Consider the following 57,054-nt stretch of genomic DNA (forward strand, 5'->3'; position numbering starts at 1 on the left):
GAATGATCCAGAGTTCACCGAAAAGGTCAGAGACGTTGCTGGGATCTACTTGAACCCTCCAGAGGCGGCCATCGTCCTCTGTGTTGATGAGAAGACCCAAGTACAGGCCCTTGATCGCACCCAACCCATACGTCCGATGGTGCCAGGGGTTCCCCTGCGTCAAACGACTGAGTACAAGCGCAACGGTATCAGTAATCTCTATGCCGCCCTCAACGTAGCCTCTGGCAAGGTCATCACCAAGATGACCGTTGCCCATAGGGCCATAGAGTTCATCGAATTCCTAGAGATCATCGACAAGAACGTACCCAAGGAGCTGGGCGTTCATGTCGTCCTTGACAACTACGCAGCCCATAAGACCGAATCGGTCCGCATGTGGCTCCTCGCCCACCCGAGATTTCAGTTCCACTTCACGCCGACGTACTCGTCCTGGATGAACCAGGTAGAAAGATGGTTCTCAGCCCTCACCACCAAGTACCTACAGCGCAGTGTTCATCACAGTGTAACCGAACTCAATGAAGGAATTACCGAGTGGGCCGAGGCCTGGAACAAGAACCCCAAGCCCTTCATCTGGACCAAGAGCGCCGACGAAATCTTCGCTTCTATGCAGAAATATCTGGGTCCTAGTGTTTCTGAGCAAACTTCAGACTAGGGACACTAGCTAGGCAATCTTCAAAGTTGACGACGAGTAGCAGATCGACCGCGACCGGAAACATCGGCTGTTTCGGCAGTTGATGGCGGGAACAATTCAACTCAAAGGGATCATCCTTGGTGTCGAACCGATGCCACAGCTAGCTAGGATCGCATTCTCTCGTGCTCCCTCTCGAGCACTGGCTGCAATCCTCAGGTGACGTTCCACTAGTGTGAGGATGTGGTCAGAAATCTCGATCTGCCCAGATCAATTACGGACAGCGTAAGCGTCACCGACCCCGATATCATCGCCCACTACTGTCGCGATTGGACAGGTCGCGTAGTCGGTAGCACCGATCTGTTGCTGCGTCCTAGAAATCATGCCGAGCTAGTCGAACTAGTAAGACACGTCGGGGCGCACAAGGAAAGGATATTGGTTCAGGGAGGCAACACCTCTCTCGCAGGTGGCTCGGTTCCGCTAAACAATGAGATCCTCCTTAGCACTGAGCGACTAACTACGATCAAGGTGGATCCGGCGTCGATGACCGCAAGCGTCGGAGCCGGAGTGAAACTCGCAGATCTACAATCAGAGATCGCTCGCCATGGACTCGCCTTTGGCGTCGATATTGCATCACGAGGATCCGCGACCCTTGGAGGCATGACGGCGACCAACGCAGGAGGAATCCACGTGCTCCGATATGGTCCAATGGCGGATAACATCGTCGATCTATCTTACGTCTTTGGGGATGGATCTACGAAAGAGCCTCGCGAGGCACTGCTAAAGGATGCAACTGGACCGTCGATGGCGCGACTACTAGTCGGCTCGGAGGGGATTTTTGGGATCATTACCTCGGTGACCCTCCGACTGCTCGCACAGCCTCAAAGTCGTCTTGTGGCAATAACACCGTTACAATCACTTGAAGAGGGTATCTCCATTGGCACCAAACTTCGTGGAGATGTCGCAGCGATCAGCGCGATTGAGTTTCTAGGCCCAGAGGCCGTCCAGCTTGCGCCCTCGAATCCACCTTGGGCGATAAGTCCAGGAGGGGCACTGCTCATTGAGGTTCTCTCCGAGGCACTGACCTTTGCCGACCAACTCGACAAACTTGGACTCGACCGAGAGTGGGTGATCGCAGATGACCCAAAGAGAGTCACAGATCTCTGGTCATGGCGCGAGGAGATCCCTGGATGGATAGCTCGAGTCGGGAAACCGCTAAAGTTAGATCTGTCTGTACCCATCAATGGTCTGCCTAACCTCTATCAGCTAGCCCAAATGACTGCCAAGGAGGCCGGGGTCCAATGCTACTGCTTTGGCCATCTCGGCGACGGCAACCTGCACGTCAACCTAGTAGGCGAAGATCGCTCGTTGGAGAGAGTCTCGCGTTCGATCTACCAACACGTAGTGGACCTCGCAGGCGCTATCAGCGCTGAACATGGGATCGGAACGCTCAAGAAACAGGAGCTAAGTATCGTGCAGTCCGCTGCAGAACGCCGCCAGCTCACACGACTAATAGACATATTTAACCCAGGACGAGTGATCAATCCAAACGTTATGATGGACTACTGACAAGGAGGCGCAATTGAGTGGAGCCACGGCGTGGAACCAACGCTATCGCGAGAGCGACAGGTTGTGGATTCCGGATGCTGACCCATCGCTAAAGGATGCAGTAGCGCACATCGCGCCAACCGACGCACTAGACCTCGGATGCGGAGAAGGGCGAAACTCCCTCTTTCTCGCACGCGCTGGCTTCCAGGTCACTGCTGTCGACTTTGCTGATGTCGCCCTGGATCGACTTCAGGCAGTAGCCGGCAACGAGGGGCTCACGATCGAGACCATCTGCGAAGACATGTTTACCTACCTGACCACAGCACAATCTTTTCACTTCGTAGTGCTTGCGAACATCCATCCTGAACGCCGAGAGCGCCTCAATCTGTACGAGCGTCTACACCACATAGTAGCCCCTGGGGGCTGGCTCTACATTATCGGTCACCACGTCGACTCTTTTGGCATTGCAGGCCCTCCCAATAAGGATCTACTCATCGATGAGGAGGAGATCCGCGCCGCCTTCAACGGTTTTTTGGTACATACGCTCACCAAGGTCTCTGATGTCTCTGACCATGGGCATGCTGCGCCCTCCTTGGTTGCAGTCTTAGAGCGCCCAATCGAATTGCCGACTTAGCTTTCAGAACCCTAAATATCGACAACAACTGATCATCAGCCCCTATGGACCGAAGTCCCTACTCGCCGATGCCCAATGCCACTGTGCTCCCTCTACTCGGCTGCCTAGAACGACAGTTAGCTCCAAAGCTGGAGCAAGGGACTAAGGAGTAGTCGTCATGGCAAAGGTTGGCATCATAGGTCATAGAGAGACAGAGTCCAAGAGTACGAAGTACATAGACACCACCACTATCGAGGAGCCAAGAGTCGCTCGCTACGTCTTCGCCGGCAAGGCGGCCTCGTGGATCTGGTTGATCGTGCGACTATGGCTTGGCTATGAGTGGATCAACGCAGGTGTCTCCAAGCTCTGGGGAGCTGAGTCAGCTGCCTTCTGGAGGACTGGCCTCGGCGTGAAGGGCTTTGTCCTCGGTGCAATCGCTGAGTCCAAGGGACCCCATGCTCAGGTCTCCTACGGCTGGTGGGTAGCGATCCTCCGTCACGGTGTACTTCCTCACTACCTGCTTGTTGCTCGTATGGACGCCGTTGCTGAGTTTGCGATTGGGATCCTGTTAGTCCTTGGAGCCTTCACTGCTATTGCCGCCTTCTTTGGACTGGCACTCAACTTCAGCTACGTGTTCTCCGGTGCGATCTCTACGAACCCAGTCTTTATCATCCTTGGCATCGGGTTGGTACTGGCATGGAGGAACGCTGGATGGCTGGGGCTAGATCGCTACCTACTCGGGAGACTTGGAACTCCATGGCAGCACCGCACCACCTCTCCATCTGAACCACGCGCGCAGGAGTCAACCAACCGCTAATCCACCCGCACCACCCGCACCACCCAGGCTCCTTCAGGAGCAGAGGTGGTGTGGGTGGTGTCTTGCTACATACCGATTCCTGCGAAGGATAGCGCAGCCAGGATCAACATGATGATGCCAGCCAACGTATAGAGCAACCGCTGGGAGAGGTGCTGGGTGAAGCGTGTCAGAGCTACCGCGGTCGTAATCGATATTGCCATACCAATGGTTGCAGCGAGTCCAACGAAAAAGGGTGAACCGGTAGCGAGGGCAAAGCCTGCAGTGGTGGCTTGGGTGACGTCGCCGAGTTCGGCCAGGAAGAAGATCACGAAGATCATGATCCAGCTGCTGGAGCGCCGATCGTCCTCTGACTCCTCCTCCTCTCCCCGGAAGGCCTTGATGATCAGGAATATTCCGATTATCGCTAGAACGATGCCGGTCACGATATGTATCAAAGATCCCTTGAGGAGGAGTCTGATTGAGTTGGCGAGAAAGGCGACTATGAAGGCCTCGAGCCCAACGGCAGTGATCGCGGCTGAGACAGTTTTCAATGCTCCGTTGCGCCGACTCAGAAGCACAGCGGCCACCATCGATTTGTCGGTGAGCTCGGCCGCGAGGGTGACCACCAGGATCAGTAGGAACTCGGTCAGGTTCACGATCGGTTGTGTTCGTTGCCGGTGTCAGTGCTTAGCACAGGGCGTGCCGTAGATAAAGCAAACGAGAGTCGTTGGGTGATCATCTGCTTGTTCAGCTCGGTTCCTGTCTGCATTTCATAACACCTGATCCCTTTCGATTGAGAACGCCAGCTGCTGAACCGAATCCGTTGATCCCTGAGCCTAGTATCACTCGCGCACTATTTAGAACGAGAGGATTGCGAGGGGCGGTCCGAGTGAAGCCGCAGTGTTGATCTGTGCTCTTTGGCAATCCAGTCGACACACAAACCTCTCATTGAGCTCAAACCAGTCCTGCCTGAGCGAAACCGATACTCCTGTCAGGTCACGAACTGTCTGCTGGTCCTAGCCGTCGTATAGCCCAAGTGCCGCTGGGTCTAGAGACAGGCGTCGCCCTGGTTCAAGGCCACGACTAAAGACTGGTTTGGCGGACCTGACATGCCTTTGAAATCTGTAAAAATGCCTTCTGGCCAACTTGTGGGCGAGGGGGGACTTGAACCCCCACGAGGTTGCCCTCACAGGAACCTGAATCCTGCGCGTCTACCAATTCCGCCACTCGCCCAGAGGACTCATCATAACCCGAAAACGGCCCTTCTGCTATACTACTTGACGTATCAGGGGAAAAAGAAGGCTGGTTTCATCGATTCCTGGTTATAGTGCTAATGGAGTGGGTCTCGAATCGTTCGAACGTAAGATCGCGGCTGTGGTGGAGTCAATCTTTGCCAAGGGCAGTCCGCGTGGCATTGAACCAGCTGAGCTGGGGCGTAGACTCGTGCGCGAAATCGAGCGCTCGAGCCGCGTTGGAGTGCGTTCTAATATCGCTCCCAATATGGTCACAGTAGCCTTGTCGCCTGAAGACCTGCAGGAGCTGCGTCCATTGCGAAACCGCGTAGAGGGTGAACTGCGAGTTCTGGCAGAGGAGACGGTTGAGGCTGGAGATTACGAGCTTCTTGGCCCGATCGTACTCCAGCTAATCGAGGACCCTGAACTCAAATCAGGGACGTTCTACATCGATTGTGACTTCCGTGAAGAGCAGGGGTTTGCCGACCGATGGGAGCTGGTGTTTGCAGATGGTTCTCAGCTTAAACTTGGCCTTGGAACGCACGTGATCGGTAGGCTAGCCGGATCTGCTGTATTCGTTGATAACCCCAGAGTCTCTAGGCGTCATGCCGAGATTGTGGTCGAGGAGGGTCGTGTTACCGTTTTCGATTCTGGTTCTACCAATGGCACTTTCGTCAACGGCGTCAAGATTTCCCGCCCAACCGAACTCAACCCTGGAGATGTGGTAACTGTTGGAACGACGGATCTCACGGTACGCAAGGGTTAATCGATGCCACTTCTACTGTTGAGCGCGTTGAAATACGTGCTAATCGCACTGATCTGGTTGTTCTTTCTGTTTGCTATGCGTGCCGTCTGGCGAGAGACGCGAAGACAAGCACGCACCACCGTGTCAACCAATCTTGTGGCGGTGCCGATCAATGAACCGACGTCAAATGCCATCGCTGTCGGTACACACAAGCAGAAGGGATCTGGAAAGGTACTGGTGCTAGAGGGGCCTTACTCCGGCAAGACCTTCACATTTGAGACCCCGGCGCTGGTCGGTCGGGATTCAGGATGTTCGATCGTCTTGTCTGAGGATACGTTCGTCTCTCAACGCCACGCTGAGATTTACCTTGATCGGCGTCACATCATCGTGGCAGATCTGGGTTCGCGGAATGGCACCTTCGTCAACGGCGATCAGATTGATGCGCCGATGCGGGTCACGAAGGGTGATGTGATCCAGCTTGGCAAGACCGCCTTGAAGGTCGTGGCCAAATGAGGATTACCTATGCCGCGAAGACCGATCCCGGGCGAGTGCGAGCGCAAAATCAAGACAGGCTTTATGCAGATGGCTCGCTCTTTATAGTCGCTGACGGCATGGGTGGCCATGCAGGTGGTAACGTAGCCGCCGAGGTAGCCGTTACAGAGACAGTGGCATCACTCAAAGCAGGTAACGAGCCTGAGCGAGCAATACAGACAGCGAACCGCTCGATACTAGAGCGCGCAGCCAGTGAAGTTGCACTTGAGGGCATGGGTACCACCCTCACGATGGCCTTAGTTGATGCCAATGAGTCAATGGCTGACGTTTTCAATGTGGGTGATTCACGCGCCTATCTATTGCGAACAGGACAGCTCATCCAGCTCACCAACGACCACACCTTTGTTCAGGAGTTGGTAGATGCTGGCTCAATCACGCACGAGCAGGCAGCCACCCACAGGGCCAGGCACGTCTTGACTCGGGTGGTTGGTGTGGCCACGGAGGTTGAGCCAGATCACTTCCGAGTCCCACTGCAGTACGGTGATGTTCTTCTGCTGTGTTCGGATGGCCTCATCAACGAGGTGTCAAATGTCGAGATCGCGCAGGTATTGGCCAGTCGGCTGCCAGATGAGGCCTCTGAGACGTTGGTTCGAATGGCGAACCAACACGGCGGCAATGACAACATCACAGTTGTGGTGGTGAGGCTGGATCACCCAGATCGTGAAGCGGTGCTGTTGGCCGAGGAGGCCCAGCCATCGATGGCGGCGCCGGAGGTGATTCCTCGATCTGAACGATCGTTGAAGACGAATCGGATCCCATCTCCTTTGCCCACTCACATGACCGAGCGATCCGCAATCTCGCGCCCACTTGTGCGGGCCACAATGTTCCTCTTCTTGTTGGCGATCTTTGCCGGTGTCGTGGTACTTGCGATTGATATCTACGTACAACACTCCTACTTCGTGGCGGCTCTTGGAAACCGGGTAGCCATCTACCAGGGGAGGCCGGGAGGTGTGTTGTGGTTCAATCCACACGTTGTTGATTTGACCGGCGTGCGACTAGACCGACTTGCACAAGGAGTACGGACTCAAATTCAACATGGCATCAGTGAGGGTTCGCTCGCACAGGCAAAGCAGTTTGTCTACAACGCGAAGCGGCAGTTCCAAGCGACGACGGTTGCGTTCGGAGGCTTGGGATGAGGCGACGTATCACTCTAGTAGGCGCATTGTTTTTGTTGATCTTTGCGTTGCTGTTCCTTCAGCTGAACGATCTTCAGATCGCGAAGGCTAATAGTCTTGCCAACGCGCCGGGGAACTATTCCGCGATCATCAAGGCGTTTTCGACGCCGCGTGGTCAGATCTTAACTGCGAACGGTCAGGTGATGGCGGGCTCTGTACCCTCCACTTCGCAATACAAGTACCAACGCGTCTACCCCCATGGCTCCCTCTACGCTGACGTGACTGGTTACTACTCGCTGATCTATGGAACTTCAGGACTCGAGTACGAGTACAACAAGTATCTCCAAGGTCACATAGCAGCGCCGAGTTCGCTAGGTCAGCTCTTTACTAAGAGTTACACCACCGATTCTGTAGTCACCACGTTGCAATCCAGCTTGCAACAGACGGCGTACAAGGCACTGGGTTCGCTCAAGGGCGCTGTCGTCGCCCTTAACCCAAAGACTGGAGCCGTGTTGGCGATGGCGTCGAATCCAACCTATAATCCGGCCCCATTGGCGTCTGCGAACGGAACCACGGAGCAGAATGCTTGGAAGAGTTACATCTCAAACTCGCAGCAGCCACTCTTGAATCGAGCGATCTCACGTGCCTATCCACCCGGTTCGACCTTTAAGATTGTCACGACGTCTGCCATATTCGACCATGATCCGAAGTTGGCTCGCGTCAACTTCCCACCAGTAGCCACGATTGCGCTTCCGCAGACCAGCCATCATCTGCATAATTATGCCTATGAGGTGTGCGGAGGTGAGCTCCCGGTGCTCTTGGCGGTATCATGTGACACCGGTTTCGCACAGATCGGCCTGCGCCTAGGGGCCTCGAACCTCCATAACGAAGCCGAGAAGTTCGGCTTCAATCAGGTCCCTCCGATCGATCTACCTGGAGCGGCCGCTTCCACCTTCCCCTCCACCTCTTTCTTCTCGCAGAATCTTCCCCAGCTTGCGTTTTCAGCAATTGGCCAGGGAAATGATCAGGCGACTGCGTTGCAGATGGCCTTGGTTGGAGCTGGGATTGCAAATAACGGTACTATCATGGCTCCGCATCTACTTGGGCGTGTCATCTCGAGCCAGGACGCCACCGTTACCTCGTTCCAACCCAAAGTGTGGAAGGTTGCTACATCGCCATCGACCGCTGCCAAGGTCACTCAGCTGATGGTGGGCGTAGTAAAGAGCGGTACAGCGGCCGGTATTGCGCTGCCAGGGATACAGATTGCTGCGAAGACAGGCACAGCTCAGACGACGTTGACTAGCCACTCCAACATCGTTGGACAGTCAGACAACTGGATGGTTGCGTTTGCGCCAGCTCAGAATCCAAAGATCGCTGTCGCAGTCGTCGTGCCCAAGCAGCCGGGTCTCTCGGCTAATCCAACGGGAGCACAGTATGCAGGGCCGATTGTGAAGGCAATGCTTGCAGCAGCGCTAGGAGTCAAATCGTGAAAGTTGGGCTAGATGACTGAAGACCAGCAGGGTCAAACCTTTGGAACACGCTATCGTCCAGAGCGTTTGATTGCTCGTGGTGGAATGGCCGATGTGTACGAGGCGCGTGATCTACTCCTGGATCGACTTGTCGCGCTAAAGGTTCTGTTCCCCGAACTCTCCACCAACCCCACCTTTGTGGAGCGATTTAGGAGAGAGGCACAGTCGGCGGCTGCGCTTTCACACCCCAACATCGTCTCTGTTTATGATTGGGGCCCGGCGAACTCCACCTACTTCATCGCCATGGAGTTGGTGACTGGATCCACACTCGCCGACGTCATCCGTGAGTCGGGCACGGTAGCGCCTGGCCGCGCAGCCGTTATTGGAGCCGATGTCGCTCTCGCTCTCGCCTTCGCCCATCGTCACGGAGTTGTACATCGTGACATCAAGCCATCGAATGTTCTGTTGACAGAGGATGGCATGGTTAAGGTCGCCGATTTTGGGATCGCTCGGGCGGTTACAAATGACGAGGATCTTACTCAAACTGGAGCGGTACTCGGGACTGCAACCTACATCTCACCGGAACAGGCACGGGGCGAGGACCTCGACGGACGAAGTGACGTCTACTCACTCGGAATCGTCATGTATGAGATGCTGACCGGTACGGCCCCTTTCCTTGCGGAGACGCCGATCGCGGTGGCGTACAAGCATGTGACCGAGCGCCCAGCGGCTCCGCGTTCGATAAATCCATCGATTCCGCCCGCACTCGAGACTATTGTGCTGAAGTGTCTACAAAAGGATCGGGCCAATCGCTACAGCGACGCTGGCGAGCTTCGTTCTGATTTACTTCGTTTTCTCGATGACCGTCCTATCCGAGCCGGAACCGTCGAGATGGCGGCCGTGGCCGAGACGACGTTGCTTGCCGCTGGAGTCACGACGGCCGGTCCGAGGACCCAGTTTATCTCGCCGATCGAATCCACCTCGTCTATCCCCATTGTTGGTGCCAACTCGACCCAACCCAAGCGTCGCCATCGTGTCTGGCCGTGGATCTTGCTGCTGATAATAATTCTCCTGCTTGCAGCCGCAGGTATCATTTTCGGTAAGAAACTCCTGGCCTCACATGCAAGGCCGAAGCCGACTGTGACGACTGTTCTGGTACCAAATGTGACCGGAGCTGGTGAACAGGGCGCGACTTCGGCGTTAACGCGAGCTGGCCTGCAGTCCAATATTCAGTTTAGGAACTCGTCACAGTCCTCTGGCACTGTGATCGGTGAGAGTCCGAGGGGAGGGTCTCGCGCAAAGAAGGGGTCAACGGTGACGTTGCTGGTATCAAGCGGTCCGGCATCGGTTACCGTCCCAAATGTGAAGGGACAATCATCTGCGACAGCTGAGTCGACGCTCTTGGCGAAGAGCTTCAATGTCTCAACGAACTATAAGCATGCATCGGCTTCGCAGGGGACGGTCATCGGTGAATCACCAGCCGCTGGTCAGTCGGTGGCTAAGGGTTCAACCGTCATTTTGACGGTTTCAAGTGGCCCGTCTCAGTTGACAGTTCCAAACGTTGCAGGCGACAGTCTTGCTACCGCCTCTAATAAGCTCGGATCTGACGGGTTGCAGGTGGGTAGCGTTAGCTACCAGACGAGCAACTCGGTGCCAAGTGGAGACGTGATATCTACCTCGCCGTCCTCCGGCTCCCAGGTGGCACCGAATAGCTCAGTGAACCTCACTGTCTCGTCAGGGAGTTCGACGGCGGTGCCTAACGTTGCTGGGGATACCGTTGCAAAGGCGACGACAACCCTGCAAAATGCCGGTTTTACCGTTGCGTCCCAGAACCAATACCAGACGAGTTCTACGGTGCCAAGTGGAGACGTGATCTCGACGACGCCCGCGTCTGGGACTCAGGAACCCGCAGGTACCTCAATTACGCTTACGGTTTCTAGTGGGTCGTCCCCGACGAGTCCGACCAGTCCTGGTAGCGGTGGCGGCGGCTCTGGTCCGCCCTCCGCATCCGGTTGACCTGAACTGAGCACCGTCTGAAGTTAGCAGGTTTTGCCACTTCTCGGTAAGAGGTTCGTCGTCTTGGCAGTCACAATTTGTGTCGCGTGTTAGCTCACTGCTATCAGGTAGTGGACGCAGCGTGCTGACACCACTCCGCGAATGTCATTGGTTAAGAAAGTTGCTGATCATCTGAAGCCCGTCATCGGAGAGGATGGATTCTGGATGAAACTGTACTCCCTCAATCGGATACCTCCGATGGCGAAGGCCCATGATGATCCCGTCTGAAGTGGTACTAGTGATCGTTAGATCGGAAGGCGTTGTGGCTGGATCCACGACGAGCGAATGATATCTCGTCACAGTGAGCTGAGGAGCGAGGCCGCGAAAAACCCCGGCACCATCGTGGGTGATCAGCGAGGTGCGCCCGTGCATCACTTTCTGAGCACGGACGACGCTTGCTCCGAAGTACTCGCCGATCAGTTGGTGACCGAGACAGACGCCGAGGATCGGGAGATCGCGGTGATTTGCGAGCATGGCGAGTCCGCCTCGCGATGACGACGGTCGACCTGGTCCGGGTGAGATGATGACCGCCTCAGAGGTTCCAATCAACTCCGGGTTATCGGCGATAGTGTCCTCTCGGATGACGGTAGGTATAGCGCCGAGCTTACCCACGTACTGTGAGAGGTTGTAGACGAACGAGTCGTAGTTGTCGATGATGAGAACGTTGCGGAGCACCCTTATCATCGTAGCTACACTCTGACAGCAGGTGAACCGCCACCCTCGAAGCAAGTCGAAAACGGTCGCCCACATTCTCCGCTAGAGACTCTCGCTGCTGAGAAGGGTTCTCAGCTAGATACATCTCTACCTTGGCTTCGGTTGGTTCATCACATTCCGGAGATTTCGATTGTTGTCGTAGATGACGCACACGCTAGGTTGCGCCATCGTTATTTGAGCGCTTTCGGGTGCGCAGCTGTCATGTTTGTTGATGGTGCACCGGCAACGGCTTGAACAGCCATCAGCAGAGCATCAGCTGTCTATGGATACACCTACAGGGCTCACACTGACTCATCAGCGTGATGAGGAGCGTCTAACCCAGCCGCTCAATCACATAAGCATTGGCCATACCGCCACCCTCACACATCGTCTGAAGACCATAACGACCACCAGTGCGCTCGAGTTCATTGACTAGGGTTGCCAAGAGTCGTGTTCCTGAAGCGCCAAGAGGGTGCCCCAAGGCGATAGCTCCTCCGTTTACGTTGACACGATCTGGATCAGGGTGGAGTTCGTTGGCCCAGGCTAGAACGACCGAGGCGAAGGCCTCATTGATCTCGACGAGGTCAATCTGATCGAGGCTGAGGTTGGCTTTAGCCAGCACTCGTTCGGTCGCGGGGATCGGAGCGGTCAGCATGAGGATGGGGTCAGAACCCACTACGGCGAATGAGACGAAACGCGCACGTGGAGTTAGACCTAGTTGTTCGGCACGTTCACTACTCATGATGAGTGCAGCGGATGCCCCATCGGTGATCTGAGATGAGTTCCCGGCGGTAATCTTGCCATCCTCTTTGAATGCGGGGCGAAGGCCAGCGAGCGCATCAAGGGAGGTGTCTGGCCGGATCCCCTCATCGACATCGAGGACAGTCCCTGTCGGTCGTCCTTCTGAGTCGCGAACATCGATGGGCAACAGTTCATGTTTGAATCGCCCCTCGACTGTGGCCTTAGCAGCGCGTTGTTGGCTCTGGAGGGCAAAACTGTCGAGATCTTGACGACTGAATCCCCACTTTTCGGCGATCAACTCAGCAGAGATACCTTGATGAACGAGCCCACCACGGTCGCTATAGCGAGACGCCAGGGTTGGTCCAAACGGTACACCTGGACCCTGTCCCATTGATGACCCCATTGGAACGCGACTCATCGACTCGACACCACCAGCTATGACAACGTCGGCTGCCCCTGAAATGATGGCTTGTGCTGCGAACGCAGCAGCCTGCTGCGAGGATCCACACTGTCGATCGACGGTTGTGCCTGGCACCGACTCGGGCAGATGGGCGGCCAGAACAGCGTTGCGAGCGATGTTCGCCGACTGTTCGCCAACTTGGCTCACGCAGCCAAAAATGACATCGTCAATGATCTGTGGATCTATTGTGGTGCGTTCCAAGATCCCATTGATCACGAAGGCTGCTAGGTCCACTGCGTGCCAGCCGGCAAGGCTGCCATTTCGTCTCCCTCCAGGTGTACGGACGATATCAACAATCACTGCATCACGCATGATCTACCCTTTCGCATTCAACTCCTCCTACTGTAGCTGAGCCAGGCCGATTGTGCACGACAGCTCCTCAGCGCAGATCTAACACCATCGAGTCTGATTAGTCAACGATGAGTGGTGTGACTGCAAATCGCTCAACATCGATGAGCCCATGATCGGTGAGCTTCAAGGCAGGTATTACCGATAGGCCAAGGAACGAGAGTGTCATAAAGGGAGCGTCTAACGACGAGCCGAGGACCTGTCTTACGACATTCTGCGCATAAGCAACTTGTCTACCAAGCTCTTCTGCTGGCAAATCAGCCATAAGACCTGCGATTGGTAGCCTGACTTCGGCGAGTATGTCGCCGTTCAGACAGACCGCTTGGCCGCCACCAGTCGAAGCGATGTGATTGGCGGCTACCGCCATGTCGTGACGCCCCTGATCTGAGTTCGCTCCAACGACCATGAGGTTGTGGGCGTCATGGGCAACCGTCGAGGCTATTGCTCCCCGGGCTAGTCCGAAACCTTTGAGATAGCCGTGCCCACGTCGGCCTGTGCCCAGATGACGTTCAATAACCGTTAGTTGGTTGAGTGTCGAGTCGTCCTCAGCGATGGTGACAATCTCCGATCCTGTCAACAGTGAATGCTCGAAGACCTGGATTACACGAACGCTCTGGCCAGGGGAGACGTCGATTTTAAAGCTGTCTGCCGTGAGACTCTCTTTGAGGTGGACGGTGCCTAGGAGTACTGGCAATGGCTTGACGTGGTCGATGGGCGCAACCAGCCTACCGTGACGAGCGACTACGTCTCCGTGCTGAATGACCATCTCTGGTACGAGGCGATCCATGGACTCGTAGATATTGAGATCAGCCTGGTATCCCGGAGCTACAATCCCTAAGTGGTCGAAACCATGGTAGTCAGCCGCATTCATAGTGGCCATCGTGAGGGCATCTTCTAGCGAGATGCCTGCCTCGATGGCGACCTCGATACAGTGGTTGATATGTCCATGGTCGACGATGAGGTCGGGTTCGCGATCGTCGCTGCATAACGCGACTCGACTGGTCCCATGGTCGATTACAGTCCTAGCAAAGCTGGCGAGATTTTGGCTTGCTGAACCGTGCCGCAGGAAGACCCACATCCCTTTGCGCCTCTTCTCCACGACCTCATCGTATGTGAGCATCTCGTGATCTGATTCGATACCGGCGCAGAGATAGGTGTCGAGTAGTCGGCCAGTGACACCCGGGGCATGGCCATCAACCCTGTGTACGCCGGCGGCTGTGATTTTGGCGAGCAGTTCAGGATGACCAGCTATCACCGCCGGGAAATTCATAACCTCGGCGAGACCTATGCCGTTCGTGTCGGCTAGTACTTGTTGGATGTCATCGAGGTCGAAGCGGGCTCCAGGGCTCTCGAACTGGGAAGCGGGAACGCAGGATGATGCTGAAAATCCGAAGGTGAATGGAAGCCCTCGTGTGGCCTCTATCATCGCCATAACCCCAGTCGAACCAAGAACATTGGCCATTTCATGAGGATCGTTGGCAACGGCGGTGGTACCCCACGGCAGGACGGCGGCGACAAAGTGGGGGATCCAAAGCTTGGTCGACTCGATGTGCATGTGGGCGTCTATGAAACCTGGAGTAGCAGATGCCCCATCAAGATCAATGGTTGCACGAGCGTCACGCGCTCCCCAACCCACGACGGTTCCATCCGCGATCGCGATGTCGGTGGTGATCCACTCCTTGGTGGTCGGCACGAAGAGATGAACGTTTTGAAGAAGGAGATCACAAAGAGCATCACCACGAGCCTTTGCGAGAAGACGGGACGAATGCCGGCGATGTTGTTCGAACACTGTTTTAGTTTAGTTGCCCTTGGATGACTATGAGAGGACATGGGAGTTCATCGTTCTGTCACAGACAGTGCCTACATCATCCGGTACGCTAGTGTCATGTCGTCGCCGTTTGGTTGGAGAGGTTGGCCATGAAGAAGGTATCTGAGGCGGCTGTCGAGGAGGCTGGGAGCCTGATCGAGACGCGAGGAATTGACTATATCCCAGAGTCGGAGCGATGGGCACGACCTCGAGATCTGTTCTGGATGTGGGCGGGAGCTCTGTTCAACGTTGAGTATGTCGTCTATGGTGCACTCGCCATGAGCTTTGGACTCTCGTTTGCTCAAGCTGTGGGCATAATATTGATAGGCAACCTCTCCTTCTTTCTGCTTGGCCTCACCAGCCTGCAAGGGCCCGATGCTGGTACTACGACCTTTACGATCAATCGCGCCGCCTTTGGCCCCAACGGCTCCAGGCTGCTGGCGCTCTTTAACTGGCTGACCCAAGTTGGGTTCGAGACCGAGGGGCTGGCCTTAATCGTACTCGCAGCCATCGCTCTGTTTCATCAAGGTGGGATCAACGCCGGTACCGGTTTGAAACTGGTATTCATCATCGTGGCGGCACTGATCCAGCTCGTACTCCCATTGTTTGGCCATGGCGCGATTCTGCGAACCATGCGTATCCTCTCAGTACCGTTCTTGATTTTGTTCGCTTTGATGGCGGGGCTTTCGTTAGGAAAACTGAACGTGCACTCGGTGGCTCATGGGGCAAGCTGGCAGGTCATGTTCGCTGTTCTCGCCGTGATTATCTCGACTTCTGGTCTCGGTTGGACTGAGAATGGGAATGATTTTTCTCGCTATCTGCCTCGTAGCGCATCCAAGACCAAGACGGTCTTGTGGGTGTTTCTGGGTACCGCGATCCCATCGATTCTGTTGATGGTTCTCGGGGCAGCAATTTTCACTTTTGTGCCGAGTGCGACGAATCCAATAAGTGGGCTCCCGCAAGCCTTCCCAGCCTGGTTTCTCACCCCATACCTGTTGATCGCCATTTTGCAGTTGTTTGCGATCAATAGCCTTGACCTATACTCCTCCGGGGTGACACTTCAGGCACTTGGATTGAAGCTCTCCCGACTTCAGGCCGTTGTTCTAGACACTGTCATCTGCGCAGCACTCACGGCTTATGCAACGTTTTCGAATAGCTTTAATACGCTACTTGGAGACTTTGTCCTCTTCATTATCGTCTGGGTTGCGCCTTGGACAGCGATCTATTTGGTTGACTGGTTACTAAGACGTCGACGTTATGATGCCCACGCTCTTCAACAGGAGCGTGGCGGCTTGTACTGGTCGAACAAGGGAGTGCACTGGCCGGCGATCATCGCCCAGATTCTCGGTATGCTCGCATCGCTGTCGGCGATCAACACTACCATCTTTGTCGGCCCGCTCTCTAGGGCGAGCGGAGGTGCTGACTTCTCAGTCTTCACCGGCATTATCGTGGCGGCAGTCGTCTATTGGCTGCTTGCACGCAATCTGGGTCGGCCACAAACCCTGGAGGTTGAGAGCCAAGCTTAACAGGCCTAGCGTTTTAGGAGTCGTTTCGCATGGATGCCGGTCGGCCGTGACTCGACATCTTGGAGTCGCTGGCACCAACTCCGCTGGATGTTGGAAGGTGATGGTAGAGTGTAGTCCTACCAGCCGCTGCTAGATTTGGATCCGCTGCTAGATTTGGAGCCGCTGCTCGAGCTCGACGATGTAGTGGAAGAGTAGGTTGCTCCACCACTGCCGCTTGAGGTGACTGGTTTTCCTGCAGGGCTGATCACATACCAGTAGCCCCCAAAGGCGTTGATACCCTCACCATTCACTTGATGTGGACCGCCGTCGCTCGCGAAGGTATAGAGAGGATGACCGTTGTAAGTCACCTGTTTTTGTCCATTCGAGCGAGTGATACTTCCTACAAGCTTTGAAGAGGCTCCTCCGGAAACCGTTGGTGACCCGGTCACTGGTGGCCAAGCCTTTGCACATGTGCCAGTGCAGTTCGACTTGCCCTTTGTGTCTCCAGTGAAGACGTAATAGGTCTGCCCAGCCTTTGATGTCAGAATGGTTCCATAGCCTGACGAACTCGATGTGGCGACAGTCGCACCTGTGCTAATCGTTGAGGCATTCGAACTCTTCGTTGTTGAACTGGTAGAACTCGTCTTTGAGCTGGTTGACCCACAGGCTGCAAGCGCGAGCCCAGTCAATCCAAGCCCTACTACTGCTAGTCGGACGTTCATGATAGCTTCCTCCCCCTCGGCATCATCGGTGTCGAATCATCGACAACGTTAACAAAGCTGTGCAGTCGATATTCCATTCGAGTTGAGTTGGGCGGACTGGAATCCTCAGACGTGCCTTAGAATTTGGGGGAGGAGGTAATTATGCAAGCGCCTCGCCCGATGAGGGGAATGAGAGATGTTCTACCTGGTGAAGCCGGAGTTAGGCTGCACACGCTCCAGGTGATTCGTGAAGCCTATCGTCAGCACGGTTTTTTTGAGATCGAGACCCCTGTGGTGGAGACGATGGAGACCTTGACGAGCTCTGGTGCCGGTGAAAATGAGAAGTTGATGTTCAAGGTCTTGAAGCGTGGCGAGCGTCTAGATGCGGCGCTCGCTGGTACCGAGGATGAACTCGCGGATGCCGCTCTTCGTTTTGACCTCACCGTTCCACTTGCTCGTTTCTATTCGATCAACCAGTCGAAGTTACCGAAACCATTTTATGCCATGCAGCTTGGACCGGTGTTTCGTGCCGAGCGCCCACAACGAGGACGTTTCCGTCAGTTCCTGCAGACCGACATCGACGTCCTTGGCGATCCCAGTTATCTGGCGGAGGTGCAGTTGTTGATCGCCGCTACCTCTGCACTTCACAAGATCGGGCTAGAGGGGTTCGAGATTCGTCTGAATGATCGGAGAATCCTTGAGTTTCTACTTAACAAGCTGGAGATTCCTGACGATCGCTTCACCGGTGTCATGATCGCACTCGACAAGCTCGATAAGCAGAGCGTGGCAGAGGTCGTCGCTGAACTTCAGGCGAAGGGGATCGCCGCAGATCAGGCTACCCACCTAGTGGCGGTGCTCGGAGAGTTAAGCGAGGCGTCGAGTCTCAAGGCTTTGGCCGATCTTGGTGTACCCAAGGCGCTGATAGCTAACTTAAGTGCGATCCAGCAGCACGTCACCACCTCTGTCCGTGATGTTCCGGTGGTCTTTGATCCGCTGATCGTCCGAGGAATTGGTTACTATACGTCTACGGTCTATGAGATCATCCACCCGAAATGGTCGGGTTCAATCGGCGGTGGCGGGCGATACGATCAGCTTCTCGCTCGCTTTGGTACCGACACTCCCGCTTGTGGCGTCTCACTCGGTTTTGAGCGAGTCGTCGGTCTGGTAGAGGAGCTTGGGCTAATGCGCGAGACCGGAGCGCGACGCTTGACGGTGATCTTTGAGCCTGACCATCAGACCGCAGAAGCGTTGAGCAAGGCCCGTCATTTTCGCAGGGAGGGCTATCTCGTGACTTTGTTGGCCCACCAGAGTGGTGCGCGGTCGCCGATGAAGCGTATTGCCTTGTCAGCAGAGGAGCTGAAGGCAGAGGGGTCGGTCGACAGCTTCTACCATTTCACGGTTGGAGTCGACGAGGCCCCGAGACTCCTGATCCAGTAACCTTGGCTCGTATAAGCACACCAACAAGAAAAGTTGCGTTTTTTAGCCAATTGCTAACTTAGGCTCTCCAAGTTTGCTACGATTCGATCAGCGTCTCTGGTTGACGCTGCATTGGTCTCGATCGCTGGTCGAGTAGCTAGCCTATGAGGGGGTTAAATTGAAGAAGAGGTTTACACGGCATGCTGTAACGCTCGGCGCCGCGGGTGTTCTTGGAATCGCGACAATGGCTATGGCATCACCGGTGACGTCACTGACCGCGTCGCAAGCGCTGGCTCCAAAGGTGAGCGTTCCTGGTGGCTTGGCACCAGGAATCGCTGCTGAGTCCACGCCCACTGGTGCCACGGCGAGTACCACCCAGATGCGTGTGTCATTTATCCTGAAGGGCCAAAATATCGCCAGTCTCCAATCAAAGGTTGATGCTGGATGGACAGGTCCGTACCTGACGCCGATGGAGTTTGCCCAGCAGTACGGTCAGACCCAACAGTATGTAAAGCAACTGATCTCCTACCTGAATTCGTATGGTATCCAAGCCCAAGCGATGACTGACATGCTGGACGTGACGTCGCAGGGAACGGCGGCCGAGTACCAGAATGCGCTGTCGGTACTGTTCGACAACTATGAAGTGCCAGCTTCTTCGGCGACGGTGAGCAGTGGGCCAGCCGCAAGCACTCAGCAGGTGTTTGCTGCAACACACAACCCTCAACTGCCCTCCAACCTTGCTACCAATATCGAGGCGGTGTTGGGACTCACCAACTACGCGCCGTATCAATCACTGTCGATTCCTGGCAAGGCACAGGTCACGCCGGGTTCAACTGCGGCTAGCGGTGGAACTATACCGACAGGAACAGCTCCAAGCTCGCAACTACCACAGGCGTTCGAGAAGCAGTACCATTTGACCACGGTGCTGAATGCCGGTTCGCAAGGCCAAGGACAGACGATGGGGATCGTCACTCTAGCAAGTGTGAATCCAAAGGTTCCGGCATACTTCTGGGAGAATGTAGCCCACATTGCGGTTCTACCGAATCGGCTCACGCTCGTGAACGTTGACGGTGGGGCTGGTGCGGTGAGCCTTAACAATGGCTCTGACGAGACCACCATCGATGTCGAGCAGTCTGGATCTATCGCACCACAGGCCAAGATCGTCGTATATCAGGCACCGAACACCGACTATGGCTTCGTCGACGCCTTCTATCAAGCCGCGAGTCAAAACGTCGCTGGCTCACTCTCGGCAAGCTGGGGCGAGTCAGAGACGGCTATTCAGTATACGGTGGCAGCAGGACAAGAGTCCCCAGGATACGCAGCCGCATTTAACCAAGCCTATCTAGAGTCTGCAGCCCAAGGACAGTCAGTCTTTGTCTCCTCCGGCGACCAGGGGGCCTACTCCCCAACCGGGGATATCGGCACCTACAACCTCGGAGTCGACAGCCCAGAGGACTCCCCGTATGTGACCTCTGTTGGTGGCACTACTCTTCCTGGAACCCAGGTCTATCCGATCACCGATAAGCGCGGAAGTGTGACTGGATACGAAGAGGTTAACATACCCAAGCAGTTGACATGGGGGTGGGACTATCTGTGGCCAATGTACCAGGCGTTGGGAGCGTCTAGCGAGTCGGCCGCAGCTGGTGGCCTGATAGTTGGATCAGGAGGTGGCTACAGCGCTTTGTTTAACGGGCCCTCTTATCAGGCGGGGGTCGGTGCCAGTGGCTACTCTGACTACCAGTTCATCAACCCGACCTCATATCAAGATATATCGCCGACTAACCTCTATCTGCCGACCAGCTTTACATTGAATCCGGCACCAGGACTGAGCACTGGCACTAATGCCGGTTTCCGAGCCACTCCTGATGTAGCGTTCAATGCTGATCCACAGACCGGATACGTGGCCTATGATCCACAGTTTGTGCAGCCCTTTGGATCGGCACTTGTTGACTTCGGTGGGACAAGCTTCATCGGTCCACAGCTCAACGGCGTGACCGCTGTTTACGAGAGTTCGTTGGGTCATCGTATAGGATTCTGGAATCCGAATATTTATCGGTTCGCAGCGTCTAGTAATTCGCCGTTCCACCCATTGGATTCGAATACTGTGTACAGTGGACCGGTCTATTATTCTGGCCGTAATCATGGAAAGTCATTGCAAATCACCGGTGAGTTCACCAATACCAACGACTACTATACCGGCACCTCTGGAGCGATTTACAATCCCGGATCGGGACTTGGCTACGCCAATCTATCCAAGTTGTTGATTGACTTTGCCGGAGTTCAGCAGTAGTTCTTTGAGCCCTTGGCGAGTGGCTGCGCGGGGAGACCTTTGCAGCCACTTGTCTTGTGTTCAAAGGTGGATGCCAAGGCGATGGTCATCGTCCCAAAATCGATCCGATTGGGTGGCGATTTAGAAGCAGTGGCGGAGGGAGTAGGATTCGAACCCACGAGGCTTTTGGCCCAAAGCATTTCAAGTGCTTCGCATTCGTCCGCTCTGCCATCCCTCCGCTTGAAAAAACATACTAGAGCCCAGAGCACAAAGACGGCGCTATCGGCACTCACCTCATTGGGTTGGACGAGATGATTCAATCTGCCCGAGAAGTTCTCCAACCAGAGGGTCGATGGTTGAATTTGCCTCAGAATGGTGTTTCTGGTTGACGAAGGCTGGATAAGATCCGAGGAACTTCACGTGACCAAGGTAGCGATTCAGGTCGGTGATGACCTCTTGGACATGCCGTTCGGCGATGTGTCCGCCGAAGTCGATCGCGAAACAGTAGATTCCGATGCCGGTCTTGGTGGGACGAGACTCGAGCTTGGTGAGGTTTATGCCTCTTGAGGCTATCTCAGCCAAGATCGATAGAAGGGAACCCGGACGGTCCTCGACTTGGAAGCAGACGATGCTTGTCTTGTCGTCGCCGGTAGGTCGTGGGATGGTGTCGTTGTTGAGCAACAGAAAACGAGTGGAGTTAGCTGCATGGTCATCGATGTCGGCGATGAGCACATCAAGTCCGTAGAGTTCGGCCGCTCTCTTTGGCCCTATCGCAGCAATCGCGTCCGATTTCGCGTCGGCAACGAGCCGAACTGCCTCGGCGGTAGAGTCGGTGTGATGGAGTTCGGCCCGAGGGAGTCGATCACGGAGAAACCGACCCACCTGTGCAAGGGCATGCGAGTATGAGTAGACGGAGTGAATGTCTTCTAGCCGTGCTCCCTTTGCCGCGATCAGCTGCTGTCGGACTGGGAGTATGTACTCTGCATAGATTTGGAGTCGAAAGCGGAAGATCATTGCATCGAGGGTTGGGGTTACCGTACCCTCGATTGAGTTTTCGATTGGCACAAAGCCGTAGTCACTGCTGCCAATGACTACGTCGGTGAGGACATCTTCGATGGTTGGACGTGGGATGCCATCGTAGGGTCGTGTTCCCATGAACTCGATCAGAGCCTCTTCGGTAAAGGTGCCAGCTGGCCCTAGGTAGGCTATTCGCACTCGGTGAGGTTCGTCCATAGGAGGAGACTAGCCGGAGTCGCGTCGCCCGGTAGGCTCAAACTGTGAATGAAAATCCGACAGGTGGACTCCGTCGTGGTGAGTTCGGTTGGTTCGATGCCGGACGTAGGGCGAGAATCGGGATCCCAGAGGCGGTATTCGCCGCCGGCAAGGGGGATGCCGCCCTCGTTGAGATGATTGAATTTGCTCTCGAGGGAGAGGGGCCGGTGCTTGTCACCCGACTCGACCCAGAGCGTTGGGGACTCATCGCTGACCGCGCAGACTGGCTCGCATTCCCTCCAATCGCAGAGGGGGAACCATACGTTACGCTGGTGGCCCGTCCACTGCCACGGACTGGGCCAAAACGGGTGGCGATTCTAGCAGCGGGATCCTCGGACCGTGTGATGGCACTTGAGGCACGGGCAGTACTCACCGCGCTCGGTGTTGACTCCCACCTCGTCCTCGACTGTGGTGTGAGTGCTCTGAAGCGCACTCTGGTCGCGCTCGACGAGACCTCCGACGCTGAGGTGTATATCGTGCTTGCAGGGTTCGAAGGAGCACTTGCGACCGTGGTTGCTGCATCGGTGGCACAGCCAGTGATTGGCGTGCCAACCTCAGTTGGCTATGGTGTCGCCCGAGGGGGAGAGACCGCCATGGCCTCGATGCTTGCTTCATGCTCGCAAGGGTTGATGGTGATGGGAATCGATAACGGTTTTGGCGCCGCATGCGCTGCGCTTCGAATCGTAGGAACTAGGTCAACTTAGGTGCGAACCTTGGTGATCAACCCAGCGCACGGGGTAGCAGGGGACATGTTGATGGCTGCGTTAGCCGAGGCGACACACTCGTTCAACGAGCTAGAGACACTCTTTGCGCCGTTGTCGCGCTGGTGCTCGCTTGAGTTTGAAGAGGTCGATCGCTCCTCACTCCGTGCGATCCATTGCCAGGTGAAGCTGACACCGGATGCGCCCAGCCTGTCGCTTGAGGAGCTCAGATCACGGATTGGTGAGCTACTAGATGCCTCAAATGGTGTCGAGATCGCCATGACGGCGCTCGACCTGATCGCCGCCGCAGAGGTGGAGGTCCACGGTGGTGGTGTTCATCTCCATGAACTGGCTTCGGTCGATACCCTGGTCGATCTTGTGGGAACTGCTTATCTCTGTGCCATTGCGCGGATTGACGCCATTTCTATCATGCCCGTAGGGATTAACTTCGGCTCGATGGAGATGGCTCACGGTCAGCTTCCATTGCCGGGTCCAGCAGTGCTTTCGCTCCTTGCCAAGGCTGGACTCCAGGTTGTCGCAGGACCCGGGCATGAGAGCGTAACTCCCACTGGAGCTGCTCTTCTATCCTCTCTTGCCGGTGTGTTTCCCGCTGGGACTGGCACAGGCACGATCGTGGGAGTTGGCTACGGAGCGGGCATACGTGATACTCCGTCGCTGGCGAACGTCTGCCAGGTGGTAATCGTGGACGATCTCGCAACTGTCGCTTCCGCTCCTTGGTTCGAATCGATAGGGGTTATAGAGACCTACCTTGATGATGTGAGTGCCGAGTTGCTTGGAGCCTTTGTCCAGGAGAGCTTGGGGGTCGGCGCACTCGATGCTTACGTAACGCCAGCCACAGGCAAGAAGTCGAGGCCAGGTGGGGTGCTTACCGTGCTCGTAGACCCGTCCGATCTTGCTACGATGGTCACACGGGTCCAGCGGTCCTTGGGTGTGCCAGGGGTTCGCTTCCGTCTGCAACAACGCAGTCGTCTTCATCCAAAATTTGTAGAGGTCAAGTTCGAGGGACATACCTTGATGGTCAAGGTTACGTCTGTTGGCGCTAAGCCGGAGTTTGAGGATCTGCAACGAGTAGGCCGCGAACTCAGTATCCCGCTTGGAGAGTTGCGCGATCGCGTGATGGCGGTCTACCTCGCTGGTGTTGCTCACGGTGGCGAGGTCGAACATTGAGTCGAAACTAGAGCGAGGAGTGGTGATGAGATTTCGTCAATTGGGTAGGTCTGGCCTTCGGGTGTCGGAGGTTGGACTTGGATGTAATAACTTTGGTGGGAGACTTGAGTTTGAACCCTCCAAGGAGGTGATTCTCGCCGCCTTTGAGTCCGGCATCAACCTCTTTGATACCGCTGATATCTACGGAGGCAACGGAGCTTCAGAGGAGATCATGGGTGAGGTAATCAAACCGTTCCGACATGAGGTCGTCCTCGCTACCAAGTTTGGCATGGATATGGGTGATCGCGATATTGCCCGCGGATCTCGTAAATATATGATGAAGGCGCTCGAGGGATCATTGCGACGGCTGCAGACCGATCATATCGACCTCTATCAGCTGCATCAGCCTGACCCACTGACGCCTATCGAGGAGACATTGGCTGCGCTCACCGACGCCGTCCATCAGGGGAAGATACGATACATCGGTTCCTCGAACTTCGCTGGATGGCAGTTGGTGGAGGCGGAGCTGTTGGCGCGATCATTGGGCGCAGAGCGACTCATCTCAGCGCAAAATCACTATTCAATACTTGAGCGTTCGGTTGAGGCCGAGCTGATTCCGGCGGCCAGCAATTACGGAGTAGGGATACTACCGTTCTACCCCTTAGCTTCTGGACTGCTCACCGGCAAGTTTCGACGTGGAGAGGCGCCCGCGGCGGGCACTAGGCTCGCCTCTCGACCAGAGCAGCTCGGTAGCGCCGAGTGGGATCTAATCGGGAGACTCGAGGTCTGGGCTAAGGAGCATGACATGGAGCTTTTGGATCTTGCCTTCGCCTACCTCCTGGGTGAACCCCAGGTTGGATCGGTAATCGCTGGAGCTACTTCGCGAGCACAGGTGCAGCGGAACGTCGCTACGCAGGCACACGTGCTTACTGTGGCGGAGCGCGATGAGGTTCGCGCCTGTATTGGCGATACTCAGAGCGCGAAGTAGCCACACGGTAACTTGTCTTCCGGATGGTTGAGCTGTTGGTGACAGTGGCCACCGAGGCCGAAATCGGTATTGAACCAAGATCGCTTTCTAGCCGGGATCGGTATTGCCTGGTGCTCGAGCCAAGGGACCGTTGGTGGCCCCTTGGCTCAGGCGCGGAGGAGGTGGGATTCGAACCCACGGTGAGTTGCCCCACACGCGACTTCCAATCGCGCCGATTCGGCCGCTCTCGCACCCCTCCGGGTCTCAGAGCCGTCAGGCTCCAAGCGTGCTACACTAGCTTATAGTTTCTTTGGACCGTGTCCATCACGGAGGTCGGGCCCCACGTGGCGGGACCTCGTGAACCGGGTCAGGGCCGGAAGGCAGCAGCCCTCAGCAAGGTATCTCGGGTACCGTGGGTCGCCTGACTTCCGTGATGGACACGGTCGCGTGCTTGCAGCCACTCTGAATCAGCAGCCACTCGATACCATCGGGCACTTCGAGTGACGCCTCGACATTAGGATGGCGTCGTGTCCGCGAACTACCAGTCCCTTTATCGGAGGTTTAGACCCCAGCGATTCTCGGAGGTGCTTGGTCAAGACCATGTGACCAGGGCGCTGCGGGCGGCGGTCGCGTCTGATTCGGTCGGCCATGCCTATCTGTTTTCAGGGCCGCGCGGGACCGGCAAGACCTCTACAGCACGGATCCTTGCCAAGGCGCTGAACTGCGAAAATCTGCAGGATGGCGAGCCCTGCCTCACGTGCTCGTCATGTGTCTCGATCGCATCGGGTGGTTCGGGTGAGGTAGAGGAGCTCGATGCAGCCTCAAACTCTGGGGTTGATGCGATGCGTTGGCTGATTCAAACCGTTGCCACAGCAGGGACGGGCCGGTGGAAGGTATACATCATCGACGAGGTTCATATGCTCTCGACGGCGGCGTCGAACGCCCTCTTGAAGACGCTTGAAGAGCCTCCTCCGCACGTGATCTTTATATTGGCGACCACTAACCCGCAGAAGGTGCTTCAGACCGTCGTCTCAAGAACACAGCACTTCGAGTTTCACCTGTTGGATATGGTGGCGGTGGGCGAGGTCGTCGACGACATCGCCAACAGGACAGGTGTAGAACTCAATGCTGCGACACGCCAATGGGTGCTCCGGCGAGGGAGAGGATCAGCCAGGGATACCCTTTCGGTGCTAGAACAAGTACTGGCCTCTGGACAGGTGATCCCAGAGGTTGATACGTCGATCGAACTCGCGGTAACCAGTCTTCTCGAACTCGATGCCAGTGCCACGGTTGTGGCAGTTGAAGATCTGCTGCAGACAGGCAATGATCCGCTTTGGGTTGTTTCTGAGATGTTACTACGCCTTAAGGATCAGTTTCTTGGCAATCTCAGTGGTCAAGGCGGCGACTATCCACTTGCTCGAATTACCCGAGCGATGGAGACGTTGGGTCGTTTGAGCGTCGGTGTTCGTGATGCACTAGATCCGGGTGTGGTTTTGGAGGCGGTCCTGGTCCAGCTGATATCGGACTCGAGCGGAGGGGCTGATCTTGAACAGCGTGTACAACGACTTGAGGAGGCGCTGCGCCAAGGCGCTAGCTCACCGAGCCCACGTTCAGAACCCACGAGAGCGCCGGCGACCACCGAGACAAGGCCAGCTCGCGAGGATGTAGCCAGATCCTCGGGTAACGACTTGGCGCGACTTCGTGGGGTGATAGGTCGGCCGTCAGGACGTCCGGCAGCGGGGAATCCTGCTGAGACCCCGTCCACTGTGGACCAGAGCTCGTCGGCCCCACAGACGCTTGCCTCTAGGCCAGCGCAGCCTCCGAAGCGACCCAGCACAGTTGATGCTCTGACTGTGTTAACGACTGAGACTGAACAAGACCTGGGGTTAGCTCGTGTGGGAAATGCCAGTAACGCAAGTGGGAAACAAGACGCCGCCGACGGTGTTATTGGCACAGATCCTGAGATCGTCGCGAACCAGGTTGATGCTGTGTCGACGCGCGATGCCAACTCCGAGGATACAAGCGATCATGAATCCAAGGAGGAGGCGACTGGAGAACCTTTACCGCCGTCGCCACGGTTTGCAGAGCCTGTTGACGGAGACCTCGACCTAGCATCTACCGATCGGCTACGCTCAGTTATACAGGCAGAGTGGCTCGAGCGTTATCTGCCTACGCTCAATCAACGTAACATCCGAACCTGGATCCGTGATACTCGACTCACGGTTTTGGGGGCTGGTGAGATCGGCATCGTACTCGATCACGAGACACGCCGAAAGAAGCTTGAGCCCTATCTAGATGAGATTGTGGCAACACTCCGTCAACTCTATGGATCGAGCCTTCGTATCCGACTTCTGTTGGAGAGCGAAGCTCATGACGCCGCTCCTGCCTCAGTTGAGGAGATGGATCCCCACCAGGAGTCAGTCCTCGACCCTGAGGAGGAGGTATCCACGACCTCTGTGTCGACGCAGCGTTTCAGCGACGATGCCATTATCGCCAACGTAACCGAAGTCTTTCCGGGCGCCCGACTGATCCAAGGAGAGCTCTAAGCCATGTATCCTGCCTCGTTGGCCAAGTTGATGGACGAGCTTTCTCGACTCCCAGGTATTGGTCCAAAGTCAGCGCAGCGAATCGCGCTCTTCATGGTCAAGCGTGGTCCTGGAGATGCTCAGCGGTTGGCAGAGGCGCTATTGGCTGCGGCGACTAACACCAAGCGTTGCAGAGAGTGCTTCTCATTGAGTGAAGACGAACTCTGTAGTGTTTGTGCGAACCCGAGCCGAGATCGCACGGTCATCTGCGTAGTCGAGGAGCCGAGAGATGTGCTGGCCTTTGAACGGGGATTGTCGTTTCGTGGTCTCTATCATGTTCTCGGCGGAGCGATCAGCCCTATGGATGGGGTTGGTCCAGAGCAGCTGCATCTCACGGAACTCCTCAACCGCCTGCGTGACAGTTCGGTAAACGAGGTTATTCTCGCCACCTCCTCGACGATCGAAGGGGAGGCGACGGCTACATATATCGCCAAACTCGTGGCGCCAGCTGGTGTAGGAGTCTCAAGACTGGCCACGGGTGTTCCAGTTGGAGGCGATCTCGACTACGTGGACGAGGTCACGCTCTCGCGGGCTCTCGATGGCCGCTACCGGCTGTAGAGCTAGTTATCACGCTCTTCAACGAGTTCGATAAGTGTACCGTTCGCACTTTGGGGATGGACGAAGGCAACCAGAGTGCCTCTGGATCCTGGGCGAGGTTTGTCGTCTATCAGTGTAAAACCCTCAGCCACGAGCTCTTTGAGCGCCTCGGCGCAGTCTGGAACGCGTAAGGCGATGTGGTGGAGCCCCTCGCCGTGTCTGTCTAGGAACCTGGCTACCGTCGAGGACTCGTCGAAGGGCGAGAGCAGCTGGATATAGGATTCAGCCACCCGGAGCAGCACCTCGTCGATACCGTCGGATGCGACGCGTTCTCGGTGAACGACGAGGCCACCGAGGATCTCATATCGTTTAATGGCTCCCTCAAGGTCGATTACTGCGATCGCTACGTGATCGATCTCGGTGATCTCCATCACCTCTCCATCGTCTTGTCTTTGGCGAATCGTTCAAAAAGGGTGATTTTGTCCTCGCCAACACGCTCTCTCATCGACTGATCGGTGATGCCAAGACCATCAGCAGGGCTGAGGCAACGGATGCCGACCTTCCCTTCATGGAGGTTGGCCCGCACCACATTAACCGCCTCGCCGACGCGAGTGAGGTCAAAGGTGGCTGAAAGAACCGGCTGCACCATCCCCTTGGCGATGAGTCTGTTAGCTTCAAAGGCCTCGCGGTAGTTGGCAAAGTGACTTGCCTTGATCGATTTGAGCTTCATCCATAGGTGGCGGTTGTCATACTCGATTCGATAGCCAGAGGTTGCGGCACAGGTCATGATCAGCCCGCCACGTTTGGCGACGTATACCGAGGCTCCCATAGTCTCACGTCCTGGATGCTCAAAGACGATGTCTGGATCCTCCCCCACGAGTGCACGAATGTCACCGCCAAAACGCCGCCACTCGCTCTCGTCCTGCGTATTCTCGTCCTTCCAGAACCGGTAACCGTTGGCCGATCGATCGATGATGAACTCACAGCCCATCTCACGCAGCAGCGCCGCCTTTTTCGGTGACGATACAACACCTACGGGAATACCTCCGCCGTTTAGTACGTACTGAACGGCATAACTGCCTATACCACCAGTAGCTCCCCAGATGAGTACGACCTGTCCTTGTGTCATGCCGGCGCCATTCTTGGAGACGATCATACGATATGAAGTCGAGTTACACAGTGGATTGATCGCAGCCTCTTCCCAACTCAGGTGAGCTGGCTTTGGCATGATCTGATTCGCCTTCACGATCGCAAAGTCTGCGAGACCACCGAAGTTCGTCTCGAACCCCCATATACGCTGCTCTGCGGCCATCATCGAGTCGTCGTGGGACGACGGATCCTGATCGTCGACGTAGTTGCAGTGAATCGTCACACGATCACCGATGCTCCAGTTGCGCACTGCTGAGCCAACACGAACGACGATACCGGAGGCGTCGGAGCCGAGGACATGGTAGTCGAGATCGTGGCGACGATTCCACAGGTTGTGGGATCGTCCCATCCGCTTAAGGAAATCAAAAGTAGGTACCGGTTCAAAGAGCGATGACCAGACGGTGTTGTAGTTGATCGATGACGCCATCACCGCGATGACCGCCTCATCCGGAGCTAGCTCAGGCATTGGGACCTCGTCAACGTGCAGTGAGCGCGATGGATCCTTTTCGGCTGACGGGATGCCGTCGAACATCGCGATCTCGTCCTTCCGTAGAAAGGCGGCCCGATATCGGTCGGGGAGCGGCAGTTTAGCCAACTCCTCTCCGGTCGCGTCGGCATTAATGGCATCGATGAGCTCGGTTGTCATGGTCGTATGCTACCAGAAAAGCAAACGATTCTTGATCGATCGCGCTCCTCTCGTATACTGGGACTACGAAGAAAGGATGCACGATGGCAAATTCTGTGATCGTATCGGGCGCACGTACGCCTATTGGAAAGCTCTCAGGGGCGGTTGGATCGTTGACTGCGATGGACCTTGGAGCGGTCGCTATAAAGGGAGCGCTTGCGCGTGCTGGACTCTCACCTGAGGCGGTCGAGTATGTGTTCATGGGGCATGTGCTCCAGGCTGGTCAGGGCCAGATCACCGCACGTCAGGCTGCGGCAGGGGCTGGTATTCCAATGACTATCCCTGCCACGACCGTCAATAAGGTGTGTCTTTCAGGTCTCAATAGTCTGCACTTGGCAGATCTCATGATTAGGGCAGGAGAGGCGGACATCGTCGTCGCTGGCGGTATGGAGTCGATGACCCAAGCCCCATACTTCTTGCCTGGAGCACGCAACGGATTCCGCATGGGTGACGTGCAGTTGATTGACTCGATGCTCTATGACGGTCTGTTCTGTGCCTTTGACAAGATGGCGATGGGTCTTGCTACCGAGCGTTATCTCCAGCTAGCACCGATATCTAGAGAGCGCCAAGACCACCTCTCGATGCTTTCGCACGAGCGCGCCGCTAGGGCGATGAAGAACGGGCGGATGGCCAAGGAGATCGTTCCGGTGCCGGTACCCCAGCGTAGAGGCGATGATGTGATTGTTGATGTTGACGAGGGTGTCCGACCAGAGACGACGATGGAGTCGCTGGCTAAGCTGCGTCCAGCCTTCGATAAAAATGGTGCTATTACCGCCGGCAATGCATCACAGATCAGCGATGGTGCTGCAGCGCTTGTTGTTATGTCCGCAGCAAAAGCCGCTGAGTTGGGCCTTGCCCCGCTCGCTGAGATCATCGGCTATGGTCAGGTTGCTGGTCCTGATACCTCGCTGTTACACCAGCCATCGAATGCCATCAACGATGCGCTGCGGCGCGTCGGAATGACTGTCGGTGACATAGACCTCTTTGAGATCAACGAGGCCTTTGCCGCGGTTGCAGTTGCATCCATGGATCATCTCGGAATCGACGAAGACGTAGTGAACGTCAATGGTGGTGCGATAGCATTGGGCCATCCGATTGGGGCTTCAGGTGCTCGACTTGCCTTGACACTGATCACCGAGTTGAACGAGCGAGGCGGTGGCGTGGGTGCTGCTGCCTTGTGTGGCGGTGGGGGCCAGGGAGATGCTTTGCTCGTCAGGGTGCCGTAGCGATCGAGATGTCCTCCGGGCGAGGCCGCGGCGACTGGGAGCGGTCGAGAGTTTGCTGTTGGATGACAGATTCGGTCGCAGGCTGTAAGGCTGGGCCGGTCAGGCTGCTGGCGAGTGGCGACCGTGTCATCTCTTAGTCAAGAGACTCGCTCCGTTAGAGCGCCGAGGGATTCACACAGGGTCGGCGCTTAGCCCCTAAGATCTGTTGGGGTCTGAGATCATGCATTGCTCAGGCTACAGCGCCATCTGAGGCACCAGCCCATGCGAGTAGTGGAAGTAGGTGTACGACAACTCTGCAACCCTTCTAGGGCCGAGGCTAGCATGTAGAGGGATGAGAATTACGCTATAGATTGCTCGGCGGTCGAGCTGGCCATTTTAGCGCTAGGACTGCTGACTTATCTTGACCGAGGTAATCGTGCAAGTCGCCTTCGGCCTCCCACCTGGTGAGCCGTTTAGGTCGAGTGCAGTTATGACTTCGTCGCCTTCAGTTAGCTGACCGAAGAGGCTGTACAGTGGAGGTAATGAGACCCCACTTGCGCCGGAGATGATGAAGAACTGACTTCCATTGGTGTTAGGTCCGGCATTTGCCATCGCGAGGCTGCCTCGCTGGTACTCCCCTGGGTTCGGAAGTTCATCACGGAACTGATATCCTGGGCCACCGGCTCCTGAGCCGGTGGGATCGCCGCCTTGAACGACGAAGCCTGGAATTATCCTATGGAAGTTGATGCCGTCGAAGTAGTGATAACGGGCCAGAAAGACGAAGCTGTTAACCGTGATCGGAGCTCGATTGGCGAACAGCTCAAAGCGCATAGTTCCATGGTTAGTCTCCATGATCGCTTCGTAGTTGGCCCCGTCTTCGAGACAATACGAAGGGCTGGCGTCGAAGTGCCGAACCTGCGGACTCGAACCATCGGCCTCCGGGCATGGATAGTTATCCTTTTTCTTGCCAACCATCGTATGAGCCTCCTTCTACTTATCTTCCGGTCTGTCTTTACTTAGTGACCTGGATAGTGACGGTGTTGATCTTGTAGGTGGTCTTCGGTGGGATACCGTTGTTGGCGGTGCTCCCTCCTGCGTTAATCTTTGCGATTACCGAGAGCCCCTTGGTCACCTGGCCGAAAACACTGTAGGTGTTGGTCAGTCCCTTCTCCCCGGAGGTGCCGGAGACGATAAAGAACTGGCTCCCATTGCTATGCGGTTTGCCGGTATTCGCCATAGCGATGGTGCCGAGATGGTATGAACCCGCGGGAGGGTTCTTATCGGCAAAGCTATATCCAGGGGTGCCAAAGTCATTGTTGGTAGGACTGCCACCTTGAATGACAAAGCCTGGAATGACTCTGAAGAACGTCGTGCCGTTAAAGAAATGATAGAGCGAGAGGACGTAGAAGTTGTTTGCGGACTTAGGACCCAATTTGGGTTCAAGTTTCACGTCAAAGGTTCCGGCAGTCGTCTTGACGACAGCAAGGTAGTGATAACTGGGGTTGAGACACTCGGGTGGATACTTCTTGAAGTGAGTTTTGCGTGGTATGACCTTGTTTGGGTTGGGACATCCGTCTGGCAACAGATAACTAGCGGTCTTGGCGGCCGTGGAGGTCGTCTTGGTCGCCGCAGCCGACTTCTTTGTCTGCGGTTTCGTGAGTAGGTAGATCCCTACGAAGACCACGACGGCAGCGACCACCACAATCACTCCGTTGCGGATAAATCGCCGTCGCTTCGCACGTGCGAGTTCCGCTTCCTTCAATTTCAGTTGATTCGCTCTAATTCGAGCCCGCTTTTCGCTTGGCACGTGAACACTTTAATAGCATGAGTGCCCTTCATCCTCTTGGATGAGCGCATTCAAACTGGTAGATTGGTCGCGTGGCTCTCATAATTCAGAAGTATGGTGGAACTTCAGTGGCCGATGCCGACCGTATTCGGACGGTCGCCGATTACGTTGCCCGCTCCAAGCGAAGGGGCGACGATGTTGTTGTCGTGGTCTCGGCGATGGGAAAGACCACTGACGATCTGGTTCGACTCGCTGGAGATGTGAGTGCGACGATTCCTCCACGTGAGATGGATATGTTACTCACTGCTGGTGAGCGGATCTCAGTCTCTCTCCTCTGCATGGCGTTGGCTGATCTTGGCGTCGCCGCGGAATCGTTCACTGGTTCGCAGGCAGGTATCATCACAGACACCGACCATACCAAGGCCAAAATTGTTGAGATCAAGCCCGATCGTATCAAGAGTTGCCTTGCTGCCGGGGTCGTACCAGTGATTGCAGGCTTTCAAGGAGTGTCGACTGAACGCAACGTCACCACCCTCGGGCGAGGAGGATCCGACACCACAGCGGTAGCGATCGCCGCCAGCCTTGGTGCTACCGTTTGTGAGATATATACTGATGTCTCCGGCGTGTTTACTGCCGATCCACGTGTGGTTCCTAGCGCACGAAAGATTCCGCGAATCTCTTTTGATGAGATGCTCGAACTCTCCGCCTCCGGCGGACGTGTGCTTGCGCTGCGCTCGGTCGAGTTTGCCAGGAATTATGGAGTGACACTCCACGTACGTTCCAGCTTTACCTGGGAGCCAGGAACTTGGGTAGTTGAGGAGGAAGAGACGATGGAACAGGCAGTAGTAAGTGCGATTTCTCATGATGCCTCCGAGGTAAAGCTCACCCTTTTGAAGGTGCCTGATCGCCCCGGAGTGGCGGCACACATCTTTCGTGTGATCGCTGACGCCGGCGTGAATATTGATATGATTGTCCAGAACACCTCGATCGAGGGCCACACGGACATCTCTTTTACCGCCCCAAAACTGGACTTGGAACTAGCTCGCAGGGTCACCGAGGATGTGGCTAGGCAAGTTGGCGCGAGCGAGGTGATAAGCGATACGACAATTGGCCGAGTATCGCTCATTGGAGCAGGCATGAGGTCACACCCCGGAGTAACCGCAACTATGTTCGAGACCCTCGCAAACCACAACATCAATATCGAGATGATCTCAACATCGGCGATTCGGATCTCCTGCGTTATAAGAGTGGAGCAGCTTGAGACCGCGGTGCAGGCGTTGCACGAGGCATTCTCGCTATGAAGAGTGTTGGAACGCTAGCGGTAGTTGGGGCAACCGGTCAAGTTGGCGCTGTGATGCGCCATATCCTGCTGGAGCGCCAGCTGGCATTCGATCGGCTCCGGTTTTTCGCGTCACCGCGATCGGCAGGCACCTTTCTAGAGTTTGACGGACACCAGCTTGAGGTCGAGGACGTCGAGACGGCTGATCTTGCTGGCATCGACTACGCGTTGTTCTCGATTGGTGCTACCGCCTCGAAGATCTACGCTCCTCGTTTTGCTGAGGCAGGAGCCATTGTAATCGATAATTCATCGGCATATCGCATGCATCCCGACGTTCCTCTTGTGGTACCTGAAGTCAACCCTGGCGATGCCGCCCATCGAGCACTCGGAATTATTGCTAATCCAAACTGCACCACTATGATTGCGATGTCTCCTTTGGCCATCATAGATCGCCTCTTCGGGTTGAATCGAGTTGTCGCCGCTACCTACCAAGCTGCATCAGGGGCTGGAAGAGCTGGGGTAGCTGAATTGAGCGCCCAACTCGAGCGCCCGAATTTGGGCGCACTCACCTTCGATGGCGGCGCTGTTGATTTTGCGCCGCCAGTGAAGTTCCCTGCCGTGCTCGCCGGGAACGTAATCCCTCTCGCTGGAGAGCTCCACGATGGCGATACCTCAGAAGAGGAGAAGTTTGTTAATGAGTCGAGAAAGATTCTAGGACTGCCAGATCTGCGCGTTCATGCAACCTGTGTGAGGGTGCCGGTATTTACTGGACATAGTATTGCAATCGTGGCTGAGTGCCAAACACCCCCAGAGGTAGGTCGTCTGGTCGCAGAACTCGATCGGCATAAGGGTTGTCAGGTGGTTGACCTACCTACACCGATGGCTTCGACAGGAATCGACCCGGTCCTTGTTGGGCGGATTCGCCTTGATAGGTCATCGACCAACGGAGTCGCTTTCTTCGTCTCAGGCGATAACTTGCGCAAGGGAGCCGCGTTGAATGCAATCCAGATCCTAGAGATGTTGCTACAATAGACGGGACGCTTCAATTACAGCTGGCAAGCTTGCTGCCAACGTTGAATACGGTTGTATCCCGTTTCGGGAGTGTTCGTCTTAATATCATAATTGCCTAAAGAAGCTGGCTTTGGTTCGGTCGGTGCTTTCCGCCTGTGTGGTCGGGATGTGGATCCTCGCTCTAGTTGCAGCTGGAACCGAAGGATTCTTCGACGTTCGGGTTGGTGTCGGTGGTAGCGAGTGCTCGACATGACAATAACACACAATCATCATCACATGCTCAGCCTTGCGCGAGGTTGGGAGTGGTTGGATGTTCTCTGATTATGGCCCCTAGTCGCTCGGTCTCGATTGACTAGACCGTGATTAGGGTACCTCTGTAGATCACCATGGCTACAGCGAATAACATCGGTAAATTTCGATCGAACAGTAACAGTATCCGTACTATTTGCCGATGATTAGCTCAGAGCACTGGATGCTTGAGCAGAAGTTCGACATTGATTGAGATTCGGTTGGGATCATTGAGGCAGCAAGTGAGTTGTCTGAGCGGCGAGGTTTACCAACCTCTGTAGAAAGGATTCGTCGTGACCTATGCGGGTAAGCACAGCGATGAGATCAGCGTGCCCCTGGCTGTAGCTGCGCAGCAGTTGGTGTTGCCTATCTCGTGGGAGCGCATTACTCATGTTCTCCGAGCCGCAACTCCATCCGACATCGTGACTCTCGCATCGCTGCATCGGCATAAGCCCAATCTCGATGTCGTTCAGGATGAATGCGAAGTCTATTGGCGAGTTCCATATCGACTTGAGCCCTCGCTCTTTAGCGAGGTGAGTGAGTGCCTAGCGACGGCCATTGTTGGCACCCAGATTGAGACGTTGGATCAAGCAATGGCGTTGGTGAGTTGAGATGGAGGAGTGGATAGCCTATCTCGATGCCTATGAGCGACATCTCAACGTCGTCGCCGAGTCTCTTGCCAGCGGCAAAGTGGCGACTGAGAGCTTCAGCGAGAAACAGCCGAATGTTCGTCTCCCTGGGTTGTTACGAGGACGTTCCGAGGCGCTCGTGGCACGAACTCAGGAGTTAAGTGAGGAGCTCCGAACCCGAATGGATGCGTTTTCTACAGTGTTACGCTACTCGCGAATGAAGGATCCGGATCGCATAGTGTTGATCGATGTACTGGCATGAAATTTGCAGTACACAAAACACTCGGTACGTATAGCTCCTTCGCTATTGTCGTGTCCGAGGATCCATACGCAACCGAAGTCGACAGTATGAATATTGGCATAAGTTAGCTAATTGCACGCTTGTTACTGTCGGAGTGACCCACAAGACCATCACTTATAAGGGTGGTAACCGATCACCTGCCTCGCGTAATCGACGATGTATTAACTTCATGTATCGTAGGTGCGGATCGACGTTCACTGGACGACAGCCAAGAGAATACAGTGGCGTTGTGCAAAAGTTATTTAAGTGGCTGCGCTGGCGGACCGAAGCTACTCCTGCGAGCAGGGATCGCTCGGAAGTAGGCTATGGATAGCCTTACTTTGAAAGGGCGGTACCGTGGGTTCTACCTCGATTCAGGCTCTCCAGTTTGCTCTCGATGGACTAACGGCTCAACAGCATGCCATCGCCAACAACCTGGCTAATGTGAACACTCCTGGTTTTCAGGCCACCAACGTCTCCTTCCAATCATCGCTTTCTAATGCGCTTGCAAATGGGGGGACGGCGTCAGCAACACTGAGTCCATCGACCAATCCGGAGTCATTGGACGGTAACAATGTTTCAACTGGAAATCAGTTGGTAAGATTGCAAAATAATGCGCTCGCATACCAGGCAGTTTCTGATCAGCTGACAACTCAGTTCAAGATTCTTTCGGGCTCGATGGGAGGCCAGTTCTGATGTCTCTCTTCGGTGCTATCAATATTGCTGGTAGCGGTGTCAATGTCGAACAGGCTTGGCTCAACACGATCAGCTCAAACGTCGCAAATGCCAACGATGTTGCTGGTGTTAATCAACCTCAATATCAAGAACAAGAGGTTCTTGTGGCTCCAAAGCCGTCGGTCAATTCATCGGGTATACCTAATTTCACCAACTATGCACTTGGTGATGGAGTGCAGGTGAGCTCGATTGTTACCCCTAAACCAAATGGCGTGCTCGCCTATGATCCTAGCTCTACGTTGGCGAACAAGCAGGGACTTGTGAAGGAGCCTGGTATCAGCATGGGCACGCAGCTAGGCAATCTGGTGACTGCACAGTACGGATATGAGGCGAACGCCTCGGTCATCAGTCAGGCGAAGGCGGCCTATCTCTCCATTCTAGGGATCGTGAGCTGATGATCCCCGCAATTGGTGCCATTAGTTCGAGCCTTGGGGCGAATTTTCCTCCAATCGGTTCTACCGCCCCGAGCAGTGCGTCAGGGTCGAGTTCCTTTGGCAACATTCTCGGACATGCGATCGATTCATTGCAGGGAACCCAGGCGACTGCTGCGACTCAGGCGCAACAAGTAGCCGCTGGACAGGCGAACTTAAGCAATGCGATGGTCGCCTCTAACGAGTCGTTGCTCGCAACACAACTGGTGGTCGCTCTGCGCAACGGAGCGGTGAGTTCGCTTGGCCAAATCATGTCAACGCAGTTCTAAGCCGGCGTAGGTTACGAGTTTCATTCTGTTAGCCGAGTTTGGGTAGGGAGTAAGAATGGCGTCTACGGATGCGTTGTCAAACGTCACCAAGAGTTTGAAGAAGTTTGCAGATGGGTTTACCACCGGGCAGAAGGCTGTCGTCTTGGTTGGTATCGCGATTGTGGTAGCGATTGTCTTTGTGGTATCGTCGATGACCTCTAAGCCGACCTACGGCGTCTTGTTTACGAATCTGTCGGCATCCGATGCGGGTTCGATAACCACAAAGCTGGCCAGTGCGGGGGTGCCTTATCAGCTCGCAGATTCAGGTTCGGTGATTGAGGTGCCGCAGAACATGGTCGACCAGGAGCGTATTGCGATGGCGCAGGCAGGTCTGCCGGCCAACTCAACAGTCGGCCTCTCCTTGTTATCTAGCGTCGGCATCACCACTTCACAGATCACCCAGCAGGCAGACTATCAGGCAGCACTTCAGGGCCAGCTTGAGCAGACGATCGAGGCTATCAACGGGGTTCAGACGGCGCAAGTGAATCTAGCGTTGCCACCAACCGATGTCTTCGCGGTCGGTGGGAATCAGACACCGACGGCCTCGGTAATCGTGACTTTGAATAATGGAGTGACGCTGTCGTCGACTCAGGTTCAGGCGATCGTGCATCTGGTAGCCTCCGCAATCCCGAATATGAACGCCAAAGGGGTGACTGTAGTTGATCAAAACGGCGACGTGTTGGCGGCACCGGGACAGGGGATCACGGGTACAGGAAGCAGCTCAGCCACACAGGCCTACGACAACACGATGGAGGCATCATTGCAGTCGATGCTTGACTCGGTTCTCGGTCCCAATCAGGCCAACGTTCGAGTGTCTGCTACCCTTAACTACAACCAGGTGACGACGAAGTCACAACAGATTCCGACGATCAAGGGTAAGCCGCAGTCAGCGCTCACTCAGTCCAACACCCAGACTCAGACCTTCACCGGTAATGGCACGGTTGCAGGAGGGACTCTTGGTGCAGTGACGCCAGTCGCCGGGAATGGAACCAAGAGTAACTACAAGCAGAGTTCGGCGAATAACAGCTACGCAGTAGGTCAAGTCGACCAAACGACAGTGCAGGCACCGGGACAGGTGCAGCGTCTCTCGGTGGCGGTAGCAGTGAACTCGAAGCTCAAGGGTGGCTACTCGCTAGCCAAGATTAAGAATATGGTGGCCGCCGCCGCTGGGATTGTCGCCAAGCGTGGCGATACCCTTAGCGTTGTGGCCTTACCGTTCGCTACGCAAACGGCGGCACCCGCAGCCGCTACAAGTCCGTTCAGTTCAATCTTCTCAATCGGCAAGATCCTGTTGCTGGTGCTTGGCGTGGTTGGAGCGATACTGCTTATGGCACGATCATCGGCGCGTACAGAGATTGAACCACTCTTCCTCGATGCGGGCGCTCCGACTATGGCACTTGGGCCTGGTGACGAGACGCAATTGATGCCGGCGCTTTCGATGCCGACAGCGCAGCCAATTGTAGCTGATGATGTGCTTGACTATATCGACAAGCAACCAGATGATGTCGCAAAACTGCTGCGCATCTGGATGGGGTCCCGAGGCACTAGATGACCCAAGTCAAAGATCTCACAGGGATCCAGAAGTCGGCAGCTGTCTTGGTGCAACTCGGTACCGAGTTGGCGGCTCGCGTGTTGCGATCAATGAGCGAGACAGAGGCGGTGGCGCTCACTCTTGAGATCGCCAAACTGCCTAGTCTTGAGAAGGAGACCATTGCGGAGTTGATGGAGGAGTTTGTCGAGTCCGTCATCGCCGTCAAGACCGTTGGCCAGGGTGGAATGGATGCCGCACGCAGTATCCTTTCGGCCCGGTTGGGAAAGAACGAGGCCGACGAGGTGTTGGCACAGTTCTCTGGCCGATCGATCGAGAATCCACTATCCTTTCTGTCTCACGTCGAGTCTTTCCAGCTCGCCTCATTCTTGCAGGGCGAACACCCGCAGGCGGTCGCGCTCATCCTCTCTCACGTCAGCTCCACCATGGCCGCTGAGGTTATGGGAGCGATGCCCGATGAGATGAGGGCCGATGTCACCCGTCGCATCGCTCTGCTCAATCGGGTTGACCCTTCTATTGTCGAACAGACGGCTGTAATCTTGCAGCGCAAGCTCGCTGGCCTCACCAAGACAGGACCAGTGGCGATGCATAGCGGTCTTAACTCTGTCGTCGAGATTCTTAACAACATAGATCAGACGACAGAACGGCGTATCTTGTCTGACCTCGATGCGGTTGATCCAGAGTTGGCCGATCGTATCCGTGAACAAATGTTTGTCTTTGAAGATGTGTTGGCGTTGGACGATCGTACCTTGCAGCGCGTATTGCGCCAAGTAAGTCCAAAGGATCTGGCGGTAGCGCTAAAGGGCGTACCCCCATCCTCGGTGGCGAAGGTGATGCGCAATATCTCAGAGCGAGCCGCACTCGACCTCGAGGAGGAGATCGAGATCCTTGGCCCGGTTCGGCTCTCAACTGTTGAGGCTGCGCAGGCGACAATCGTACGTTCTGTACGCGAACTTGAAGCTTCGGGCGAGATTATGCTCATCCGTTCTGACGAGGAGTTGGTCGACTGATGGACTCGCGTTTCAATCCAAGTGACGTGATCCGACTCGATCTACCCTCGGTGGAGACCGTCTTGGAGGATATCGGTCTTGGCGGTGCGACCGCCTCTAGGTCTATGGCGGAGTGGCGTGAGGAGCTTGAAGCGGCTCACAGCGAAGGCTTTGCGGCCGGGATAGAGCATGCTAGAGCGATTCTTGATCGAGAGGTTAAAGAGGAACTCGAGCGTTCTCGCCAGAACAATGCACTACTCGACGCCGCGATTCGTGGACTCCACCAGGCGCGGGCGCAACAGTTGTCGCTGGAGCTAGCTGACATCATTCGCTTCTCTATCGAACTGACGCAGCGAATTCTTCGTACCGAGGTCGCCCAGCCACTCGATCGTATTCGTCAAATCGTCGAAGAGACGGCGGAGTCGGCGGCGACACAGGAGACCTTCCTGGTCAGGGTGGCTGCTGAAAACCTTGATGAAGTGAACGCGGTACTGATCCCCAGACTGCTTGAGCAGGGTCTAGAGGCTGTAGCTATAGTTGGCGACGGGTTTGACTCTCACGATCTTGTCGTGGAGTCGGGCGCCCGAGTCTTTGATGCGCGTATCGCCACTGCCTTTGAGCGTGTCGTAAATGAGCTAGGTAGTTGGCATCATGATTCCTGACCTGATGCGAGAACGGTTGCTATCGGTGGTAGAGCCGACGCCACGCGGAAGAGTCTGTCGACTGGTAGGTATGCACCTAGAGGTCGAAGGAGTCGAGGCAGGGATCGGAGATGCCGTCGTTGTGGATCTTGGCGGCTCTAGAACGCTCATCGCTGAGGTCGTTGGACTCGACAATCAGCGGCTGATCTGTATGCCGTTCAAGGAGATGACCGGAGTACGCTACGGAAATCCCGCCTGGTCGTTGAAGCGACCACCGCTCTTCCCGGTTGGGCCATCCCTACTCGGCAGGGTGTTGGACTCCGAGGGGCGGCCGATCGACCAGCTTGGACCACTCTCCCCCGAAGATCTTGTGGTTATAGACGGCCGTGCTCCTTCGCCTATGGATCGTCGCTTGATCGAGGAGCAGCTGTCGCTCGGAATCAGGGTTATCGATACCCTAGTACCTTGCGGAATAGGGCAACGACTCGGCGTCTTTGCCGGTGCTGGAGTAGGCAAGTCCTCGCTGCTCTCGATGATGATCCGGGGTGCCGATGTCGACGTTATCGTTCTAGCACTGGTAGGAGAGCGTGGGCGAGAGGTGAAGGAGTTCCTCGAACACGATCTTGGTCCCGAAGGACTGGCGAAGGCCGCTATCGTCGTGGCAACCTCGGATGCACCGCCGCTGTTGCGTGTCCGTGCTGCTCTAGCGGCTACGAGGGTGGCGGAGTGGTTCCGTGACCAAGGAAAGAAGGTCCTGTTGGTGATGGACTCGCTAACCCGTCTTGGATTGGCACAGCGCGAGATCGGACTTTCAGCCGGCGAACCGCCGAGTGTACGCGGCTATCCACCATCGGTCTTCGCGCTGATGGCACGGCTCCTGGAGCGTGCCGGCACATCCAGCCTTGGCAGCATCACCGGAATCTACTCGGTGTTAGTTGACGGGGACGACCTTAACGACCCTATCGCTGACTCTGCCCGCTCGGTGCTTGATGGCCATATCGTCCTTAGTCGTTCGCAAGCACAGCGGGGGCTCTATCCAGCAGTATCGGTACTAGAGTCGATTTCACGTCTGGAAACTGCTATCCTCGACGAGTCGAAGCGAGCCTTGGCCCATGAGGCGAGGCGTCTCTATGCCGAGTTGGATCAGGTTCGCGATCTGATCGATCTCGGAGCTTATGTGGTGGGTTCGAACCCAAACGTCGATCGGGCTTTGGAGGTGGTGCCTCAACTAACGCAGCTCTTTGCCCAAGATATGATGGACCTGACTCCGGCTGAGACGACTTGGACACGGTTGGCGCATTCGCTTGGGATGGCGCGATGAATCTCACTGGTCGACGCCGAGCTCTGAGCTTACTTCTGCGAATGCAGGAGATTGAGCGTTGGGGCCATCTTCGTGAGCTGCAAGAGGCGGCTCAACTGCGAACCAACGAACTTCATGAGGTCGACAGCCATCTGGCGGTAGTCGAGGATCGCGAGCTTCTTGGTGCACTTGGCCCTGAACATCTCTCTATAGCTCATCAGCATGGCGAGCGCGCGCTCGCAGCGGCTCAGACCGTTGCTGTGCAGGAGCGTGTATTGCTTGGGATCGATGCCAAACGAAGGACACTCGAAGACCTTCGTGCGATCACGAACGCCGAGCTCGCCCGCATGAAGGACCGTCGTGAGCTTGTTGAGGTACTCGACTTCTTCGTGGCCCGACAGATATTCGACCGCCAGGAGAGGGGTGAACGATGAATAGCATTCCCGCGACTCTTCCAGTACTCACTGATCTATCGAACGCATTTGGCCAGCTGGCTAACCAGACGACCATACAGAGTGGACCGGGCGAGTTTCTGCAGACCCTCAACCAAGTGCAGTCGACTATCGGTTCGATACTTGATCCAACGGCGACGAGCGCCTCCAGCTCGGGCTCGGGCCAAGGCAGTTCGTCAGCTGCTGGACTCGCCAGTGGCAGTCTGCTCTCCAATACTGGTCTATCAACTACGGGATCGCTTGGCGGTGCATTGGCGAGCACGCCAGCACTGACTGCTTCGGCGGCGCTTACACCCACTCCTTCATCGAGTTCTGCTGCATCGCCGGTGACCCAGGCTGTCGCAAACGCCCTTAACGAGGTTGGGGTGCCCTACGTATGGGGTGGATCGTCACCGTCAACTGGATTTGACTGTTCGGGCTTGGTGCAGTGGGCCTATGGCCAGGCAGGCATTCAACTTCCGCGGGTGGCCGACCAGCAGGAGCAGATCGGCACCCAGGTATCTTCGCTGGCACAGGCACAACCTGGTGATCTCGTCTTCTATGGCAATCCTGCATATCACGTAGGCATCTATCTCGGCAACGGATATATGGTCGATGCGCCGAATACCGGACAGACAGTTCAGATTCAACCTGTAGGTAATCCAACGGAGATACGGAGTGTCGCGCCGGCAACAAGCACCGCCCAGATAAGCTCCCCGTCCAACCTTGCTCCTGTCTTTGCTGCGGCATCGCAGGCCTATAATCTGCCTGCTAACCTGCTCACTTCGGTAGCGACCGCTGAGTCTGGCATGAACCCGTCGGCGGTCTCGTCGGCAGGGGCAGAGGGAATCATGCAGATCATGCCACAGACGGCCGCATCACTTGGCGTGAATCCGATGAACCCTGTGCAGGCGATCTACGGAGCCGCTGAACTTCTTTCACAGAAACTGACGAAGTTCGGATCAGTGCCGCTCGCGCTTGCCGCCTACAACGCTGGCGATGGTGCAGTAGAGCAGTACGGAGGAATCCCCCCCTACACGCAGACGCAAAATTATGTAACAGAGGTCATGGGACTGATGGGAGGCAATAGTGTCACCGGTAGCTAATTCCACTGCTGCACCCTTAATTGAGGCTCTGCCTCAACAGGGTACTCAAGTCAAAGGCAAACATCGCACTCACAGCAGTGCTGCCGAGAATAGTGCTCAACCTAGCTTCGAGGAGGTGAAGGCCTCTCTTCCTCGCCATCCAGCCAACCAGCACGGCGGCAAAGGTCATAGACCGATAGATACCACCCTGCCTGTCGTGGTGTCGTCAAATACAGCCGGGGAGAGAGGGAGTGTTTCCGCAGCTGGCAAGCGCCACATACCGATAGATACCACCCTGCCTGTCGTGGTGTCGTCAAATACAGCCGGGGAGAGAGGGAGTGTTTCCGCAGCTGGCAAGCTCCACATACCGATAGACACCACTTTTAACAAGAGTCGAGCATCCATCGCTAGTGCCGCGCAGAACCAATCCGATACCGTCAGCGCTTCGGGGGCTGTCGCCTCGTCTCCGATCGTTAGCCATGGATCCATTCCTTCACCTATACCAGCTAGCAGCGAGGCTGGGCTGGCGGTGGTTGCGACCCCAGCTGGAGATGGAAAGGGTAGCACGGCGACGGCTAACGGCGCAACCGAGAACGCTATCAGTGTGAACGCTGCAGCTGCGAAGAGCTCGGTATCCGTGTCTAAGGCGTTGCAACTCGGGGCATCTGTCTCGGCCCAAGCTGGCGTTGGCGAACAGTCGGTTACCGGCCGGAGACCGTCTCCGGGATCAAATCTCACTGCCGAGGTGGCGTCGGCGCATCGCGGGTCAGTGCCAGCCAAGGTGACTAGTCCAAATGCCAGCTTTGAGACAGTGGTTAGTCGCAGTGGCACAGCACATGAAGCGCCTTCGGGCGGCAGCATTGCTCAGATAAACGCGACTAATTCTCTGCAACATCTCGATAATTTGCCATCTGTGTCGGCGCCTCTGACGGCTTCTGCAGGTGAGACAGTTGCCTCAGCCCCACTGGGTCAACTCGGTCCTATCGTGGCACAGGTTGTACGAGAAGGAAATCTTCCTAGGACTATCACGATCGCGTTAGAGCCGAAAGAGCTTGGTCAACTGCAACTACAGGTGACCTCTAATGGAGGCGAGATCCAGGTGCACATTCAGGTAGCTGATCCGCTCACTCGGGGGATGGTGAGCCAACAGCTAGCGGATCTGACCAGTACATTGCATCGTGATCTCGGATTCGGCGGCCAGCACGGAGGTTCGCAGCAAGAACCGCCACAACCCTCGGGGGGAGTAATTGATCTTGGTGCGGTGGCGACGATTGGCACACCAATTGGATCGCACACCACACCAGTTGCTCATTCGCTCATTGATGTTCGTCTCTAAGTACAAAAGGAAGGAAATCTTATGACCATGCCAATTAGTTCTGTAGCTGCGGGAGCGGCTGCAGCTTCCACAGGATCAACTAGTTCGTCTACGGCGCAGAACAACTCGATCGCCTCCTTGTCATCGAACGAGTTTCTTAAACTTTTGGTGACGGAGTTGACGAACCAGAATCCACTCTCGCCGATGAACCCAAGTTCCATGGTTCAACAGACCTCGAGTCTGTCTATGGTACAGCTCCTCGATAGTGTGAGCAACGAACTCTCATCGATTCGCTCTCAAGCGGGTGTCGTCAATGCGGCCAACCTGATAGGGCAGACCGTGAGCTACACCACTGCGAGTGGTAAACAGGGGAGTGGAGTGGTCTCCGGAGTCGCAATGGCGAATGGATCGCTCAACCTCAACATCAACGGATCGGCGATACCAAGTTCAGAGGTAACTGCCGTTGGCAAGACGATCGGAGGAGCCGGTAGCTGATCTGTATCCACCCCCGCTACGTCGTGCACATCGGTAACAAGAGCAGTCATCGATCAGAAACCGTATTTACCTAGACAACAATTGTTAGCCATCGATCTCCAAGGAGGAAACTATGACCAAGTCACTATCCGCAGCCATTACCGGCATCAACGCCGATCAGCAGTGGCTCGATAACATCGCCAACAACATCGCCAACTCGAACACCGTCGGCTACCAGTCGACCTCGATTCAATTTGCTGACCTGCTATATCAGCAGTCCCAAGGTGCAGGAGTTCCTGTGGTTGGCAACCAGGGTGGCACCAATCCGGTCGTGATGGGATCTGGCGTCAGAGTCGCCAGCAATAACACCAACTTCGGTCAGGGTACGATGCAACAGACTGGCGTCTCCACCGACCTAGCTATCTCAGGCAATGGTTTCTTGGTGGTTTCGCAGGGCGGACAAAACTTCTACACCAGAGACGGAGCACTGCAACTCGATGCCGCTGGCCAACTCGTGACCTCGACCGGTGCGATCGTACAAGGCTGGGCGCCTGGGGCCAATGGACAGATCAATCAGAACAGCCCATTGACAGGCATAACGATTCCACAGGGGCAGGTGGCGAGTCCAAAGGAGACCCAGAACATTACCCTTGGTGGAAACCTAGCCGCCGGTGCTACCAACCCGGTTACCGTCACGACTACAGCGTATGATTCTCTTGGCGATCCAATCCCGATTACCTTTACCTTCACTCCCTCGACGACTGCTAATACCTGGACTGTCTCGGCCACGGTTCCACCGGCACCAGGGTCTACTGCGACTGGGGCACAGGCATTGACTATAGGTGGAGCCAATTCGCAGACAGTTACCTTTGACCCGACGACTGGTCAGATCAAGGCTGTTAGTGGGTCAGAAACTGGAACCAACAACTTGTCTATTGGCGGCTTTGCGAATCCGGGGTATAAAAACCTCAATACCCCAACGATGAACCTCGACTTCCCAGCGGTTGGCTCGACTAACGCCGTCACCCAGTTTGCCGGGAGCTCATCATCGCTTGCGGTCACCAACCAGGATGGTGCCGCCTCGGGCGCCTTGACTGGGTTCAGCATCGGATCTAATGGGACCGTCCAGGGCACCTACGCCAACGGTACCAAGCAGGTGTTGGGTCAGATCGCAAGTGCGTTATTCACCAACCCCGAGGGTCTCGCCAAGCAGGGGAACCTCCTCTATCAGGCGACACTGAACTCAGGCGCGGCCCAGCTGGGAGCGGCAGGCGCTGGCGGTCGTGGCACATTTGTTGGTGGATCGGTCGAGGGGTCAAACGTCAATCTTGGCAACGAGTTGACCAACCTGGTGCTCGCGCAGACCGACTATCAGGCCAACACCAAGGTCGTCTCGACGACGGCTTCGGTGTTGCAGGCGTTGGTACAGAACGTTTAGTGAATTAGCACTCATTTGCTCTTGAGCTAGCCGCGGTTTGTGCCGATGCTAGCAAAAGCACATGGGAGGTGCACGATGATCGAGGTGACTCGGCTGTCAGGATCGACAGTTGTTCTGAATGCAGATTTGATCGAGAAGGTCGAAGCGACCCCGGATACGGTGGTCACGCTCACTACAGGAGCGTGTTTTGTCGTAACCGAGTCGGTGCCAGAGGTCGTCGCTAGCGTGATCGACTACAAGGCGAGAATCTTCAATCCAAAGCTTGGAAGCTCGGATAACCGATCGTTGATGGTGCTACAGGGAAGTGAGATGGAAAAAACATGGACGTTGCAACCCCGGTAGGGATCGTAGCCGCACTTATCGCCGTGATGGTGGCGATGGTTCTAGATGGTGGCAACCCGGCGGCGCTGATCGCGCCGTCGGCGATACTGCTGGTCATCGGAGGGACGGTAGCCGTCTCGCTCGCGGGCATTCGTTTTAAGGAGATCGGACGCATAACCGGTGCCTTAAAGTCTGCAATCATGGCGAAGTCGGTGACCGCTGAAGAGACGGTGGAGACCCTCGTCAAGTTCGCAGAGATGGCACGCAGGGAGGGTGTCCTGGCTCTGGAGACTGCGGCAAAGGATCTGACCGATCCGTTCCTGAGGGGCGGGATTCAGCTCATAATCGATGGCGTTGACGGCGAGAAGATCAGAGAGATCCTCGAGGCTGATATCGATGCCATGCGATCTCGACACAAAGCTGGTGCCAAGTTTTTCAAAGATATGGCAGGCTATGCGCCAACCCTTGGCATCCTCGGAACAGTGATGGGGTTGATCCATGTACTTGCCAACCTGTCATCGCCGAATACGCTCGGCCCTGCGATCTCGGCGGCCTTTACCGCCACACTCTGGGGGGTAATGACCGCCAACGTGATCTGGTTGCCGATCTCGAATAAACTAGCTCACCTTGCCGAACAGGAGCATATGGCAAAGCTGCTCATCGTCGATGGCGCCTTGGCGATCCAAAGTGGCTCCTCGCCGCGTCTGCTAGAACAACAGTTGATGACCTATCTTGCACCGGCGGATCGGGCTAGTGGCGAGAGTCAGAAACAAGCCAAAACCCAAGGCAAGGGCAAGGCGGCCTAAGCGATGGGAAGACGTGCCGAGGCGGAGGCGGAGGCGGAGAACTCCGAACGCTGGTTACTCACCTATGCTGATATGATTACCCTGCTTCTGGCCCTTTTTGTGGTCCTGTTTGCGATGAGTAGTATCTCTCAGAAGAAGTTCGATGAGTTCAAGACTGGGTTGCTCCAGACCTTCTCTCAGATGCAACTCCAGTCTGCGCTCAAGGGCGGAAGTGGACTCCTACAGCATCGTTCACTGATCACACATCCAGGAGTCACGCCTGGACCTCCACAGATCTCAATTCCTCAGACTGGAGCCGGCACGCCATCTAGTAGCTCGCAACAGAGCAGCCAGATAGCCGCAAAGATCAACGCGGCACTCAGTAAGGCTAATCTGTCATCGGATGTTCAGGTAGCGATCGAGAAACGAGGAGTGGTCGTTCGCCTTCTCTCAGATAAGGTCTTCTTCAACACTGACTCCGCCTCGCTAGGTTCGGTAGGCAGCCAAGTCGTCAACATCATCGGCAGCGTAGTCAAACCGTTGAGCAACGATATCGTTGTAGAGGGCTATACCGACTCCGCTCCGATCTATGGTGGTCCGTTTTCGTCTAACTTTGAGCTCTCAGCGGTACGTGCGGTCACTGTCTTGGAGCAGCTGATGCACAATGATGGTGTGAGTGCCAGTCGATTGTCTGCAACAGGCTTTGGGGCGACGCACCCAATCGTACCCAACTCGAATCCGACGAACATGGCCCTCAATCGAAGAGTTGACGTCGTGATTCTAAACACCCAGACCACAAATCGATTGTAAGGAGGCACCAACGATGGCGACCAGGACGGCACCGGCAGAGGCGACTACTACGGAGGAGCCGAAGAAAAAGGGGAAGAAGAAGCTTCTACTCATCATCGTACTGGTGGTGCTGCTAGCAGCGGCAGCCGCCTATTTTTTGCTGTTGAGGAAGCCAGCGAAAACTATCAAAGGCGCGAAGACAGCGGCGGAATTGACAAGCGTCTCCTATGCCATGCCGGCCATCACGACCAACTTAGATGATGGTCATATCGTACAGGCACAGATGCTTCTCGAACTAGCCCCAGGGGATACAAAGGCAGAGGTGATCAAGGATCTTCCACAACTGAATAATGCTGCCATATTGACCTTTGGAGGTATGGGATATAGCGAATTGCTCCCTACGGCTGGGAGAACACAGGCGGCAGTGAGCTTGACGAACGCCTTCAACGCGGTACTTCACACCGGAGCAAAGCCTTGGGACACTGTGCAGTCCATCCTCTTTGAGAGCTTCATCGTGCAATAGCCACGAAAGTTCTTCAGTTGGCCGTTCTACGGTCGATGAAGAACGCATGAGCGGGGAGACCACAGAGGAGCAGAAGCGGCGATCGGTACGACCGGTCGACTTTCGGCTGCCAAGAAGCTTCGAGCGTTCACACCTTCGTGGTGTGGAGTTGTTGTTGGAGAGTGCATCCAGGCCTAGTGCTACCTTGATGGGGGCTGCGCTTCGCCGCAACGTAAAAATTGAACTCGACACCATCGATCAGCTCTCGTGGGAGAGTCTGCTCTCCGAACTCACGGGGTCAGGGCTGGTCATCACCTTTGCGCTCCATCCATTGGCTTCGCGGGCGACGATCTTCTTGCCGGCGGAGGTAGCGTTGCGACTGATAGACCTGCGACTCGGAGGAGACGGCGAGTGGACTGAGGTGGATACGCGTGAGCTCACTGACCTCGAGCAGAACTTGGCCGCCAAACTGTTTGAGGATATGGTGACCCAGGTAGCTGCAGCCATATCGACACAGACTGCGGTCGTTGCAGACCGTATTCACACCGAGCCATCGCTTGAGTTCATCCAGGGAATACCGCTAGGCGAGATGTGTGTGTGGGCTAAGTTTCGTTTCTCGCTCGGCGACGACCGGTTGAGCGAGCTCTCTATGGTTCTGCCGTACTCGATGTTGCGTCCGGTGGTGGAGACGATCTCCTCACGTGCGGTAGTCATGCAGGAGAATGGAACCGACTTTCAAGCAGCGTTTGAACGAAGACTCCAGGAGGTGCCGGTTGTTGCTCGTGTGCGCTTGGAATCGACGACCATCTCTTCACAAGCCTTTCTCCGGCTCAAGCCGGGTGACGTGGTGGGGCTTGGACATCGGAAGAATCGTCCTATGTCGGTGGTGGTAGACCGGGTTGAACTCTACAAGGCGGTGCTCGGCCAATCTGGATCGCGCGTCGCGGCAATAATCGTGGGTGAGGAGGAGTAATGGCGGAGAATGACGTAGTAGAGACCGATCAAGTTGCGACGATCGACAATCTTGCAGTGTTGCGCAATGTTGAGATGGAGCTCACCGTTGAGCTTGGGAGGGCGAGGATGCCGGTAAAGGCGCTGCTCAATCTCACAAGTGGAGACGTAATAGAACTCGATCGAGCCGCTAACGCTCCTGTCGATGTTCTGGTGAACGGCACTCTAGTTGCTCACGGGGAGGTCGTGGTCGTAGATGATGAATTCGGAGTGCGTATCGTTGAGGTCGTCAACTCAGAGGAGGTCGACAACTTGAGGGCTGGGCGCTGATGGGGTCGATTATCACCGGGCTTCTAGCGTTTGCCGGCGTCATTGGGCTGATCGTTGCGATGGGCAAGGTCGCCAAGCGGCGACGTATCGGCCATGTGGGTACCGATCGCGGCCATGGGCCACTGAAGGTGACTCAACGAGTCGCGCTTGGTCAAAAGGCAAACATCTTTGTACTCGATGCAGGGGAGAAGCGCCTGCTAATCGGGGTCTCCGGAACCCAACTCCAGCTTCTTGGCGAGCTTGGTACTGAGCTCGTTCCCGACGAACCAGTCGAGGTTTTGGATCTCTCAATGACTGAGGATCCAGAGCGCGAGCTGCTGGCGACGTGGGGTAGGACGAATGGTGATATCTGGCATGGACGACAGAAGGAGAGCGTGGTAGCTGGCGTACGTCGGCTACTCGGTGGACAGCAGAGCTAGCGCATGGCCCCCACTCTCGCAGGGACAGCGCTTCTAGCTGCCGTTGGCCCAGCAACCAAGTTGCCGAGCCTCAACATAAGTCTGCATGGTTCTTCGGGACCGAGCGAATCACTTATCATCATCCTGGTCCTGACACTTCTTTCTGTCGCGCCGTCGCTCCTCATCCTGCTGACCGGGTTTGTCCAGATCGTGGTGGTACTTTCAATCACTCGCAACGCCCTTGGACTTCAAGCGACACCTCCAAATCAGGTTTTAGCCGGCCTAGCATTATTTTTGGCGATCTTTATCATGGCGCCGACTATTAAAACGGTCGATCATGTCGCGATCCAACCCTATCTTCATGGACAGATCAACGCGGTTCAGGCCTATGATAAGGCGCAGACTCCGATCAAAGAGTGGATGCTATCGAATACAAGAACCCAGGAGCTCGCGCTCTTCGCGCAGGTGAATCACCAGGGGACTGTCGCTCCAACCAAGGTTGGCATGGATGCAGTGATTCCTGCGTTCTTGCTCTCGGAGCTTCATTCAGCCTTCATCATTGGGTTTATCATCTTTCTGCCGTTCCTGGTTATCGATTTGGTAGTCTCCTCGATCTTGATGAGCTTAGGGATGATGATGCTGCCGCCGACGCTGGTTTCACTGCCTTTCAAACTGCTGCTGTTTGTGATGGTAAACGGCTGGACTCTAGTGGTACACGCGCTGCTGGTGAGCATGAAATGAGTAGTAAATGAACGACGGACCGGTTCTCCAAATCGCTGGACAGACACTGTATTTAGCTGCAAAGCTGGCAGGGCCAGTGCTCGCGGGGGCTCTGGCGATCGGCCTAGTCGTTGCCTTTATCCAGACGCTGACCCAGATTCAAGAGGCGACGTTGAGTTTCCTGCCGAAACTGGTCGTGATAGCGTTGATTATCTTTCTGGCTGGCCATTGGATGCTCTCAGAACTTGATGGATTCACCATCCAGCTGTATCGCGAGATTCCCTCCCTGGTGAGTTCGCTTTGAGATGGCGGAGACCGTAGTAAGCAGGCACAGATGCAGATAGCCTTTGATGCTCACTGGCTGATCGGGTATCTGTTAGCATTTAGCCGCTCGATGGGTTTTATCCTGGTGGCTTTTCCTTTTGCGATGCCGGTGGTCCCTATCACCGCTAGAGCGGCGATAGGGGTGGCTTTTGGTCTTGGTACTGAATCAGCCTTAGTGCACGCGATCGTCTTGCCAACAACGACTGGAGGGTTGATTGGAGTAGCCACCGAGCAACTCCTAATCGGGGCTGCTCTCGGCTTCTTTGCCATGCTCTTCGTGTCTCTCGGAGAGTCGGCCGGCGGATTGGTGGGCTTGTTCGGCGGGTTCTCCACTCCTCCGGCGCTCGACCCGTTATCACTCAATGAGGTCCCGGTGACCGGCGAGTTCTACAACCTGATGTGGATCGTGTTGTTCTTCGTCTCAGGCGCTGATGTCGTGGTTATACATGGTTATTTTGCGAGTTTTGCTACTCCAAACCTCTTCCACCTCTCCTTCACCTTAGGGATTCTCGTGAAGTCGGTCACGATCCTCTTCGTCTCCTCGCTGGAGGTCGCCTCCCCGATTCTTGCCGTTATGTTCTTCTCGCAGATCGTGGTCGGCATCCTTACAAAGGTGGCCCCTCAGCTCTATGCGTTGACGTTCATCTTTCCGCTCCAGATTCTGCTCTCCTTCATCATGATGCTGGTTGCAGTTCCGCTTCTACCTCATCTCTTTGATGCCTCGATCCGCGATCTGCTCGCCGCTGAACGGGATCTGCTGGGAGGATAGATGCCAAAGAACGAAGGTACCGAACAGGCCACCGCTCACAAGCTTGAAAAAGCAAGAAAAGAGGGGACGGTAGCAAGATCTGCCGAGTTGGCGACGTGGCTGGTGATCCTTGCATTTTCACTGGCGGCTCCGCTTGTATTTCATACGGTGGAGTCAAAGATCGTTGCCTTTGGCCATCTGGCTTTAGGCGGAGGTGCAGCGCTATCGAGCACCACCGCCCTCCGTCGACTGGAGTCTGGACTTGAGACGGTCGGAGAGCTTGCCCTCCTTGTTGCCGCACCAGTCGCAGTCTTTGTGGTGCTTATCAACGTCGCCCAAGTGGGGATTCGCTTTGTTCCCAAGAAATTGCGGCTGGACTTCACCCACTTCTCTCCAAGGAAGAACCTTTCTAGGATCTTCTCAACTTCACCAGCCGTTGAGGCGGCAAAGTCATTGGTGAAGTTGTTGATAGTTGTGTTGGTCTCGGCGCTCCTGTTGTTGGGAGGCATCGACTCTCTGACGTCAGCTTCGATCTCGCCGATCGCTGTCGCCTCTCAAGTCGCCTCTATGAGTATTGAATTGGTTCGCCTCACTGGCGTGCTCGGACTCGCTATTGCGCTGATCGACTTTGCTAGGTCACGAACTCAGGTACGTAAGCAGTTGATGATGACCCGGCAAGAGGTAAAGGATGAGACGAAGCAGTACGAGGGTGATATGCAGACCAAGGGTCGCCGTCGCAGGATGGCGAGAGAGCTTTCGCGGCGGAGGATGATCGCTAACGTCGCTTTGGCCGATGTTGTGGTTGCTAACCCTATGCACGTAGCGGTCGCTTTAAAGTACGAGCCGACGACCCAGCGGGCTCCGATTGTGTTGGCCAAGGGTTCCGAATATATAGCGGTTACGATTCGAGAGCGAGCTCGTGTTGCTGGCGTTCCGATCGTAATCGACCCACCGCTGGCTCGCGCACTTAACATTGCAGTGCCGGTCGGAGAGCCGATTCCTGGCTCATTGTTCTTAGTGGTCGCCCGTCTATTGGCCTTTGTCTATCAGCTTTCAACCACAGCGCGCTATTACGACTCGAGTCATCAGTCGAATTTGGAGGAGATTCCAGAGGAGATTCTTGAGCAAGTGCTGAGTGAACTTGCGACCTAAGGGTATCAGCCCAGTTTCTAATTAAAGGTCGGCCATTTCGGTGACGAAGCGTTGAGTACACGGATGATCCATGTTCTCAAGGATGACCAAGGTTCTAGAGGGAGGACCATGGAGAGTGCCCGTATGCGCCGTTTGGCGTTAGCGGTACCCATCGGCATAGCCGTGATAGTTGTGATGCTGGTCGTCCCAATTCCCTCGCAACTGCTTGACATTCTCATCACTGCAAACATCACCTTTGCGTTGGTGGTGCTCGGTGTCTCGCTCCGGGTTACCGATCCGTTAGAGTTCGCAGCATTCCCTTCAGTTCTCTTGATTGCGACGATGTTCAGGCTCGCACTGAACGTCTCGGCGACACGTCTGGTGTTGCTCCATGCCTTTGCCGGTTCAGTCATAGAGAGCTTTGGACACTTCGTTGTCGGCGGCTCGGTGGTCGTTGGACTGGTGGTATTTGCGATTCTTTTCATCATTCAGTTTGTGGTTATTACCAGTGGTGCAGGACGTGTAGCTGAGGTTGGCGCTCGTTTCACGTTGGACGCAATGCCAGGCAAACAGATGGCGATTGATGCGGATCTAAATGCAGGTCATATCGATGAGGCTGAAGCACGGCGTCGTCGGTCGCGGATCTCGAAAGAGGCCGACTTCTACGGCGCGATGGATGGTGCCTCTAAGTTCATTAAGGGTGATGCGATTGCAGCTGCTGTGATTACAGTGATCAACCTGATAGGAGGGTTTATCGTTGGGGTGGTGCAACATCACCTTTCGGTTACCCAATCGATCGATACCTATTCGCTGCTCTCCGTCGGTGACGGTCTCGTCAGTCAGATCCCCGCGCTTCTCCTATCTATTGCCACAGGTTTGGTCGTTACCAGAACCTCGAATGACGCCGACTTCGGTCTTGATCTTTTGCAACAACTCCTGAGGCAATCGGTGGCTCTGCAGATCGCTGGAGGCATAATTGGTACACTTGGGCTGTTGCCTGGTCTGCCGAAACTTCCATTTCTGCTCGTAGGTGGGGTGGTCTTCTTTATCGGCTGGAGAGTCTCCAAGAAACCTGAACAACCGCAAGAGACCGCAGACGAACTGACCCAAGTCGCGGCACCTGAGACTGCACAGGACGTGGTGGGCGTGGAGATCCTGGAGCTGGAACTGGGATTTGAGCTGCTGGACGTCGTGGATCCCACTAAAGGGGGTGATCTTCTCGAGCGTGTGAAGGGATTGCGACGGAAGTTGGCTGGTGAACTCGGCTTTGTGCTGCCCCCAGTTCGCACTCATGACAATCTTGATATAGGTCCCACCGAGTACGTAATCAAGATAGCCGAGACCGAGTTCAGCAGGGGCAAGGTTCCCAGAGATCGGGTGCTCGCTATCGGTGATAATCTTGATGCTTTGCCAGGAGAAGAGACTATTGATCCGGTCTTTGGGCTCCGAGCTCGATGGATACCACCAGATTGCAAAACGCAAGCTCAGGTGCTCGGCGCAACTGTGGTCGACCGCTCATCGGTAATCGTCACCCACCTCTCTGAAGTGGTTCAGCACAACGCCGGTTCCTTACTTACGCGTCAACAGACCAAGGAGATGCTCGATGCCTTGAAGCGGGTCGCTCCCGTGGTAGTGGACGAACTCAATTCAGCACAGGTGGCCATGGGCGATATCCAGCGGGTGCTGCGAGAGCTGCTAGACGAACGGGTGCCCGTGAGAAATCTCCCTGCCATTGTGGAGGCGATTGTCGATAGATACCGAACCTCCAAGGAGTCTGATGCTCTGCTTGATGCGGCGCGCGAGGCTCTCGGTGGGGCGATCTCGTCCACCTTTGCACAGGACGGAATGTTGGCGGTGGTCTACCTCTCTTCGCAGATCGAGATGCGCTTCGCCGAGAGCCTGGTCACGGTCGATGGTCGTCGAGTCTTGGGCATAGGTATGGAAGAGATCGTTCATCTTCGTGAGGAGATCCGGGCTGCGAAGTTGCGAGCCGAGATCGAGGGGCATGAGCCGGTTCTCGTCTGTATGCCAGCGATCCGCAGAGCTCTCTTCCAAACGTTGCGAGCAGGAGATACGTCGATACCAGTGTTAGCCGTGAGGGAACTTGCACCTTCACTCAAATTGATTCAGATAGGAGTAATTGGCGATGTCCAACCAGCTACGGTTTAATGGAAAATCTATCGAAGAGGCGCTTGCGAAGGCGCGTGCTGCGCTTGGTGAAGGTGTGCGCCTTGTCGCTGCAGAGCGAGTGAGCAAACCAGGCTTCGTCGGGAAGCGTGTGAGTTTTACGGTGGTGGTCGAACCGCCAACCACGCCCATCTCTGCGCCAGGCTTCGCGGCGGCTCTACGCAATGTACTTGTTAACGCGGGTCCACGGCCATCGGGGCCTGCGGATGCAGATGAGTATGACTACAGAAGTGTGCGCGATGAGCTGGCAAAGAGTTATGGGTCAACATCCGCAGGCTCCTCAGATGCTGCGCCCACTAACGTAACTCCACCAATGGCTACACCGAAGGTGTTTCGGCGCGATGGCAAGGTTACCAAGATGACTAATGTAGTCGCACCAAACTGGTCGACGTTGGCGGGTGCCACACCTGGAGTCAAGCCCGACGAAGTCACTAGCAGGGGAACGCCTCCCGGTAAGGTCGCTGCCGTCTATCGAGACGACGAAGGGACCGTGCAAATAACATCTGATACCAGAGAGACAGATGTGCTCGCCGATGCATCGACTAGCTCCGATCTGAGTGAGGCAGAGCTCGTAGAAGCGGCACGCCGAGCCATCAGAGGTGAATCAAGCCCCGGAGCGTTCCTTGTGGATCGAATCGATGCCATGGTGGTAGATCTGTCTGGGGATGCACCCGTTGTTGACTTGAGAGTGCGCAGCTTTGAGGCCGAAACGGCCGTACTCGCAGCGACGACTCGACTGGTAGCTGTGGTAGTCCCTTCTGCATCCGATCCAATTGGGCGTTTCACGCAGATCTGCGAGGAGCTCGGGGTTGTGCCCGAGCATCGCTTTATTCTTGCTCGACGTCGACGCGAAATACCTGCAGCGATGTTGAGTTCAACGAACTCGGTGGCACGTTCAGTTATGGAGAGCGCGGATGCGGATGGGCTTACAGCAGTGCTGG

58 protein-coding genes, 3 tRNA genes and 1 other RNA gene (1 of these 62 only partly in view) are annotated in these 57,054 nt (G+C 55.7%); 48 read left to right on the top strand and 14 right to left on the bottom strand.

Features of this window, described 5'->3' with window-relative positions:
* The 4 genes from FEAC_RS07705 to FEAC_RS07720 form a co-directional block, all read left to right on the top strand.
* A partial coding sequence (locus tag FEAC_RS07705; protein ID WP_152623141.1) for an IS630 family transposase occupies positions 1–649 on the top strand: 649 nt, incomplete at its 5' end.
* Positions 650–868: 219 nt separating this feature from the next.
* Positions 869–2,194, top strand: a complete 1,326-nt coding sequence (locus tag FEAC_RS07710) for an FAD-binding oxidoreductase (RefSeq protein ID WP_035392409.1) — start codon at positions 869–871, stop codon at positions 2,192–2,194.
* A gap of 13 nt (positions 2,195–2,207) precedes the next feature.
* Positions 2,208–2,807: a class I SAM-dependent methyltransferase gene (locus FEAC_RS07715; RefSeq protein ID WP_052566030.1), complete on the top strand. Its 600-nt coding sequence runs from the start codon at positions 2,208–2,210 to the stop codon at positions 2,805–2,807.
* A 157-nt stretch (positions 2,808–2,964) separates the two neighbouring features.
* Positions 2,965–3,603: a DoxX family protein gene (locus FEAC_RS07720; protein ID WP_052566032.1), complete on the top strand. Its 639-nt coding sequence runs from the start codon at positions 2,965–2,967 to the stop codon at positions 3,601–3,603.
* A 65-nt stretch (positions 3,604–3,668) separates the two neighbouring features.
* Here the strand turns inward: FEAC_RS07720 and FEAC_RS07725 are convergent, their stop codons facing one another.
* Positions 3,669–4,238 carry a TMEM165/GDT1 family protein gene (locus tag FEAC_RS07725; RefSeq protein ID WP_052566034.1) on the bottom strand — a complete coding sequence of 190 codons (570 nt, stop codon included), beginning with the start codon at positions 4,236–4,238 and terminating at the stop codon, positions 3,669–3,671.
* A gap of 493 nt (positions 4,239–4,731) precedes the next feature.
* Positions 4,732–4,815, bottom strand: a tRNA-Leu gene (locus FEAC_RS07730).
* Between the two features lie 105 nt (positions 4,816–4,920).
* Between FEAC_RS07730 and FEAC_RS07735 the strand changes: the two genes are divergently transcribed.
* From FEAC_RS07735 to pknB, 5 genes are read left to right on the top strand one after another with little or no spacing between them, the layout of a single operon-like run.
* Positions 4,921–5,580 (top strand): FhaA domain-containing protein, encoded by a 660-nt coding sequence (locus FEAC_RS07735; RefSeq protein WP_052566035.1) that lies wholly within the window; start codon positions 4,921–4,923, stop codon positions 5,578–5,580.
* Between the two features lie 3 nt (positions 5,581–5,583).
* Positions 5,584–6,072: an FHA domain-containing protein gene (locus FEAC_RS07740; protein WP_035389240.1), complete on the top strand. Its 489-nt coding sequence runs from the start codon at positions 5,584–5,586 to the stop codon at positions 6,070–6,072.
* Positions 6,069–7,247: a Stp1/IreP family PP2C-type Ser/Thr phosphatase gene (locus FEAC_RS07745; protein WP_052566037.1), complete on the top strand. Its 1,179-nt coding sequence runs from the start codon at positions 6,069–6,071 to the stop codon at positions 7,245–7,247. Before FEAC_RS07740 ends, FEAC_RS07745 begins: the two co-directional genes overlap by 4 nt.
* Complete coding sequence (locus tag FEAC_RS07750) at positions 7,244–8,716, top strand: peptidoglycan D,D-transpeptidase FtsI family protein (protein WP_035389242.1); 1,473 nt, start codon at positions 7,244–7,246, stop codon at positions 8,714–8,716. The genes FEAC_RS07745 and FEAC_RS07750 overlap by 4 nt, the downstream gene beginning before the upstream one ends.
* Positions 8,717–8,728: 12 nt before the next feature.
* Positions 8,729–10,711 carry a Stk1 family PASTA domain-containing Ser/Thr kinase gene (gene pknB, locus FEAC_RS07755; protein WP_052566040.1) on the top strand — a complete coding sequence of 661 codons (1,983 nt, stop codon included), beginning with the start codon at positions 8,729–8,731 and terminating at the stop codon, positions 10,709–10,711.
* 144 nt (positions 10,712–10,855) lie between these two features.
* On the opposite strand, the gene FEAC_RS07760 is transcribed toward pknB, so the two are convergent.
* From FEAC_RS07760 to ade, 3 genes are all read right to left on the bottom strand, one after another.
* Positions 10,856–11,425: an anthranilate synthase component II gene (locus FEAC_RS07760; RefSeq protein WP_236684622.1), complete on the bottom strand. Its 570-nt coding sequence runs from the start codon at positions 11,423–11,425 to the stop codon at positions 10,856–10,858.
* 352 nt (positions 11,426–11,777) lie between these two features.
* Positions 11,778–12,956, bottom strand: a complete 1,179-nt coding sequence (locus FEAC_RS07765) for a thiolase family protein (RefSeq protein ID WP_035389246.1) — start codon at positions 12,954–12,956, stop codon at positions 11,778–11,780.
* A gap of 97 nt (positions 12,957–13,053) precedes the next feature.
* A complete protein-coding gene (gene ade / locus FEAC_RS07770; protein WP_035389248.1) occupies positions 13,054–14,781 on the bottom strand; it encodes an adenine deaminase in 1,728 nt (575 codons plus the stop codon).
* A gap of 128 nt (positions 14,782–14,909) precedes the next feature.
* Between ade and FEAC_RS07775 the strand changes: the two genes are divergently transcribed.
* Positions 14,910–16,325 (top strand): purine-cytosine permease family protein, encoded by a 1,416-nt coding sequence (locus FEAC_RS07775; RefSeq protein ID WP_052566042.1) that lies wholly within the window; start codon positions 14,910–14,912, stop codon positions 16,323–16,325.
* A gap of 116 nt (positions 16,326–16,441) precedes the next feature.
* Here FEAC_RS07775 and FEAC_RS07780 read toward each other — a convergent pair whose 3' ends face one another.
* Positions 16,442–17,026 carry a COG4315 family predicted lipoprotein gene (locus FEAC_RS07780; protein ID WP_052566044.1) on the bottom strand — a complete coding sequence of 195 codons (585 nt, stop codon included), beginning with the start codon at positions 17,024–17,026 and terminating at the stop codon, positions 16,442–16,444.
* A 141-nt stretch (positions 17,027–17,167) separates the two neighbouring features.
* On the opposite strand from FEAC_RS07780, the gene FEAC_RS07785 reads away from it, so the two are divergent.
* Together FEAC_RS07785 and FEAC_RS07790 are read left to right on the top strand one after the other, a co-directional pair.
* The gene (locus FEAC_RS07785; protein ID WP_052574655.1) at positions 17,168–18,442 is read left to right on the top strand and encodes a histidine--tRNA ligase; all 1,275 of its coding nucleotides are present in this window, start codon (positions 17,168–17,170) and stop codon (positions 18,440–18,442) included.
* Between the two features lie 157 nt (positions 18,443–18,599).
* Positions 18,600–20,711, top strand: coding sequence for a S53 family peptidase (locus FEAC_RS07790; protein WP_052574656.1), 2,112 nt, complete (start codon positions 18,600–18,602; stop codon positions 20,709–20,711).
* Between the two features lie 130 nt (positions 20,712–20,841).
* Here the strand turns inward: FEAC_RS07790 and FEAC_RS07795 are convergent.
* Positions 20,842–20,928 (bottom strand) — tRNA-Ser (locus tag FEAC_RS07795).
* 56 nt (positions 20,929–20,984) lie between these two features.
* Positions 20,985–21,923 carry a prephenate dehydratase gene (gene pheA, locus FEAC_RS07800; RefSeq protein WP_081901067.1) on the bottom strand — a complete coding sequence of 313 codons (939 nt, stop codon included), beginning with the start codon at positions 21,921–21,923 and terminating at the stop codon, positions 20,985–20,987.
* A 44-nt stretch (positions 21,924–21,967) separates the two neighbouring features.
* Between pheA and larB the strand changes: the two genes are divergently transcribed.
* From larB to FEAC_RS07815, 3 genes are read left to right on the top strand one after another with little or no spacing between them, the layout of a single operon-like run.
* The gene (larB, locus tag FEAC_RS07805; RefSeq protein ID WP_052566049.1) at positions 21,968–22,666 is read left to right on the top strand and encodes a nickel pincer cofactor biosynthesis protein LarB; all 699 of its coding nucleotides are present in this window, start codon (positions 21,968–21,970) and stop codon (positions 22,664–22,666) included.
* Positions 22,667–22,678: 12 nt separating this feature from the next.
* Positions 22,679–23,851, top strand: a complete 1,173-nt coding sequence (gene larC / locus FEAC_RS07810; protein ID WP_152623143.1) for a nickel pincer cofactor biosynthesis protein LarC — start codon at positions 22,679–22,681, stop codon at positions 23,849–23,851.
* A 25-nt stretch (positions 23,852–23,876) separates the two neighbouring features.
* Positions 23,877–24,818: an aldo/keto reductase gene (locus FEAC_RS07815; RefSeq protein WP_052566051.1), complete on the top strand. Its 942-nt coding sequence runs from the start codon at positions 23,877–23,879 to the stop codon at positions 24,816–24,818.
* A 153-nt stretch (positions 24,819–24,971) separates the two neighbouring features.
* Here the strand turns inward: FEAC_RS07815 and FEAC_RS07820 are convergent.
* Positions 24,972–25,056 (bottom strand) — tRNA-Ser (locus tag FEAC_RS07820).
* 72 nt (positions 25,057–25,128) lie between these two features.
* Here FEAC_RS07820 and ffs point away from each other — a divergent pair.
* The 3 genes from ffs to recR all read left to right on the top strand — a co-directional run bounded on the left by ffs (position 25,129) and on the right by recR (position 27,940).
* Positions 25,129–25,227, top strand: an RNA gene (gene ffs, locus FEAC_RS14675) — signal recognition particle sRNA small type.
* 97 nt (positions 25,228–25,324) lie between these two features.
* The gene (gene dnaX / locus FEAC_RS07825; protein ID WP_052566052.1) at positions 25,325–27,343 is read left to right on the top strand and encodes a DNA polymerase III subunit gamma/tau; all 2,019 of its coding nucleotides are present in this window, start codon (positions 25,325–25,327) and stop codon (positions 27,341–27,343) included.
* A gap of 3 nt (positions 27,344–27,346) precedes the next feature.
* Positions 27,347–27,940, top strand: coding sequence for a recombination mediator RecR (gene recR / locus FEAC_RS07830; protein ID WP_035389250.1), 594 nt, complete (start codon positions 27,347–27,349; stop codon positions 27,938–27,940).
* Positions 27,941–27,942: 2 nt separating this feature from the next.
* Here recR and mce read toward each other — a convergent pair whose 3' ends face one another.
* Together mce and ccrA are read right to left on the bottom strand one after the other, a co-directional pair.
* A complete protein-coding gene (mce, locus tag FEAC_RS07835; protein WP_035389252.1) occupies positions 27,943–28,350 on the bottom strand; it encodes a methylmalonyl-CoA epimerase in 408 nt (135 codons plus the stop codon).
* Positions 28,350–29,714, bottom strand: coding sequence for a crotonyl-CoA carboxylase/reductase (gene ccrA, locus FEAC_RS07840; RefSeq protein WP_035389254.1), 1,365 nt, complete (start codon positions 29,712–29,714; stop codon positions 28,350–28,352). Before ccrA ends, mce begins: the two co-directional genes overlap by 1 nt.
* Before the next feature lie 83 nt (positions 29,715–29,797).
* Between ccrA and FEAC_RS07845 the strand changes: the two genes are divergently transcribed.
* Entirely contained in the window at positions 29,798–30,979 is a 1,182-nt protein-coding gene (locus tag FEAC_RS07845) for an acetyl-CoA C-acetyltransferase (protein WP_035389256.1), read from the top strand.
* 381 nt (positions 30,980–31,360) lie between these two features.
* Here the strand turns inward: FEAC_RS07845 and FEAC_RS07850 are convergent, their stop codons facing one another.
* Positions 31,361–31,933 carry a peptidylprolyl isomerase gene (locus tag FEAC_RS07850; RefSeq protein ID WP_035389257.1) on the bottom strand — a complete coding sequence of 191 codons (573 nt, stop codon included), beginning with the start codon at positions 31,931–31,933 and terminating at the stop codon, positions 31,361–31,363.
* A 37-nt stretch (positions 31,934–31,970) separates the two neighbouring features.
* A complete protein-coding gene (locus FEAC_RS07855) occupies positions 31,971–32,720 on the bottom strand; it encodes a peptidylprolyl isomerase (RefSeq protein ID WP_160290360.1) in 750 nt (249 codons plus the stop codon).
* A 116-nt stretch (positions 32,721–32,836) separates the two neighbouring features.
* Between FEAC_RS07855 and FEAC_RS07860 the strand changes: the two genes are divergently transcribed.
* The 13 genes from FEAC_RS07860 to FEAC_RS16370 all read left to right on the top strand — a co-directional run bounded on the left by FEAC_RS07860 (position 32,837) and on the right by FEAC_RS16370 (position 43,721).
* Positions 32,837–34,045, top strand: a complete 1,209-nt coding sequence (locus tag FEAC_RS07860) for an aspartate kinase (RefSeq protein ID WP_035389258.1) — start codon at positions 32,837–32,839, stop codon at positions 34,043–34,045.
* Entirely contained in the window at positions 34,042–35,055 is a 1,014-nt protein-coding gene (locus tag FEAC_RS07865; protein WP_035389260.1) for an aspartate-semialdehyde dehydrogenase, read from the top strand. The genes FEAC_RS07860 and FEAC_RS07865 overlap by 4 nt, the downstream gene beginning before the upstream one ends.
* Before the next feature lie 560 nt (positions 35,056–35,615).
* Complete coding sequence (locus FEAC_RS07870; protein WP_035389262.1) at positions 35,616–35,933, top strand: hypothetical protein; 318 nt, start codon at positions 35,616–35,618, stop codon at positions 35,931–35,933.
* Between the two features lies 1 nt (position 35,934).
* Positions 35,935–36,213, top strand: a complete 279-nt coding sequence (locus FEAC_RS07875; RefSeq protein ID WP_035389263.1) for a hypothetical protein — start codon at positions 35,935–35,937, stop codon at positions 36,211–36,213.
* A 375-nt stretch (positions 36,214–36,588) separates the two neighbouring features.
* Complete coding sequence (locus tag FEAC_RS07880) at positions 36,589–36,927, top strand: flagellar basal body rod protein FlgB (RefSeq protein WP_052566054.1); 339 nt, start codon at positions 36,589–36,591, stop codon at positions 36,925–36,927.
* The gene (locus tag FEAC_RS07885) at positions 36,927–37,361 is read left to right on the top strand and encodes a flagellar basal body rod protein FlgC (protein WP_035389265.1); all 435 of its coding nucleotides are present in this window, start codon (positions 36,927–36,929) and stop codon (positions 37,359–37,361) included. The genes FEAC_RS07880 and FEAC_RS07885 overlap by 1 nt, the downstream gene beginning before the upstream one ends.
* Positions 37,361–37,666 (top strand): flagellar hook-basal body complex protein FliE, encoded by a 306-nt coding sequence (gene fliE, locus FEAC_RS07890; protein ID WP_035389267.1) that lies wholly within the window; start codon positions 37,361–37,363, stop codon positions 37,664–37,666. Before FEAC_RS07885 ends, fliE begins: the two co-directional genes overlap by 1 nt.
* Before the next feature lie 55 nt (positions 37,667–37,721).
* Entirely contained in the window at positions 37,722–39,257 is a 1,536-nt protein-coding gene (fliF, locus tag FEAC_RS07895) for a flagellar basal-body MS-ring/collar protein FliF (protein ID WP_052566055.1), read from the top strand.
* Entirely contained in the window at positions 39,254–40,264 is a 1,011-nt protein-coding gene (gene fliG / locus FEAC_RS07900) for a flagellar motor switch protein FliG (RefSeq protein ID WP_035389269.1), read from the top strand. The genes fliF and fliG overlap by 4 nt, the downstream gene beginning before the upstream one ends.
* On the top strand, positions 40,264–40,905 hold the full coding sequence (locus tag FEAC_RS07905) for a FliH/SctL family protein (RefSeq protein ID WP_035389271.1): 642 nt from the start codon (positions 40,264–40,266) through the stop codon (positions 40,903–40,905). Before fliG ends, FEAC_RS07905 begins: the two co-directional genes overlap by 1 nt.
* Positions 40,895–42,205, top strand: a complete 1,311-nt coding sequence (locus tag FEAC_RS07910; RefSeq protein WP_035389273.1) for a FliI/YscN family ATPase — start codon at positions 40,895–40,897, stop codon at positions 42,203–42,205. The genes FEAC_RS07905 and FEAC_RS07910 overlap by 11 nt, the downstream gene beginning before the upstream one ends.
* Complete coding sequence (locus tag FEAC_RS07915; RefSeq protein ID WP_035389275.1) at positions 42,202–42,618, top strand: hypothetical protein; 417 nt, start codon at positions 42,202–42,204, stop codon at positions 42,616–42,618. The genes FEAC_RS07910 and FEAC_RS07915 overlap by 4 nt, the downstream gene beginning before the upstream one ends.
* Positions 42,615–43,721 (top strand): NlpC/P60 family protein, encoded by a 1,107-nt coding sequence (locus FEAC_RS16370; protein ID WP_052566056.1) that lies wholly within the window; start codon positions 42,615–42,617, stop codon positions 43,719–43,721. The genes FEAC_RS07915 and FEAC_RS16370 overlap by 4 nt, the downstream gene beginning before the upstream one ends.
* A 165-nt stretch (positions 43,722–43,886) precedes the next feature.
* Here FEAC_RS16370 and FEAC_RS15540 read toward each other — a convergent pair whose 3' ends face one another.
* Positions 43,887–44,189, bottom strand: coding sequence for a hypothetical protein (locus FEAC_RS15540; RefSeq protein ID WP_160290361.1), 303 nt, complete (start codon positions 44,187–44,189; stop codon positions 43,887–43,889).
* 40 nt (positions 44,190–44,229) lie between these two features.
* On the opposite strand from FEAC_RS15540, the gene FEAC_RS15545 reads away from it, so the two are divergent.
* The 16 genes from FEAC_RS15545 to FEAC_RS08000 all read left to right on the top strand — a co-directional run.
* Entirely contained in the window at positions 44,230–45,036 is an 807-nt protein-coding gene (locus tag FEAC_RS15545) for a flagellar hook-length control protein FliK (RefSeq protein ID WP_160290362.1), read from the top strand.
* Between the two features lie 21 nt (positions 45,037–45,057).
* The gene (locus tag FEAC_RS07935) at positions 45,058–45,510 is read left to right on the top strand and encodes a flagellar hook capping FlgD N-terminal domain-containing protein (RefSeq protein WP_052566057.1); all 453 of its coding nucleotides are present in this window, start codon (positions 45,058–45,060) and stop codon (positions 45,508–45,510) included.
* Positions 45,511–45,622: 112 nt separating this feature from the next.
* Entirely contained in the window at positions 45,623–46,927 is a 1,305-nt protein-coding gene (locus FEAC_RS07940; protein ID WP_035389281.1) for a flagellar hook protein FlgE, read from the top strand.
* Positions 46,928–47,002: 75 nt separating this feature from the next.
* On the top strand, positions 47,003–47,269 hold the full coding sequence (locus FEAC_RS07945) for a flagellar FlbD family protein (protein WP_035389282.1): 267 nt from the start codon (positions 47,003–47,005) through the stop codon (positions 47,267–47,269).
* Positions 47,248–48,054 (top strand): motility protein A, encoded by an 807-nt coding sequence (locus tag FEAC_RS07950; RefSeq protein WP_035389284.1) that lies wholly within the window; start codon positions 47,248–47,250, stop codon positions 48,052–48,054. Before FEAC_RS07945 ends, FEAC_RS07950 begins: the two co-directional genes overlap by 22 nt.
* 3 nt (positions 48,055–48,057) lie before the next feature.
* The gene (locus tag FEAC_RS07955; RefSeq protein WP_035389286.1) at positions 48,058–48,843 is read left to right on the top strand and encodes a flagellar motor protein MotB; all 786 of its coding nucleotides are present in this window, start codon (positions 48,058–48,060) and stop codon (positions 48,841–48,843) included.
* A 13-nt stretch (positions 48,844–48,856) separates the two neighbouring features.
* On the top strand, positions 48,857–49,345 hold the full coding sequence (locus FEAC_RS07960) for a flagellar basal body-associated FliL family protein (RefSeq protein WP_035389287.1): 489 nt from the start codon (positions 48,857–48,859) through the stop codon (positions 49,343–49,345).
* 46 nt (positions 49,346–49,391) lie between these two features.
* Positions 49,392–50,297, top strand: coding sequence for a flagellar motor switch protein FliM (locus FEAC_RS07965; protein WP_035389288.1), 906 nt, complete (start codon positions 49,392–49,394; stop codon positions 50,295–50,297).
* Positions 50,297–50,605 carry a flagellar motor switch protein FliN gene (fliN, locus tag FEAC_RS07970; protein WP_035389289.1) on the top strand — a complete coding sequence of 103 codons (309 nt, stop codon included), beginning with the start codon at positions 50,297–50,299 and terminating at the stop codon, positions 50,603–50,605. Before FEAC_RS07965 ends, fliN begins: the two co-directional genes overlap by 1 nt.
* Positions 50,605–51,024 carry a FliO/MopB family protein gene (locus FEAC_RS14685; protein ID WP_081901069.1) on the top strand — a complete coding sequence of 140 codons (420 nt, stop codon included), beginning with the start codon at positions 50,605–50,607 and terminating at the stop codon, positions 51,022–51,024. The genes fliN and FEAC_RS14685 overlap by 1 nt, the downstream gene beginning before the upstream one ends.
* 3 nt (positions 51,025–51,027) lie before the next feature.
* A complete protein-coding gene (gene fliP, locus FEAC_RS07975) occupies positions 51,028–51,744 on the top strand; it encodes a flagellar type III secretion system pore protein FliP (RefSeq protein WP_081901070.1) in 717 nt (238 codons plus the stop codon).
* 7 nt (positions 51,745–51,751) lie between these two features.
* Positions 51,752–52,027, top strand: a complete 276-nt coding sequence (locus FEAC_RS07980) for a flagellar biosynthetic protein FliQ (RefSeq protein ID WP_035389291.1) — start codon at positions 51,752–51,754, stop codon at positions 52,025–52,027.
* 30 nt (positions 52,028–52,057) lie between these two features.
* Complete coding sequence (locus FEAC_RS07985) at positions 52,058–52,816, top strand: flagellar biosynthetic protein FliR (RefSeq protein WP_035389293.1); 759 nt, start codon at positions 52,058–52,060, stop codon at positions 52,814–52,816.
* Positions 52,817–53,947, top strand: a complete 1,131-nt coding sequence (locus FEAC_RS07990; RefSeq protein WP_035389294.1) for an EscU/YscU/HrcU family type III secretion system export apparatus switch protein — start codon at positions 52,817–52,819, stop codon at positions 53,945–53,947. It abuts the gene before it with no gap.
* 108 nt (positions 53,948–54,055) lie between these two features.
* Positions 54,056–56,095: a flagellar biosynthesis protein FlhA gene (locus FEAC_RS07995; RefSeq protein WP_035389296.1), complete on the top strand. Its 2,040-nt coding sequence runs from the start codon at positions 54,056–54,058 to the stop codon at positions 56,093–56,095.
* Positions 56,073–57,054, top strand: the 5' portion of a protein-coding gene (locus FEAC_RS08000; RefSeq protein WP_035389297.1) for a hypothetical protein. It continues 218 nt past the right edge of the window; 982 of the gene's 1,200 nt are visible here — the first part of the coding sequence; it begins with the start codon at positions 56,073–56,075; its stop codon lies off the right edge, out of view. The genes FEAC_RS07995 and FEAC_RS08000 overlap by 23 nt, the downstream gene beginning before the upstream one ends.

Source organism: Ferrimicrobium acidiphilum DSM 19497 (assembly GCF_000949255.1).
In the GTDB taxonomy this organism is placed as follows: domain Bacteria; phylum Actinomycetota; class Acidimicrobiia; order Acidimicrobiales; family Acidimicrobiaceae; genus Ferrimicrobium; species Ferrimicrobium acidiphilum.

Bases quoted from the DNA above. Each gene is read 5' to 3' on its own strand.
- FEAC_RS07775 (WP_052566042.1), top strand. From the start codon at position 14,910: ATGAAGAAGGTATCTGAGGCGGCTGTCGAGGAGGCTGGGAGCCTGATC.
- FEAC_RS07905 (WP_035389271.1), top strand. From the start codon at position 40,264: ATGGACTCGCGTTTCAATCCAAGTGACGTGATCCGACTCGATCTACCC.
- FEAC_RS07935 (WP_052566057.1), top strand. From the start codon at position 45,058: ATGACCATGCCAATTAGTTCTGTAGCTGCGGGAGCGGCTGCAGCTTCC.
- FEAC_RS14685 (WP_081901069.1), top strand. From the start codon at position 50,605: ATGGGGTCGATTATCACCGGGCTTCTAGCGTTTGCCGGCGTCATTGGG.
- FEAC_RS07960 (WP_035389287.1), top strand. From the start codon at position 48,857: ATGGCGACCAGGACGGCACCGGCAGAGGCGACTACTACGGAGGAGCCG.
- FEAC_RS16370 (WP_052566056.1), top strand. From the start codon at position 42,615: ATGAATAGCATTCCCGCGACTCTTCCAGTACTCACTGATCTATCGAAC.
- ccrA (WP_035389254.1), bottom strand. From the start codon at position 29,714: ATGACAACCGAGCTCATCGATGCCATTAATGCCGACGCGACCGGAGAG.
- FEAC_RS07780 (WP_052566044.1), bottom strand. From the start codon at position 17,026: ATGAACGTCCGACTAGCAGTAGTAGGGCTTGGATTGACTGGGCTCGCG.
- FEAC_RS07785 (WP_052574655.1), top strand. From the start codon at position 17,168: ATGCAAGCGCCTCGCCCGATGAGGGGAATGAGAGATGTTCTACCTGGT.
- fliF (WP_052566055.1), top strand. From the start codon at position 37,722: ATGGCGTCTACGGATGCGTTGTCAAACGTCACCAAGAGTTTGAAGAAG.
- FEAC_RS07965 (WP_035389288.1), top strand. From the start codon at position 49,392: ATGAGCGGGGAGACCACAGAGGAGCAGAAGCGGCGATCGGTACGACCG.
- fliN (WP_035389289.1), top strand. From the start codon at position 50,297: ATGGCGGAGAATGACGTAGTAGAGACCGATCAAGTTGCGACGATCGAC.
- pheA (WP_081901067.1), bottom strand. From the start codon at position 21,923: ATGGACGAACCTCACCGAGTGCGAATAGCCTACCTAGGGCCAGCTGGC.
- FEAC_RS07740 (WP_035389240.1), top strand. From the start codon at position 5,584: ATGCCACTTCTACTGTTGAGCGCGTTGAAATACGTGCTAATCGCACTG.
- FEAC_RS07865 (WP_035389260.1), top strand. From the start codon at position 34,042: ATGAAGAGTGTTGGAACGCTAGCGGTAGTTGGGGCAACCGGTCAAGTT.
- FEAC_RS07720 (WP_052566032.1), top strand. From the start codon at position 2,965: ATGGCAAAGGTTGGCATCATAGGTCATAGAGAGACAGAGTCCAAGAGT.
- FEAC_RS07985 (WP_035389293.1), top strand. From the start codon at position 52,058: ATGCAGATAGCCTTTGATGCTCACTGGCTGATCGGGTATCTGTTAGCA.
- FEAC_RS07990 (WP_035389294.1), top strand. From the start codon at position 52,817: ATGCCAAAGAACGAAGGTACCGAACAGGCCACCGCTCACAAGCTTGAA.
- fliP (WP_081901070.1), top strand. From the start codon at position 51,028: ATGGCCCCCACTCTCGCAGGGACAGCGCTTCTAGCTGCCGTTGGCCCA.
- FEAC_RS07745 (WP_052566037.1), top strand. From the start codon at position 6,069: ATGAGGATTACCTATGCCGCGAAGACCGATCCCGGGCGAGTGCGAGCG.
- fliG (WP_035389269.1), top strand. From the start codon at position 39,254: ATGACCCAAGTCAAAGATCTCACAGGGATCCAGAAGTCGGCAGCTGTC.
- FEAC_RS07980 (WP_035389291.1), top strand. From the start codon at position 51,752: ATGAACGACGGACCGGTTCTCCAAATCGCTGGACAGACACTGTATTTA.
- FEAC_RS07850 (WP_035389257.1), bottom strand. From the start codon at position 31,933: ATGGTTGGCAAGAAAAAGGATAACTATCCATGCCCGGAGGCCGATGGT.
- FEAC_RS07815 (WP_052566051.1), top strand. From the start codon at position 23,877: ATGAGATTTCGTCAATTGGGTAGGTCTGGCCTTCGGGTGTCGGAGGTT.
- FEAC_RS07910 (WP_035389273.1), top strand. From the start codon at position 40,895: ATGATTCCTGACCTGATGCGAGAACGGTTGCTATCGGTGGTAGAGCCG.
- FEAC_RS07765 (WP_035389246.1), bottom strand. From the start codon at position 12,956: ATGCGTGATGCAGTGATTGTTGATATCGTCCGTACACCTGGAGGGAGA.
- pknB (WP_052566040.1), top strand. From the start codon at position 8,729: ATGACTGAAGACCAGCAGGGTCAAACCTTTGGAACACGCTATCGTCCA.
- mce (WP_035389252.1), bottom strand. From the start codon at position 28,350: ATGGAGATCACCGAGATCGATCACGTAGCGATCGCAGTAATCGACCTT.
- FEAC_RS07950 (WP_035389284.1), top strand. From the start codon at position 47,248: ATGGACGTTGCAACCCCGGTAGGGATCGTAGCCGCACTTATCGCCGTG.
- FEAC_RS07885 (WP_035389265.1), top strand. From the start codon at position 36,927: ATGTCTCTCTTCGGTGCTATCAATATTGCTGGTAGCGGTGTCAATGTC.
- FEAC_RS07945 (WP_035389282.1), top strand. From the start codon at position 47,003: ATGATCGAGGTGACTCGGCTGTCAGGATCGACAGTTGTTCTGAATGCA.
- recR (WP_035389250.1), top strand. From the start codon at position 27,347: ATGTATCCTGCCTCGTTGGCCAAGTTGATGGACGAGCTTTCTCGACTC.
- FEAC_RS07750 (WP_035389242.1), top strand. From the start codon at position 7,244: ATGAGGCGACGTATCACTCTAGTAGGCGCATTGTTTTTGTTGATCTTT.
- FEAC_RS07940 (WP_035389281.1), top strand. From the start codon at position 45,623: ATGACCAAGTCACTATCCGCAGCCATTACCGGCATCAACGCCGATCAG.
- FEAC_RS07955 (WP_035389286.1), top strand. From the start codon at position 48,058: ATGGGAAGACGTGCCGAGGCGGAGGCGGAGGCGGAGAACTCCGAACGC.
- FEAC_RS07995 (WP_035389296.1), top strand. From the start codon at position 54,056: ATGGAGAGTGCCCGTATGCGCCGTTTGGCGTTAGCGGTACCCATCGGC.
- fliE (WP_035389267.1), top strand. From the start codon at position 37,361: ATGATCCCCGCAATTGGTGCCATTAGTTCGAGCCTTGGGGCGAATTTT.
- FEAC_RS07875 (WP_035389263.1), top strand. From the start codon at position 35,935: ATGGAGGAGTGGATAGCCTATCTCGATGCCTATGAGCGACATCTCAAC.
- FEAC_RS07845 (WP_035389256.1), top strand. From the start codon at position 29,798: ATGGCAAATTCTGTGATCGTATCGGGCGCACGTACGCCTATTGGAAAG.
- FEAC_RS15540 (WP_160290361.1), bottom strand. From the start codon at position 44,189: ATGGATCCATGGCTAACGATCGGAGACGAGGCGACAGCCCCCGAAGCG.
- FEAC_RS07915 (WP_035389275.1), top strand. From the start codon at position 42,202: ATGAATCTCACTGGTCGACGCCGAGCTCTGAGCTTACTTCTGCGAATG.